Here is a 57,671-nt window from a genome sequence, read left to right as displayed (position 1 = left end):
GGCGCCTTGGGGAAATGACCGCTGAAATAGGCCAGGTCCGGAGGCACGGCCAGTTGCAGGCTCCACTCGCCTTCGCTTTCGACGTGCTCCAGCACCTCCGGGGTTTTGGGACGCGGCGCCAACAGCAGGGCGTCGACGTCGGCCTGGGGGAGTTTGCCCTGAGCGTTCAGCGGCAGTTGTCGCAGCAGGCGCCAGCGCCTTGGCAGGGCCAGGGTTTCGCAGTGTTGGCTCAGGTGTTGGCGCAATTGTTCGGTGAGGCTGCGTCGGCCCAAATTACGCAGAGCATGCAAACCGGCTTCGCTCGGGACCACCAACGCCCCCAGGGAAGCGCGGTTTTCCTGAACCACGCCGAGCCGCGCCTCGCTGACCCAGCCATGGGCCATCAGCGCCTGTTCCAGCATCGGCAGCGAGATGCGTTTTTCTTCAAGCTTGACGATCCGGTCCAGGCGCCCGAGCAATTCGAAGCGACCATCGACGGCGATGCGTGCTGAATCGGCAGTCTGTTCGACATGACCGTCAGGCAAGTAGGGCGAAGCGATCAGCAGCGCCCCTTCACTGTCTTGAGTCAGCGTGACATCGGCAAAGGGCTGCCAGAGTTCAACGCCCTGACGCCAGGCGATGCCGCCGGTTTCCGAACTGCCGAAAATTTCCGTTGGCCATTGCCCCAGACGCTCATGCAGGCTCTGTGCGGCCTCGACCGGCAATGCGCCGCCGGAGGAAAACACCCTGCGTACGCAGCTCAAGGCCGGCCAGTCGAGGTTGTCGCCCATGCGCTTGAGCAGCGCCGGGCTGGCCACCCAGGCGAAGGCCGGGTGCTCGCGGCTGGCACATTGCAGATCTTCCGGGAACGCCAGTTGCTTGCGTACGAACGGACGCCCGGCGCACAGCGGCCACAGTACCCGAAACAACAGACCGTAGATGTGCTGGGTGGCGACGCTGCCAATGATGCACGCCGGGCCCAGGCCAGGTCCCCATAGCTGTTCCAGGGCTTCGACTTCATTGGCCAGTTGTCGCAGGTTCTTTTCGATGCGCTTGGGTTCGCCACTGGAACCGGATGTGCACAGGCTCAACCGACAGTTGTCCAGGTCCAGTGCAGCGGCACTGAGCGGTGGCTGTTGGATATCGCCAAGGTGCGTGTCGTCGGGTTGATCGGTCAGCCACAGAACGACGTCATTCGACCAGCGTTGGCGGGTCTGCGGCTGCAGGTCCGAAGGCAGCAGCACGCTGACCCCGGCACGCCAGGCGCCAAGCAGGGCAATCGCCAGGTCGGCGGCATCCTCAAGGTGCACAGCCATCTGCCGTACACCCCGGGCTTGCAGGCCGGCGGCCAGGCTCAGCGCCAGCTCGCACAGTCGGGCGTGATCCAGTGCCGGACCGGTGGTGATGGCGCGGTCCGGCTGAGCCTTGAGCAGCAGGTGCTCAAGTTTTATCCAATTCATGGGTGGCCTCGTACCCTTAGTCGTATCAGCCATTCAATGGCAAACATCAGGCCTATCAATCCGTAGGAGATCAGGCCGGTGTACAGCGTCCACCAGCTCAGCGGCGCCCAGAGGGTCAGGACGGCGGCACACACACCGTTGCATAGGAAAAAGACGCTCCAGGCGACGGTCACCTGGCGGGTATAGCGAATGCCCTCGGCCGGCAATTGCGGCTCGCGCACCCGGGCCAGGCGTTCCACGATCGGTGGGCCGAATGTCAGGCTCGAGCCGAACAGCACCAACATGAAGACGCTGATCAACACCGGATACCAGCGCAACAGCGCCGGGCTGTCGAACAGTGCCAGCAACAGGCAGAACACAATGGCCACCGTCGCCATCCACAGGCTGCCGGGCCGACGCTTGCCGGTCAGCGCCCGGGCCAGCCACAGTCCGCCCAGCAGCAGGCCGAACTGCCAGGGGGCGAAGTGCTCCATGCCGAAATACACCGCAAAGGGATACAAAAGGCCTGCGAGCAGCAGGCCGAGGCCGATCAGTCGACTCATGCGGCCGGTTGAACCAGACGGTAGACCGCCTCGACCACGTCACTGACGGTACGCACCGATTTGAATTCTTCGGCGGCGATTTTCTTGCCCGTCTGACGTTTGATGTGATCGATCAGGTCGACCGCGTCGATGCTGTCGATTTCCAGGTCCTGATAGAGGTTCGATTCCAGGCTCACACGCCCGGGGTCCAGTTCGAAGAGCTCGACCAGGGCATCGCGCAAGGTGTTGAAAATGTCGTCACGAGTTTGCATGGTCCGGTCTCAAGCTGCCTGTTTTGCGGTGACGAACGCCGCAAGGCTCGCCACGTTACTGAAGTGATTACGAGTGTCTTTGGCATCGGCATCGATTTTGATGCCGTACTTTTTCTGGATGGCCAGGCCCAGTTCCAGGGCGTCTACCGAGTCCAGGCCCAGGCCTTCGCCGAACAGTGTCTGCTCGTTGCCGATGTCTTCGGCGCTGATGTCCTCGAGGCCCAGGGCGTCGATGATCAGCTCTTTGATTTCCAGCACCAGGCTATGGGTGTTCCGATCGCTCATCTTCGGCGAGCTCCTTAATAAAGTAAGAATGTAGATAATCGTTGAGCTTGCGCGAGGCTTGCGGAGCCGGCCCCTGCGTGGCGAAGGTCTGTGGGTCTATATCGGCCCCGACCCGGAAACTGAAGTGCACGCGCCGCTTGGGGATGCGATACCAGGGCTCGGCCTTGGTCAATGTGGTCGGGCTGACCTTGATAATGACCGGGGTGAGGATTTTCGCACCCCGCAGGGCGATTGCCGCACCGCCCCGATGAAAGGCCGGCGCCAGGCCAGGTCGGGTGCGCGTGCCTTCGGGGAAAATGATCAGGGTCTGGCCGTCTTTCAGCGCGTCGGCAGCGGCGTCGAGCATGTCCATGCTGCCGTCGTTGCTGATGTATTCGGTGCAGCGCAGCGGTCCGCGGGTGAACGGGTTTTCCCAGAGGCTTTGCTTGACCACGCAGTTGGCGTGACGCACCAGGCCGATCAGAAACACCACGTCGATCAGCGAGGGATGATTGGCAAGGATCATTTGCCCGGGACGACCGAGTTTTTCCGCGCCTTCAATGTCGTAGGTCAGCACCCCGGTACGGGCCATGAAGCGCACAAAAATCCAGAAACAGCGGCTGACGGTTTGCCGGGCCCGCAGCCGATGGGTCCGGGCGTCGCCGGGCAGGCAGTTCAGCACAGGGAAAATCACCAGGCGCAGGCACAGCCCGCCCAACCCGAACAGGGCAAAGCTCGCGGCGGTGGCCAGCAGGCGCCAGTGATAGGCGTCGCGGTTTTTCTCGGTCACGGGTTGCGTTGCCAGGTCCATACACGATTTTTCCAGGCATGTTGGCAGGTGGTTTGCTGGCCGAGCAGCATACGCAACAGATTCAGCGCGTGGGGCCAGCGGGATTTGGACAACGCATCCGAGGGGCTGTTCAGGGACAACTGCCAGTCGGTACCGGGTGTGATCAGCAGGCCGACGGCATAAGGGAACGGCACGTCGTCGATCCAGGTGGAGTAAGCCTCGGGCGGCTGCTCTTCGGTGATCACCAGCAGTACCGCGGGAGCACCTTCGGCCAGCAGCGCGGCAGCTTCGAGCATGCCGTGCTCCAGGCCATCGCCTGCGGCGGCCAAGGCCGTCATTTCGCTGGTTTCACCGCGCATGATCGACCACAAGCCAATAATCGCGTTATGCACAGACAAGCTGAACATGGTCGGCGACAGCGGCTGGTCGGCGGCCAGATCACTGAGAATGTCGACGGTGCGTGGCGTTTCGCCGTGACGGGAAACAAAGACCAATGGCAGATCCTGCCGGCCTTCGGCCAATGGCCAGCCGACACTGAATGCCATTCGTGCCAGGCGGCTGAGCCTACGGCGTTGCATGGCCGGCAGAAAGGAAACGTCGGGAGCGGCATCGCTGTCCGGCAGCACGACCGGTTGTCGGCTCCAGGCCTGCCAATCATCCACGCTGTCGAGCCCTGGGGCCCACGCGCGCCATTGGGCGATGTTGAACTTGATCACAGACATTCATCCCGCCCTCACGGGCTTGCTTGACGCAGGGTGTGGCCGAGAGCCGAGACTCGCCCTGCGCGGCGTTTGCCGCCGAGTGGCGCGCATTATCCCGGTGCCGGGAACCTGTAGCAAATGCTGGTTACATTTTGCTCAGCAAGATGAAGCGGCGGGCTCGCAAAAAATTAACGTTTGATAATTATTCACAAGACAATGACCCCGTTTGTCGGCTCTGGCTTCGATTCATTGGGCGGTTTAGGGGGGTTTCTGCAAGAGAAGGCATCTGACTGTGTAGTCCCTGTGCCAGCGAGGTAGCGAAGCAACGCCGTGCACCACTACACTCGGTCATTCTTTGATACACGGAGGTTTTGACATGCGGCGCGTGGTGTTCAATCAGAAGGGGGGTGTTGGCAAGTCCAGCATTGCCTGCAATCTGGCGGCGGTCAGTGCCAACGAGGGTTTTCGCACCTTGTTGGTGGATCTCGATGCCCAGGCCAACTCCACTCAGTATCTGACGGGGCTCACGGGTGGCGACATCCCGATGGGCATCGCCGATTTCTTCAAGCAGACGCTGTCTTCCGGTCCGTTCGCCAAAAAGAATCAGGTCGACATCTACGAAACCCCCTTCGATAACCTCCACGTCATTACCGCCACCGCCGAACTGGCAGACTTGCAGCCAAAGCTTGAAGCCAAGCACAAGATCAACAAGCTGCGTAAGTTGCTTGAGGAACTGAGCGAAGACTACGACCGGATTTACCTCGATACCCCGCCAGCGCTGAATTTCTATGCGGTTTCTGCATTGATTGCCGCCGATCGTGTGTTGATTCCCTTCGATTGCGACAGTTTTTCACGCCAGGCACTGTACGGCCTGATGGCGGAAATCGAAGAATTGAAGGACGACCATAACGAAGGCCTGGAAGTCGAAGGCATCGTCGTCAACCAGTTCCAGGCCCGCGCCAGCCTGCCCCAGCAAATCCTCGACGAACTGATCGCCGAAGGCCTGCCGGTGCTGCCGGTGTACCTGGCCAGCTCGGTACGCATGCGCGAGTCCCACCAGGCCAACACGCCGCTGATCCATCTCGACCCACGGCACAAGCTGACCCAGCAGTTTGTCGAATTGCATAACCTGCTGGAAAACGCCTGACCCAGGCTGACAACACAAAACTCCTGTGGGAGCGGGCTTGCTCGCGAAAGCGTCGTGTCAGTCAACATAGAAGTTGAAGGTAACGGCCTCTTCGCGGGCAAGCCCGCTCCCACAGGGATCGGTGGTGTTTCAGATGCCTTGGCTACGCAACCAGCCCATCAGTTGCGGCAACGGGAAAGCCCCGCTCTGCCGGGCGACCTCCCGGCCGTTCTTGAACAGGATCAGGCTCGGGATCGAACGAATCCCCAACTGCGCCGACAACTGCTGGTTCGCCTCGCTGTCCAGTTTGGCCAACCGGCACTTGCCCTCCAGTTGCCCGGCCGCCTGCTCGAACACCGGTGCAAACGACTTGCACGGCCCGCACCAGTCCGCCCACACGTCCACCAGTAGTGGCAGATCGCCCTTGATCTGACTGGCGTAGTCGCCTTGTTTCAATTCAAACGGCTTGTTCAGCAGGACGTCGGCCTTGCAGCGTCCGCATTTCGGGTGGTCGTCGAGGCGCTCGGCGGGGATGCGGTTGAGGCCGTTGCAATGGGGGCAGGGGATGAGGAGTGGGTCGGTCATGACAAGTCGTCCAGTCGAAAGCGAATGATCCTTATCTGGAGACAGGTCTCCAGATTTTCAATTGTGTAGCGCCTCACGACGAACAACTGATCTCCAGATGCTTGCCCCATTCCGGCGGCCTCTCTGCGTAGCTTTCCATCCCCGGTTGTTCCTCGAACGGATTGCTCAGCACTGCGTGCAGTCGTCGAACTTCTGAATAGTCGCCGCTCTCTGCCGCATCGATGGCCTTTTGCGCCAGATAATTGCGCAGGATGTACAGCGGGTTGACCGCGTTCATCCGCTGGCGGCGCTGTTCCTGATCAAGCGCGCCTTCACGGGCGACCCGGGCGACGTAGCGCTCGCCCCAGGCATCAAAGCCCTTGAGGTCGACGAAGTCATCACGCAAGCGGGTGATCGCCTGTTCCGGTGCTTCATCACCCAAGCGGCGGAAAAACAGGCTGTAGTCGACGCCGCTGTTCTGCATCAGTTGCAGCAGGTTCTCCAGCAGTTTCTGGTCGTCATCCTCCGCGGTGGTCAGGCCGAGGCGGCGGCGCATCAGGTCCAGGTAATGGGCCTGGAACAGCGGCAGGTAGAGGCCGAGGGTTTCGCGCAGGGCTTCGACGCTGATGAACGGCGTCAGGGCTTGAGCCAAGGCGCTGAGGTTCCACTGGCCAATCGGCACCTGGTTGCTGAAGGAGTAACGGCCCTGGTCGTCGGAGTGGTTGCAGATGAAGTTGGCGTCGAAGTCGTCGAGGAAGGCGAACGGGCCGAAGTCGAATGTAATCCCGAGGATCGACATGTTGTCGGTATTCATCACCCCGTGGCAGAAGCCATAGGCCTGCCATTTGGCGATCAGTTCGGCGTTGCGTTCGACCACTTCGCGGAACATCGCTAGGTACGGTTCCGGTTGTTCCAGGCACTGCGGGAAGTGCATGGCCAGCACGTGATCACCCAGCACTTTCTGCTGCTCGGGGCGCTTGGTGTAGTAGAAGTATTCGAAGTGGCCGAAGCGCACATGGCTTGGTGCCAGGCGCAGGACCATGGCCGCGCGCTCCTGCTTTTCACGCCACACCGGGGTGTCGGAGCCGATCACGCACAGGGCGCGGGTGGTCGGGATGTTCAGGGCGTTCAGGGCTTCGGAAGCGAGGAACTCGCGGATCGACGAACGCAGTACCGCCCGGCCATCGCCCATGCGTGAAAACGGCGTCTGGCCGGCGCCCTTGAGGTGCAGGTCCCAGTGTTCGCCGGCCTCGTTGTACACCTCGCCGAGCAACAGGCCGCGACCGTCGCCCAGTTGTGGGTTGTAGGAGCCGAACTGATGCCCGGAATAGACCATCGCCCTCGGAATCGCATCGGCCCAGAGCTTGTGGCCGCTGAACAGTTCGGCGAACTCCGGGGTTTCGGCCTCGGCCGGGTCGAGGTCCAGCAGGGCCATGGCGGCGGGGCTGGCCACGACCAGGCGCGGATTGTCGATGGGCTCGGGCAGCACATGGGCGGAAAACGCTTCGCCCAGGCGGTCGAAGCGATTATCGAAGGTGAGTTCGTCGAGGGCTTTCAAGGGCCGGCTCCAGCAGAATGTCCGAGCATTCTGCTGGGGAATGGCCGGTTAGTCGAGTTTGGCGGCGGGCGGTTCTTGCGCCGGCTTGCCGTCGACGATCGGCACGATGGTTTTCGCTTCCGGCTCGATCGGCACCATCTTGTATTCCTGGCCGTGCAGGTTCTTGAGGTAGACCTCCATCTGCCGGAACGAGATGTTGATGTGCTGCTTCTTGAACTCGCGGTTGATGAAGCGGTTGACCTCGTCGAGCACCGGGTTGCGGTCACCGAGGTCGCGCACGTGCATGCGCAACTCGTGGTCGAGGGTGCTTTCGCCGAAATTCAGGAAGTACACATGCGGCTCCGGGTCTTTCAGGACGCGCGGGTTATCCCGCGCAGCCTTGAGCAGCAGTTCTTTCACCAGGTCCAGGTCCGAGCCGTAGTCGACGCCGAGCTTGAGGGTCACCCGGGTGATGGTGTCGGTCAGCGACCAGTTGATCAGTTGTCCGGTAATGAACGTCTTGTTCGGGACGATGATGTCCTTGCGGTCGAAGTCGGTGATGGTCGTGGCGCGGATGCGGATCTTGCTCACCGTGCCCGACAGGTTGCCGATGGTGATGGTGTCACCGATCCGCACCGGACGTTCGAACAGGATCATGATGCCGGAAATGAAGTTGGCGAAGATTTCCTGCATGCCGAAACCGAGGCCGACCGACAGCGCCGCCACCAGCCATTGCAACTTGTCCCAGCTCACGCCCAGGGTCGACAGGGTCGAGACGAAACCGACGCCGGCGATCACGTACGAGAGCAACGTGGTGGTCGCGTAGGCACTGCCCTGGGCCAGGTTGAGCTTGGACAGCACAAAGACTTCCAGCAGGCCAGGCAAGTTGCGCGCCAGGGCGAAGGTGATGCCGATGATGATCAGCGCACCGAGCATGTCGCCGATGCTGATCGGCACCATGCTCATGTTGGCGCCGGTACCGCTGGTGTATTCGTAGAGCGTGATGTTGTCCAGGTACGAGAACACGGTGATCAGGTCGGCCCAGACCCAATACAGCGCCGCCATGAAGCCACCGAGCAGCGCCAGGCGGATCAGGCGCAGGGACTGTTCGTTGACCTTCTCGATGTCCATGGTCGGCTCTTCGATCACCGCTTCGCCGTCGCCGGCCTCTTTGGCGGCCAGGCGCTTGGCCAGGGCGCGCTGATAGGCCAGGCGCCGGGCCGCCACGCTGAGGCCGCGCACGAAGGTGGCTTCGATCACCAGCCAGAACATCAGCAGGTACAGGGTATTGATCAAGCGGTCGCTGAGCTTCAGCGCGGTGTAGTAGTAGCCGAAGCACACCGCCACGAACAGCGCGACAGGCAGGGCGGTGAACAGGATCCCCACCAGTTTGCGGAACAGCGAGGCGTTCTCGTGGGTCGGGCTACTGATGAGCAAGCGGCTGAGCAGCAAGGTCATCAAGGCGTAGCAGATCAGCACCACCGGCATGCCGAGCACGTCATCGGCCAGTGCCGCCGGTTGCAGTTCGGCAACGGCGACGACGGTCACCAGTGCCATGACCACGATGCCGAGGCGGCGGATCCATCTGCGCAGGAACTCCACCTGGGGCTTTTCCCAGCGGAAATGCAGTTCTGCCACGCCACCGGGCGCGAGGATCCGGTAGGCGGTGTAGAACACCAGCCAGGCCCCGGCCATTTGCAGCAGCGCCGCGCCCATATTGGCGTTCTGCCCGCGGGCGTCGATTTGCAGGGCCAGCCCGCACAAGGCGAGGCCCAGGGAAACGGGCATCGCCAGCAGAATATTGATCAGAATCGCCTGCGGCGTGTGCCACTGGCTATCGCGCTTGAAGTGACCGATGTCCTGGTGAACCTTGTTCAGTCGCGCGTACAGATTCTTGCGGCGCCACAGCAGCGCGCCGATCAGCAGGGCCAACGGCAGAAACAGCAGCGGGCGCTGGGTCAGGCCATCGGTCAGTTCGCTCAGGCTTGACAGTACCGGGAGTGAATCGAGTTGACGCTGGAGGCGATCCGGCACGCTGTGAATCCACTCCAGGTCCAGCGGCTTGTTGCTGGGAATCCAGAACATCTGTTCATCGAGCGTCGCCCGCAGGCTTTGCGCGGTGCTGAGCAGTTGCTTCTGGTTCAGTTGCAGGGTGATGGATTCATTGAGCACTGCGCTCAGTTCGCGATTGAGCCGCTCCAGCAGGTCGGCGCGGGTGGTGGCCAGTTCCATCAGGCTTTTGCGCAACTGCGGCGTGACTTGCTCGGGGGGCTGGGTCGACAGCAGGTTTTCAACGTAGGTGGTCGGATTGCTCAGCAGTTCCCGTTGCTGGCTGACTTCGAACTGATACAGGCGAATGTCAGCGATCTGGTCGGCCAGGTTGCGGTCGAGCCGCAGGCGCGGCAACGCCTGTTTCTGCTTGTAGAGAATTTTCGAGAGCAGCAGGCTGCCTTTGAGCACGTTGATTTGCTCGTCCAGCGCCGCATCGCTCTGGGTCAGGCTGTCCAGTTGTTGCTTGGTCTGCAGGTTCTGCTGGGTGACTTCGTTGAGGCGGTCGGTGCTTTTGAGCAGGTAGTCCGAGAGCTTCAGGTTGGCCGCGCTTTCGGTGGCCAGCAGGCTGCTGCCGCCGGCTTTCTGTGCTTCGATGGATTGCTGGGTGACCGTTTCCTGGGACAACGCCAGACGCTTCTGGTTGATCAGGGTTTGCAGTTCCTGGATTTCCTTGTCCAGGCGGTCGGATCGCTCCGACAACAGGTCATGCTGGCTGTTGCCGAGGTCTTGCAATTGGGTATTGCCGGCCAGTTCCTGGCGGCGCAGCGGGATCAGGGCGTTCAGTGCCGCCAGTTCGGCATTGAGCTGGTCGCGCTGCTCGGCGCTCAGGGTCTTGCCGGCGTCCTTGCCGTTCTTGAGGATATTGTTGATCTGCTGAATGCGTGTCTGACTGGCGGATATCTCCGCCTGGGCGCGCTCGGGGCGGGTCTGGGCAGTGATGATCAGGCTGTTGGCATCGCCCAGGGCTTTTTGCAGGTCGCTTTGCTGGGTGGAGCGCTCAGTGAGCATTTGCTCGAGCTGCTGGATCGTTTCTTTGGCGAAGCGCTGCGCCACCGGCACCACGGCGCTGGCCTTGAGGCGGGTCAGTTCACGCTGGTTTTCCACCGTCTGCTTGGGTGCTGAACTCAACGTTTGCTTGAGCTCGGCCAGCTTCTGCTCGTAGTCACGCTTGTTGTTGAGCTGGTTCAGCGTGTTTTGCAGGACGGTTTGCAGGGCCTTCTGATCGGCTTCCGGCAGTTTGCGGTCGGCAATCTTGTCCAGGCTCGCTTGCACGGCTTCGCTGGAGGGCGGTTCAGCCGCTTGTGCCGCTTGTGAAAAACCAAGGGGGCCGACAGAGAGACTCAAGCCCAGCAGGGCAATGGCGAAAAGGGAGCGCAGGTTAGGCATAAAGACCGGTCAAGCAAGTGAGAGTGGAAGCAGTTTAGAGGAAGAGTCCGGGACCCGGGCGACTTCCTTCGGGGAATCTGACGCCCACTTTGCCGATCTTGTTCCCGTCCATGACCGCCACGGTCCAGATGGTGTTGTTCCATTCCACCTGGTCACCCACCACCGGCGCACCGCCGACTTTCTGGGCAATGAAGCGGCCCAGGGACATGTCTGGATCGATGCCTTCGAACTTCAGCCCATACAGGGCCGCAACCGCGGCCAGCTGGGCGTCTCCTTCGAGTACGAAGTCGCCGAAGAAGCGCAGATCGAGGCCCCGTTGTGGCGCCTGGCTGAAGAGTTTTCCGAGGGCTGGCAGGTTGTGTTCATGGCCGATAACACACAGCAAATCATCGACTTCCAGCACCGTACTACCCGACGGATGGAGCAATTGTTGACCACGAAACAGGGCCGCGATACGGGTGCCTTCGGGCATTTTCAGCTCACGCAGGGGCGAACCGATGCACCATTTTTCCGCGCCGAGGCGATAAACGAACAGCTCCCACTCGCTGGTGACGTGCACTTCCAGGGCCGAGCGCGAGATGGGGGCTGGCTCCGGAGGCACCGTCACCTTGAGCAGCTTGGCGACCCACGGCAGGCTCGTGCCCTGAACCAGCAGCGACACCAGCACGATAAAGAAGGCGAGATTGAAGTACAGCTGGGCGTTGGGCAGGCCGGCCATCAACGGGAACACCGCGAGAATGATCGGGACCGCGCCGCGCAGGCCGACCCAGGAAATGAACGCTTTCTCACGACCATGAAATGCCTTGAACGGCAGCAGGCCGACCAACACCGACAGGGGCCGGGCAAACAGAATCATCCACAGCGCCAGTGCCAGTGCCGGCAAGGCAATAGGCAGCAGGTCGTGAGGTGTCACCAACAGCCCCAGCACCAGGAACATGCCGATCTGCGCCAGCCAGGCCATGCCGTCGAGCATGTGCAAAATGCCGTGGCGGCTGCGCACCGGACGGTTGCCGATTACCAGGCCGCACAGGTACACGGCAAGGAAGCCGCTGCCGTGCAGGGCGTTGGTCAGGGCAAACACCACCAGGCCACCGGCGATGACCAGGATCGGATACAGGCCGGTGGCCAGGTTGATGCGGTTGACCAGTTGCAGCATGAGCCAGCCACCGCCCAGGCCGATGACGCCACCGATGCCGAACTCGCGCAGCAGGTGGGTCAGCAGGCTCCAGTGCAGGCCGGTCTGGCCGCTGGCGAGCATGTCGATCAGGGTGACGGTGAGGAACACCGCCATCGGGTCGTTGCTGCCGGATTCGATTTCAAGGCTGGCGGTTACCCGTTCGTTCAGGCCTTTGCCACCCAACAGCGAAAACACCGCCGCGGCGTCGGTGGAGCCGACGATGGCGCCGATCAGCAGGCCCTGGATCAGGTTCAGGTCGAACAACCAGGCGGCGGCCATGCCGGTCAGCCCGGTGGTGATCAGCACCCCGACCGTGGCCAATGAGAGCGCCGGCCAGAGCGCCACGCGGAAGCTCGAGACCCGGGTACGCAAGCCGCCATCGAGCAGGATCACTGCCAGTGCGAGGTTGCCGACCAGGTAAGCCGTGGGGTAGTTGTCGAAGATAATGCCGCCGCCATCGACGCCGGCCGCCATGCCGACGGCCAGGATGATCACCAGAATCGGGATGCCGAGGCGGGACGAAAGGGAACTCACCAGAATGCTCGCACCTACCAGCAACGCGCCGATCAAGAACAGGCTGTTGATGGTCGTCGCATTCAAAGGCAGTACTCCAGAAAAGCTGAAAGGCGGGCACAAACTGACCATGCAGTCTGCGTGCCAGCGATTCTAACCTGTTGAAATGTGATGCTGTCAAAAAGCTTTTGCAGATCAAAAGATCGCAGCCTGCGGCAGCTCCTGCACAGACTCGCGTTACATGTAGGAGCTGCCGCAGGCTGCGATCTTTTCGGCATCAGAGCAAACGCCTCGGCGACGAAGTGCAGGAACCAGATCGGCCTGCCGCAGTCTTTAAAACTCGCGAGGAAGGTCGCCCGTCAGCAAAATCAAGGCTTTGCGCCTGTATAACCCTGGCATCCACGGTGACTTTTCTTTATCGTACGCGCCCTTTGAAAAAGCCCGGAAAATCAAAATGTTGGAAGCATCCCTAAGCCAATTGGAACAACTGGTCAGCGACCTGGTGCAGCAGAACCAGACCCTGCTCGGCACCAACCAGACCCTGACTGCAGAACTGGCCCAGGCCAAGGATGAAAACGAAAGCCTGCAACTGAGCTTGATGGAGCAGGAAGAGAAACAAGGCGCCACGGCGGCTCGCATCCAGGCCCTGGTTGAGCGCGTCAGCGCAGGCCCTGTCAGCGCATGAGTTACAACGCCGCAGGGGTAAAAGTCGTCTCGATCCTGGGGGAGGACTATTCGATCAAGGCACCGGCCGGGGAAGAACAAACGCTGCTGGACGCCGCGATGATGTTGAAGGCAGCCCTGGCCGAAACCAAGAGAAAGTACCCGACACTGATCGGTGACCGACTGCTGGTGCTGGCGGCGATGAATCTGTGCTCCCAGCAGATTGAAATGCAGAAACAGCACAAGCTCGAACTCGACCGTTACCAAGAGCAAGTCAGCGCCACGGTTGAAGTGATCTCCAAGACGATCAATCAGGCCTGATCGGCTTTGCGCACAACCAAAGAATAGATTGTCGGTTGGCTTGTATACAATCGGCACGGCTGTTGCAGTGTTTCAGCCTCTTATTCTTTGGGGGTGCTCCATGCAGTTCTGGCGACGCAGTATTCAATGGCAGTTGATCCTGAGCATGGGCACCGCCCTTCTGGTCAGTATCCTGATCGTGGTTGGCATTTATACCCTCGTGGTCAACCGTCTCGCCCAGAGCTATCTGGTCGAGCAAGCCTTGCCGTCGAGCATCGAAGCGATGCGCAACGACATCGAGCGGATCCTCGTCCAGCCCCTCACCGCCGCCAAGGACATCGCCAGCAACAGCATGGTGCGCGACTGGTTGGCCGGGGGTGAAGACAGTGCCCGGACCGCCAGCTTCGCGCAGTACCTGGAAGGCATTCGCGCCGAGCACAAAGCCTTTACCGCGCTGATTGTCGGCACCGCATCCAATCACTACATCACCGAAAAGGGCCTGGACCGCACCCTCAGTCGCTCCAATCCCAAAGACGCCTGGTTCTACGCGTTCCTCGACAGCAATCAGCCGCGCACCCTCAACATCGACAACGACACGGCCACCGGAGAATTGGCGCTGTTCATCGATCTCAAGGTCGAACAGGCCGGCAAAGTCGTGGGCGTTGCCGGGCTTGGCCTGAGTATGAAAGAGCTGTCGGAGCTGATTCACAACTTCAGTTTCGGGGAGCGCGGCAAGGTCTATCTCGTGCGTTCCGACGGTTTGATCCAGGTGCATCCCGAGGCACAGTTCAGCGGCAAACGCACCTTGGCCGAGCAGATTGGTGCTACGGCGGCGCAAGCGCTGATGAGTCAAAAAGCCGCCGCCAGCAGCGGCTTCCAGCGCGACGGCGAAGACTTCCTCGCCTTGAGCTTGCCCCTGCGTGATCTCGGCTGGACCCTGGTGGCCGAAGTGCCGCAATCGCAGATCTACGCTGAAGCCCGCCGCGCCATGTGGATGAGCAGCGGCATCGGCCTGGCGGTTGCGCTGGTGTGCCTGTTGCTGGTGGTGTGGCTGGCCCGTGGGCTGGTGCGGCCGATTCGCCAGGTAACAGCGGCGCTGGTGGCCATCGGTAGCGGTGGTGGAGATTTGACCCAGCGGCTGGATGCCAGCCGCGCCGATGAGCTGGGTGATCTGGCGCGTGGCTTCAATCGATTCCTGGATAGCCAGCGCGACATGATCGGTGAAGTACTGACCACCAGCGAGCGCCTGCGCACCGCTGTCGGCCAGGTGGCGCGGGTGGTGGACAACACCGCCGAACGCTCTGGTCGTCAGCAGGAAATGACCGACATGGTCGCCACCGCTGTTCACGAAATGGGCCTGACCGTGCAAGACATTGCGCAGAATGCCGGCAACGCGGCGTTCGCGTCACAAACCGCCCGTGACGAAGCGATGCAGGCGCGGGAGGTGGTGGGTGGCTCTATCCGCCATATTGAAAGCATGTCCCGGGAAATCGGCCTCGCGGCCACGGCAGTGGCCGAGCTGGCTCATCAAGTGGCATCCATCGATCAGGTGCTGGCGGTGATTCGCGGGATTTCCGAGCAGACCAACCTGCTGGCACTCAACGCTGCTATCGAAGCGGCGCGCGCGGGTGACATGGGGCGTGGATTCGCCGTGGTGGCCGATGAAGTGCGTACTCTGGCGCGGCGTACGCAATCGTCCACCGATGAAATCCAGCAGATGATCGGCAGCCTCAAGCAAGGCGCGGAGAACGCGGTGTCGTCGATGCATTCCGGGCAAGCCGCGACGGGCACGGGTGTCGAGTCGAGCCAGCGTACCGGCACCTCGTTGACCGCGATTACCGGGCAAGTGGAGCGCATCAGCGATATGAACCATCAGGTGGCGACGGCGACGGAAGAGCAGTCGGCAGTCACCGAGGAAATCAATCGCAACGTGCAGGGCATTTCCGATCTGGCGCGGGCGACAGCGGGGGAGGTCAGGGCTTGTCGTGAGGATTGCCAGACGTTGCAGCGGTTGGCGGATGATCTGGCGCGGCAGATGGGGGGGTTCAAGCTGGGGTGATGTGTTGTCTGTGCTGACGCTATCGCGGGCAAGCCCGCTCCCACAGGGTTTGGTGTTGAACACTAGATTAGTGAACAGTAGAGACTACTGTGGGAGCTGGCTTGCCAGCGATTGGATTTCAAAGGCTACACAAGGCCAGGATCAGAACCACTCATCCTGCATGCCCAGGCACACATCATCCCGAGCCTCAAGAATTGCCAGCTCATGGTGGCACCCCGGCACTTCCCAGGTCAGGAAGTAGCGGGCCGCCTGCAACTTGCCTTTATAGAAGTTCACATCCGCCGCATTGCCCTTGGCCAGGCCTTCCTCGGCACGAATCGCCTGTTCCAGCCAACGCCAGCCAATCACGGTGTGCCCGAACACCTTCAGGTACAGTGCCGAGTTCGCCAGGCTGCTGTTGACCTTGCCCTGCGCCAGGTCGGTCAACAGGCCGATGGTCACGGTTTGCAGGCGCGCCACCAGTTTCTCCAGCGGCTCGCGCAGCGGCGTCAGCGACTCGAACCCCTGGGCACGTTCGGCGGTGTCGGCGATCAGGCGGATCAGTTGCTTGAGCCCCGCGCCACCGTTCTGCGCCAGTTTGCGGCCCAAAAGGTCCAGCGATTGAATGCCGTGGGTGCCTTCGTGGATCGGGTTCAGGCGGTTGTCGCGGTAGTACTGCTCCACTGGGTATTCACGGGTGTAGCCGTGGCCGCCGAGGATCTGGATCGCCAGTTCGTTGGCCTTCAGGCAGAACTCCGATGGCCAGGATTTGACGATCGGCGTCAGCAGGTCCAGCAGTTCATGGGCCTGCTTGCGCTCGGCTTCGGTCTCCAGCGTCGTGGTGTCATCGAACAGCCGCGCCGCGTACAGGCCGAGGTCGAACGAGCCTTCAACGTAGGCCTTTTGTGTCAGCAGCATGCGTTTGACGTCGGCGTGCTGAATGATCGCCACCGGCGCAGTGTTCGGGTCCTTGCTGTCCGGCACGCGGCCTTGCGGACGCTCACGGGCGTATTCCAGCGAATACAGGTAGCCGGCGTAGCCGAGCATTACCGCGCCCATGCCGACGCCGATCCGCGCTTCGTTCATCATCTGGAACATGTAGCTCAAACCCTGGTGTGGCTTGCCCACCAGGTAGCCGACACACTCGCCGTTATCACCGAAGTTCAGCGCGGTGGACGTGGTGCCACGCCAACCCATCTTGTGGAACAGACCGGCGAGCAGCACGTCGTTGCGCTGGCCGAGGCTGCCGTCATCGTTGACCAGGAACTTGGGCACGATGAACAGCGAAATGCCCTTCACCCCGGCCGGCGCGTCCGGCAGCTTGGCCAGCACCATGTGCACGATGTTTTCCGACAGCGGATGATCGCCGCCGGAGATGAAGATCTTGTTGCCCTTGAGGCGATAAGTGCCGTCGGACGCAGGCTCCGCGCGGGTACGAATATCCGACAGCGACGAACCCGCGTGGGGTTCGGTCAGCGCCATGGTGCCGAAGAAGCGGCCATCGATCATCGGTTGCAGGAAGCGGCGTTTCTGCTCCTCGGTACCGAAGCTTTCGATCAGGTTGGCCGCGCCCATGGTCAGGAACGGATAAGAGGTCGAAGCGGCGTTGGCCGACTGGAAGTGCGAAAAGCAGGCCTGGGACAGCAGCGTAGGAAGTTGCATGCCGCCGGCGTCGAAACTGCGCGCGGCGTTGAGGAAGCCGGCTTCGAGGAACGCATCCACCGCCGGTTTCACTTCCGGAATCAGAATCGCCTGACCATTCTCGTAGCGCGGCTCGTTCTCGTCGCCCTTGCGGTTGTGCGGGGCGAAGAACTTCTCGGCGATGCTGCGGGCGGTGCCAATGGCCGCATCGAAAGTTTCGCGATTGTGCTCGGCGAAACGTTCACGCTGGGTCAGGCCCTCGGCATCGAGGACTTCATACAGCTCGAAAGCCAGATTGCGGGAACTGAGCAACGTCTCGGACATGGCGGCCTACCTTTTGTTGGGATGGGCCGAGTCTAGTCTTGTGAATTTATGCTGAATAGCATGATTGATGAGCGTGATAGTTGGGCCGAGCGGCGACTTTGCAGGCGCCACAAAACAACTGTGGGAGCGGGCTTGCTCGCGAAAGCGGTCCGTCAGTCAACATTAATGCTGAATCTGATGACGTTTTCGCGAGCAAGCCCGCTCCCACAGGTATTGCATTTCAGGCACCTATTGCAGGTGCCTGATTTGTAGCTATTTAGCCGATGGTCATCAAGCTCGCATTACCACCCGCTGCCGCCGTGTTGACGCTCAACGCCCGCTCAATCACCAAACGCTCCAGCGCAATGTTGGTCTCGCCCTGCGACAGGCCCTGAACCCCGACAATCGCACCGGCACGCTTGGCCACCTGCTGGCAAACCGCACGCAACTGGTCGGAATGGCCGTGATGCACAACCGCGTCAAACACCACTTCGTCCTTGTTCCAGTCGGAAACCAGCTTGATGCGCGCCTGAATCTCCTTCGGCAGGCGTGCGAACAGCGCCTTGGTCAGTTCACCTTCCGGCCACACCGCCGAACCGCCGACAGCCAGTACCGCCGCCAGTTGAGTCAGCAGGTCGCCTTCGACTTCCGCCAGGCACAGCACGTGTTCCCGTGGCAGGATCGCGTAGCTGTTGCGCTCGCCGGTCGGGCCGGCCAGGACGCGGGTGATGCCGCTTTGCGATTGTGCGGCGAACTGCACGCACAGGGTGCTCAGGTCGACGAACTTGTGGCTGTCGGCCCAGGTTTTCAGGGCGGTCAGCGGCTTGCTCATGGCGTCGCGCAGACGAACGTCAGGTGCTGCGGCGGCATCGCCACGAGCGAAGGATTGTTCGATCGCATCGGCAGGGCGGGTCGACAGCAGGCGGTACAGGTACAGCGGGCCACCGGCTTTCGGACCGGTACCCGACAGGCCTTCGCCGCCGAATGGCTGCACGCCGACCACGGCACCGACGATGTTGCGGTTGACGTAGACGTTACCGGCATTGACGTTGTCGATCACCTTGGCGATGGTTTCGTCGATGCGGGTGTGCACGCCCAGGGTCAGGCCGTAGCCGGAAGCGTTGATCTGGCCGATCAGTTGATCGATGTCCTTGCGCTTGTAGCGAACCACGTGCAGCACCGGGCCGAAGATCTCCCGCTGCAGTTCGTCGAAGCTTTCCAGTTCGATCAGGGTCGGCATCACGAAGGTGCCGCGTTTGACTTCTTCAGCATCGGCGATGGCCACCTGGTACACGCTGCGACCTTTGTCGCGCATGGCCTGGATGTGCTTCTCGATGCCAGCCTTGGCTTCGGCGTCGATGACCGGGCCGATGTCCACGGACAGGCGCTCAGGGTTGCCGAGACGGCTTTCGGCCATCGCGCCCTTGAGCATTTCGATGACGCGATCGGCGGAATCTTCCTGCAGGCACAGCACGCGCAGGGCCGAGCAACGCTGGCCGGCGCTGTCGAACGCCGACGAAACCACGTCGATCACCACTTGTTCGGTCAGTGCCGAAGAGTCGACGATCATCGCGTTCTGGCCACCGGTTTCGGCGATCAGCGGGATCGGACGACCCTGGCTGTCCAGGCGGCCGGCAATGTTGCGTTGCAGCAAGCGCGCGACTTCGGTGGAACCGGTGAACATCACGCCTTTGACGCGATCGTCGCCGACCAGGCCGGCACCCACGGTTTCGCCGCGACCCGGCAGCAGTTGCAGCACGCCTTCGGGAATGCCGGCTTCGAGCAGCAGGCGCACGGCTTGAGCGGCGACCAGCGGCGTTTGCTCCGCAGGCTTGGCCAATACCGGGTTACCGGCGGCCAGCGCAGCAGCCACTTGACCACTGAAGATCGCCAGCGGGAAGTTCCACGGGCTGATGCATACCACTGGGCCCAGCGGACGGTGAGCGTCGTTGGTGAAGTCGTTGCGTGCCTGCACGGCGTAGTAACGCAGGAAGTCCACGGCTTCACGCACTTCAGCGATGGCGTTGGCGAAGGTCTTGCCGGCTTCGCGGGCCAGCAGGCCCATCAGCGGCTGGATCTCGGCTTCCATCAGGTCGGCGGCACGTTCCAGGATCGCGGCGCGTTCGGCGGGCGGTGTGGCCTGCCAGATCGGTGCAGCGTTGAGGGCGCACTGGATCGCATTGTCGACGTCTTCGACGGTCGCTTCCTGGACATGGCCGACCACGTCGCGCAGATCGGACGGGTTCAGCACGGGAGCCGGGGCTTCGTTGCTGGACGCGCAGCCGAGTATCGGTGCGGCTTTCCAGTGGTTGTGCGCGGTAGCGAGAAGTGCGCAGGACAGCGACGCCAAACGATGTTCGTTGGCCATGTCGATGCCGCTGGAGTTGGCGCGCTCGGAGCCATACAGGTCGCGCGGCAGCGGAATGCGCGGGTGCGGCAGGCCGAAACCACCTTCCACGGTCGCCATCTGCTCGATGCTGGCTACCGGATCGGCCACCAGTTCCTGAATCGAAATCGACTGGTCGGCGATACGGTTCACGAACGAGGTGTTCGCGCCGTTTTCCAGCAGGCGACGCACCAGGTAAGCCAGCAGGGTTTCGTGGGTGCCGACCGGCGCGTACACGCGGCACGGACGGTTCAGCTTGCCTTCGGAGACTTTGCCTACAACCTGTTCGTACAGCGGTTCACCCATGCCGTGCAGGCACTGGAACTCGTACTGGCCCGGGTAATAGTTCTGACCGGCGATGTGGTAAATGGCCGACAGGGTGTGGGCGTTGTGCGTGGCGAACTGCGGGTAGATGACTTCCGGCACCGACAGCAATTTGCGTGCGCAAGCGATGTAGGACACGTCGGTGTACACCTTGCGGGTGTAGACCGGGTAGCCTTCCAGGCCTTCGACTTGGGCGCGCTTGATTTCGCTGTCCCAGTACGCGCCTTTTACCAGGCGGATCATCAGGCGATGACGGCTGCGGCGAGCCAGGTCGATCACGTAGTCGATCACGTACGGGCAACGCTTCTGGTAAGCCTGGATCACGAAACCGATGCCGTTCCAGCCGGTCAGTTGCGGCTCGAAGCAGAGGCGCTCGAGCAGGTCCAGCGACAGCTCGAGGCGGTCGGCTTCTTCGGCGTCGATGTTCAGGCCGATGTCGTATTGCTTGGCCAGCAGGGTCAGCGACAGCAGGCGCGGGTACAGCTCATCCATCACGCGCTCGTACTGGGCACGGCTGTAGCGCGGGTGCAGGGCCGACAGCTTGATGGAAATGCCCGGGCCTTCATAAATCCCGCGACCGTGGGAGGCTTTGCCGATCGAGTGGATGGCTTGTTCGTACGAGGCCAGGTACTTCTGGGCGTCGTGCTCGGTGAGTGCGGCTTCACCCAGCATGTCGTAGGAATAACGGAAGCCCTTGGCTTCGAACTTGCTGGCGTTGGCCAGGGCTTCGGCGATGGTTTCGCCGGTCACGAACTGCTCGCCCATCAAGCGCATGGCCATGTCGACGCCCTTGCGGATCATCGGCTCGCCGCTCTTGCCGATGATGCGGCTCAGGGACGACGTCAGGCCGGCTTCGTTGTGGGTCGACACCAGCTTGCCGGTCAGCAGCAAGCCCCAGGTGGCGGCGTTGACGAACAGCGAAGGGCTGTTGCCCAGGTGCGGCTGCCAGTTGCCGGTGCTGATCTTGTCGCGGATCAGGGCGTCACGGGTGCCTTTGTCCGGGATGCGCAGCAGCGCTTCGGCCAGGCACATCAGCGCCACGCCTTCCTGGGACGACAGGGAGAATTCCTGCAGCAGGCCCTGAACGATGCCGGCACGGCCGCCGGCGCTCTTCTGATTGCGCAGTTTTTCAGCAATCGAGGCGGCGAGCTTGTTGGTGGCTTCGGCCATCGGTGCCGGCAGGCGAGCCTGTTCGATCAGCATCGGCACGACTTCCGGCTCAGGGCGGCGGTAGGCGGCGGTGATCGAAGCGCGCAGTACTGACTGCGGCAGGATGCTTTCGGCGAATTCGAGGAAGCACTGGTGCGCGTGATCCAGAGGGGCGTCGACGCTGTCGTCGGAATCCTTGGTCAAACCGCTCAGCTCGGTCAGGGTTGCACCACCCTCGAGTTTTTCCAGGTAATTGAAGATTGCCTGCTTGATCAACCAGTGCGGCGTGCGATCAATCGAGGTCGCGGCGGCCTTGAGGCGTTCGCGGGTCGGGTCGTCAAGTTTGACCCCAAGGGTGGTGGTAGCCATGTTTTTATCCTCATGTTTGCCACGACTGCGTGGCATCAGCTGGCGGCAAGATTAGCCGTGCGATTGTTGAGGTGCAACCGGGTGCAACCCTTTTTTTGTCGGAATATTACGCAGCTCGTCAGGAAATAAATTCTGGTACGGATGTGCTGCATCTGCTTGGTGCTTTTTAAGGTGGTTGAGTGCGGTTCTTGCTCCGAAAAGGAGCAAAAAGTTGGGTTTGGAATTTATTTCGGACTAGGTGCAACTTATTCTCACGAAACTGGTTGCACCTTATTTGCTTTGTTGAATAGCATTCGCGCCCAAGGTGCAACCCGGGCAGAAACCGGGTGCTCCGGCTGATGGCTTTCCTGGGGAAACATCAGTCATAAATGCGCGGGAATCCGGATCGTCTGTCAAACGTATGCGTTTGCGAGCGGTTCACCAGCCGCCGCTACATAAAAACAAAGCCAGGGCGTAACTTAATGAGCGTAAGCAATCCAACCCTGATCACGTTCGTGATCTACATCGCAGCAATGGTGCTGATCGGCTTGATGGCCTATCGCTCCACCAACAACCTTTCCGACTACATTCTGGGCGGTCGCAGCCTGGGCAGCGTCGTGACTGCACTGTCCGCCGGTGCCTCTGACATGAGCGGCTGGTTGTTGATGGGCTTGCCCGGCGCGATCTACATGTCCGGTCTTTCCGAAAGCTGGATCGCCGTCGGCCTGATCGTCGGCGCCTACCTGAACTGGCTGTTCGTCGCCGGCCGTCTGCGCGTGCAGACCGAGCACAACGGTGACGCACTGACCCTGCCGGACTACTTCGCCAGCCGTTTCGAAGACAAGAGCGGCCTGCTGCGGATCATCTCTGCGGTCGTGATCCTGGTGTTCTTCACCATCTACTGCGCTTCCGGCATCGTGGCCGGTGCCCGTCTGTTCGAAAGCACCTTTGGCATGTCCTACGAGACGGCGCTGTGGGCCGGTGCTGCGGCGACGATTGCCTACACCTTTATCGGCGGATTCCTGGCCGTAAGCTGGACCGATACCGTACAAGCCACCCTGATGATCTTCGCGTTGATCCTGACGCCAGTCATCGTGCTGCTGGCTACCGGTGGTGTCGACACCACCTTCCTGGCCATCGAAGCGCAAGATCCAAGCAACTTCGACATGCTCAAGGGCACCACTTTCATCGGCATCATCTCGCTGATGGGCTGGGGTCTGGGCTACTTCGGTCAGCCGCACATCCTCGCGCGTTTCATGGCGGCTGATTCGGTGAAATCGATTGCCAACGCCCGTCGCATCTCCATGACCTGGATGATCCTGTGCCTGGGCGGCACCGTGGCTGTGGGCTTCTTCGGTATCGCCTACTTCTCGGCGCACCCGGACGTGGCTGGCGCGGTCTCCGAGAACCACGAACGTGTGTTCATCGAACTGGCCAAGATCCTGTTCAACCCATGGATCGCCGGTGTCCTGCTGTCGGCCATTCTGGCGGCGGTCATGAGCACCCTGAGCTGCCAATTGCTGGTGTGCTCGAGCGCCCTGACCGAAGACTTCTACAAGACCTTCCTGCGTAAATCCGCTTCGCAGCTGGAGCTGGTTTGGGTCGGACGTGCCATGGTGCTGTTGGTTGCCCTGATTGCTATCGCACTGGCAGCCAACCCGGAAAACCGCGTACTGGGTCTGGTGAGCTATGCCTGGGCCGGTTTCGGTGCCGCATTCGGTCCGGTCGTACTGATCTCCGTGATCTGGAAAGACATGACCCGCAACGGCGCACTGGCCGGCATCCTGGTCGGCGCGATCACAGTGATCGTCTGGAAGCACTTCGAACTGCTGGGCCTGTACGAAATCATCCCGGGCTTCATCTTCGCCAGCCTGGCGATCTACTTCGTCAGCAAAATGGGCACGCCGACTGCCGGCATGTTCCAGCGTTTTGCGGCTGCAGAGAGTGATTATCGTCTGAACAAGTGATGAGTGATGGGGGGAGCGCTTCCCATCCCTGATAAAAACGGCTCGCAGCTTTTGGTGCGGGCCGTTTTTTTTTGCACGCATGGTGCAGGTAACTGGCGTTGGCACCCCAGTATCCGTGGTCCTTTTCAGTGTTGGTCGTGAGACATTTCCTGATTTTCTCAGCCGTCTTGAGTTTCCTCTCTGTCCACGTACTTTGCGTTAGCCCACTCATTCCGAGTCGGTGTTACCCATCGTTAACAGTGGCGCGTTTCCCATGAATGAGGCGCCGGTAGAGAGGGAAGTCAGCAATGGCAAAGGGATACTTCATTCGTGAGGGTGACAAGACCACCTGCGGTGGCAAAGTTCTGGAAGCCGATACTCACATCATGATGTTTGGCTTCGCGCACGCGCGCGACGGGGACCAGGTTTCCTGCGGAAAAGACAATAAAACCTACGTGATCACTGGCGGTGTTTCATACATCAAAAGCAACGGCAGGATGGTGGCGGGATCGCTGGATAGCTTCAGTAGTTGTCCTTGCAAAGCCGGGCTTATCCCATCGCAGTCCATGGCGAAGTACGAGTCCAGCCGCAGTGCGGAACCACACACCATGCGGACCACCACTGCGCAGGCTTCGCCCGCCGCAGCCAGCGCTCCGGCCGCGTCACGATCATCCAGCTACGCCCCTGCACCAAGCTCTCCCATGCCGATGCGTGACAACAGTGCACAGGCTGTAGAGCCCGGCTTTTACATCGTTCCAAAGAGCACCACCCGCGAACAACTCGAGGCCTCATTGTTCACCCTGCGCGACCCTGCGGTGATGGGCAAATTCAAACTGCTCAATCCCAATTTGCGCGACGTCAAAGCCGGCTCGATGATCGTGCTGAGCGACCCGAACAACTATCAGTGCACACGTGAAGAAGCCTTGCTCATGGACGTGGCGGCCAGGACCAACCAAGTGCTTGAAACGCTCAGCCCGGAAGAAGCGGATTTCATGGTGCAACACCGTGATGCCATCCAGACCTTCCTGGGTCATGGCTCGACCGCAATCGGCGTCGGCGCGAGTATTCTCAAAAACAATCTGGATAACGTCAGCGACACCCTGAAAAAAATGGAAGCGCTGCATCAGCATTCATTCCTGCGCGATGGCCACCTGAACTCACCGACGTTTCTGGCAGAGCGCCAAAAGCTGCTCGCTCAACTCGATAGTCACCTGACAAGCCTGACGCGCAAAGGCATCGGTTTTCCACACCACCCCAATTTGAACCGTGCAATGTTCCTCTCGCCTCCCAGCCTGGTTCACCGCTGGACTGAAGCCGGTGGCGTAGGGCAGATACCGGGATACGCCACTCACCTTGAGGGTGTGGCCGGGGCTTCCAAGTACCTCAAGTACGGTGGCTGGGTCGGCACCGCCATTGGTGGAGGGGCGTCGGCGATGAAAGTGCAAGATGTGTGTACGGCGGGAAGTGCCGAAGCTTGCGAACGAATCAGGTTCACGGAAGCGGGGAGTTTTGCGGGTGGGATTGGGGGCGGTGCATTGGCTGGCGGGATAACTGCTCCGTTAGTAGGCGCTCTCTGCATCGGGCTAAGTGTACCTACAGCCGGCCTTGTGCCATTGGCATGCGGTATTTTGGTAGTTGGAGTCGGTTCATACGCTGGAGGAGAGTTGGGCAGTGCATTCGGTGAAATGGTTGGCGATAAAATTTACGAGTCTATGAGATGACTGTCGCTGATGTAATATTCATCGGTGTGTGTGGTCTCGTTATTATTGGCCAATTCCTGTGCATTGGGGCAGCTTTGTATCTGAGTCACACTAAGGGTGACTTTATGTCGTCGCACTTCAAAAGCAGCTCATTCCTCCTGACTCTCGGCATATTTAGACGTTCAAGCCTTTATGGCAGGATGCAGTTGATAGGAAACATCTCTAGCATTCTTACATTTCCTAGGTTTTTCCTTAAGCGAGGTCTAGCCAGTGCTGAGGACATAGATAGCTTTCCGCTCTCACTTAAGCGTCAGCTTGTAATACTGCAATGGAGTTTTATCGGGCTTATCGTTGCAATGGTATTGTTGGTCATAATTGGGAAAGCGGATCTCCTCCATTAGTCGAAAAGTGGGCAGCCGACCTGGTGGTGTGCCCATTATTTACACCCGTTCGCTGCTCGGCCTGAACAGATGGATCGAAAACAAATGAAGCCCCGAGTAAAGAAATGCAAAAAATGTGGAGTGCTGGATAGAGAGGGCTTATCGCTAATAGACGGTCGGCACTGTCTTTCATGCCAATTAAAAATATACGAGGCAGGAAACTTTAATATGTTGAAGGAGGCGCCGCTGCGATTAAAAATCATACTCGGTGGGGTTTCTTTGATTTTTATAATGCTTTCAGTTTACGCAATATATCATCAGCATCTCCTTTTGCCTGGAGGCGCTCGCGGCCAACCATTTCTGGTAGAGTTTTCAGGGCTTGGAGTACTAATGCCGGTATTTTCATTAACGATGTTCTCAATAAGCTTTTTGTCTTTAATTATTTCAAATTACCATCGGCGCTCTAGCGAGAAAATTTATAAAAAAATAATAAAGAACAGCTTTTACGCTGGTTGGATTTTGTATTTTATTTCGATATTTTTTTTCGGAAATAATTAGGAAGCTAACAGTTGGCGACTTACAAGCGCCTCGCAAGTCTCAGCAGTGCTTTGAATGAGGCTCATGAGCTGTTTGGCATTGGAGGGGAAGGTCCATCGACAAGGTTCTCCCTTTGTGCCATTCAGTCTCAAATTTATTTGGTGGATTGGAGCTGTTGCGGTTTTTCCGGGCAGGGTCCTAGGACGTTTCCTTCAAAACCTAGCGGTTTTCATGAAGTGGTGCGATGTGCGTTCCGTCGATAGTCTTTGGCGGTCACTGACTGTTCAGTGGTGGGGTGTAGGAACCTCTCAAGACCGTTAGAGCTACGTTGGCGTCAATGCCTGGTTTGCGGCCGCTTGCATGCGGCCGTAAGATCAGTTACGGCGGCTATGCGCGGGCACGCTTCGGCGTGGTCGAGTTTTGCTCTAAGGGTCTCGATATTCCTACCCCGTGCATAGCTGCCACCCTAGCCCGTAGGAAGGCTAATGGCAGGTCCATTTCCTCCTTAGAGCATTAAAATGAAATCAATACATCCAGACCCACCCTACGAAAAACCAACTCCCCATCCCGACAACCGCTTCATGGCATTGACCAGCAACTGCAACGACATGCCCACCCTGTTCGTCGACACCCACGCGCCACTCGACATCCTTACCGACGCAGCCAACTACAGAATCCGCGCGGTCACCCAAGTGCTTGAGAACCTGTCCATGCGCGGTTCGATCGAGTGTGAGTCGTTCATCCTCAGCGATTTCGCCTTGCTCTGCGCCATTCCGTTGCGCGATGGCTGTGATGTGCTGGATGTGGTTGGGCGGCGGTTGCGGGCGGGGCCTACAGCGGCGGCATAGGCGTCGTCACAAGATCAAAAGAACCTGGGCTTCATCTTCGCCAGCCTGACGATCTGTATCGTCAGTAAATTGGGCGCACGGTCTGCGGGCACGCTGCAGCGATTCGCCGCGGCGGAAAAGGATTTCATGTTGAACAAATGAGGTTTTCAGAGAGGCATTAGCTTGCTGATTGAAGAAGACGGCACGCATCCGATGGTTGCGGGCCGTTTTTTATTGGGGATCAGTCAAGATCGGTATCGGGCTGATTCAGAAAGATCAGCACGCCCAGTAATGCCATGTAGAACCTGAAGGCTGCGTCCTGACCATTCCAAATGTCGGATTGCCACATCAGAAACCACTCACCTCCTACAACCATGAAGCCGAAAAACCACACGAAAAACCCGGTCGTCAAACCCGCTACGGCCCACTTCCTGGCCTGTCCGAACTCATGCCCACCGGCTGACCGCGAGCGCCAGAGCTGTAGTGCGCCGTAGCCAAGAAGTCCGCAGGTGATGGCTTCGCCAAGGATGATCAGCCAGTAAGCCCCATGCCACACCCAAGGCAGATCAATTGCGCGATACCGGGCGGCGTTGTCAGGGAAGGTGGTATCCATGCTCAGCACATGCCGGACGAAGTTGAAGTTGGAAGCGTAGTCGGTGATGTTGTTGAACACGGTCATGAAGGCGAATGCGGCGAGCGCCAGGGTCATTGCAATCTTTGCGTAGCGAATGGTCATTTGTGCGTCCTTTGCTTTTTTCGACAAAGAACGCTATCACACCGGTTTGCAGGTTCGGGAGTCTTCCTGTTGTGAGGCGTTTGTGAGTTTGTCGAGTGATGGTGCGTGCTTGTTGCCGCTATGAATGCTCGAAGTGTCCGCTCAGTCGCCAACCCCTGACTTGCCGGCCGGTAAAAGGTAAACTTCCCGGCCTTCGCAGGAGCAACCATGAATTATCGTCACGCCTTCCATGCCGGCAATCACGCCGATGTGTTCAAACACCTGACCTTGACCCGCCTCATCGCCCTGATGTCGCGCAAGGAGCAGCCGTTTGCCTATCTCGACACTCACGCCGGCATCGGTCTGTATGACCTTCAGGGTGACCAGGCCAACCGTACCGGTGAGTACCTGGAAGGCATTGCGCGTTTGTGGGATCAGCCGGATCTGCCGATCCTGACCGCCGATTACATGCAGGTGCTGCACGAGATGAACCCGGATGGCCAGTTGCGCTATTACCCGGGGTCGCCAGAGCTGGCGCGACGTTTGACTCGCCCGCAGGACCGCGTGTTGCTCAATGAGAAACACCCGGAAGACGGCGTGCTGCTCAAGGACAACATGGCCGGTGATCGTCGGGTCAAGGTGCACCTGGGCGAAGGTTGGCATGTGTCGCGGGCCTTGCTGCCGGTGCCGGAGAAGCGGGCGGTGATGTTGATCGATCCACCGTTCGAGAAGCTCGACGAGATGCAGCGTTGTGCCGCGTCGCTCAAGGAAGCGATTGGCCGGATGCGCCAGACCGTGGCGGCGATCTGGTACCCGGTGAAGGATCAGCGTGCGCTGCGTCGTTTCTACCAGGACTTGGCCGGTACCGGTGCGCCGAAGTTGTTGCGGGTGGAGTTGCTGGTGCATCCGCTGGATACGCCGAACAGCCTGAACGGCTCCGGGCTGGCGATTGCCAATCCGCCGTGGGGGCTGGAGGAAGAGTTGCGTGAGCTGCTGCCGTGGTTGTCCGAGAAGCTTGGGCAGACCCAGGGTGGGTGGCGGATGGATTGGTTGATTGCCGAGTAATGCTCGGCCTGTAGGAGCCGGCTTGCCGGCGATGGCGGCCTGGAGGTCACCGCTGGACCCACTGCCGCTATCGCCGGCAAGCCGGCTCCTACGAGTGATCTGTGTCAGATCGGGCAGGTCACGCCCGTACCGCCGATCCCGCAGTAGCCTTCCGGATTCTTGGCCAGGTACTGCTGGTGGTAAGCCTCGGCGAAGTAAACCGTTGGGGCTTCTTCGATTTCGGTGGTGATATCGCCTTTGCCAGCCTTGGTCAGTTCGACCTGGAACACTTCTTTGCTGCGTTTGGCGGCGGCCAATTGCGTCGGGTTGGTCGCATAGATCACCGAGCGATATTGGGTGCCGATGTCGTTGCCCTGACGCATGCCCTGGGTCGGGTTGTGCAGCTCCCAGAACATCTTCAGCAATTCTTCGTAACTGACTTTTGCCGGCTCATAGACCACGAGCACTACTTCGCTGTGGCCGGTCAGGCCTGAGCAGACTTCTTCGTACGTAGGGTTTGGCGTGAAGCCGCCGGCGTAACCCACCACGGTGCTGACGACGCCTTCACGCTGCCAGAAGCGACGTTCCGCGCCCCAGAAGCAGCCGAGGCCGAAGATCGCAAAATCCACATCGGTGGCGAACGGACCCAGCAGCGGGGCGTCGTGGACGAAATGTCTTTCCGGCAGGTTCATCGGGGTTTCGCGGCCAGGCAGAGCTTGTTCTTTAGTAGGAAGCACGTTTTTGTTCACCAGAATTTCCGAGCGCAGAACCATGATCAGTCCTCTCAGTCAGGTTGGGTTGTAAATAAACAGACTGTCAGTGTGCCCAATGCCGGCCAGATACGCACTACCTTGTGGGAGTGGGCTTGCTCGCGAAGGCGTTGAGTCAGTCAGTAACTACGGCTCTGACACACCGCCTTCGCGAGCAAGCCCGCTCCCACAGGGTCAGGCGATTGGGCCACGCGGGTAGCGTTTGAGCTTTTCGATCAGCTCATTGCCCGGGATCGGACGGTCGAACAGGTAGCCCTGGCCGACGTCGCAGCGGTGACGGCGCAGGAACGACAATTGATCGGCGGTTTCGATGCCCTCAGCCACGACCTTGAGCTTCAGGTTATGGGCCATGGCGATCACCGCGGAGGTGATTTCCATGTCGTCCTGGTTGTCCGGGATTTCGTGGATGAAGCTTCGATCGATCTTGATGATGTCGATGGGGAATTTTTTCAAGTAGCTGAGCGACGAGTAACCGGTGCCGAAGTCGTCCATGGCCAGGGTCAGGCCCAAACGCTTGAGCTGGTCGAGCTGCAAGTGGGTGTCTTCGGTGGCTTCCAGCAGCAGGCCTTCGGTCAGCTCCAGCTCCAGCAAATGCGCGGGCAGGGCTTCTTCCTTGAGGATGGTGGCGATGGAGGCCACCAGGTCCGGGTCGGAGAATTGCTTGGGTGACAGGTTGATCGCCACTTGCAGGTTGCCCAGGCCGGCGGCGGTCAGCGCTTTGCTCATGCGGCAGGCCTGGCGGGCGATCCATTTGCCGATCGGAATGATCAACCCGGTTTCTTCGGCGACGCTGATGAACTGATCCGGGCGGATCATGCCCTTTTCCGGATGATCCCAGCGCAGCAATGCTTCCATGCCCAGCAAGCGACCGCTGCGCAGGCACAGCTTGGGCTGGTAGAACACGTCGAGTTCATTCTGGGTCAGGGCGCGGCGCAGGTTGTTTTCGACGAACAGCTTGTAGCTGGCCTCGGCGTTCAATGCTTCGGTGAACACTTGCACCTGATGTTTGCCATTGGCCTTGGCCTTGTGCAGCGCCAGCCCGGCGTTGCGCATCAGGGTTTGCGGGTCGCGCCCGTGCAGCGGCGCGCAGGCCAGGCCCACGGAACCCGTGACGCTGATCAACTGGTTGTCGACGAACATCGGTTTGTCGAGGGTGGCCAGCAACTGATTGGCCACTTGCTGACCCGTCGTGAGGTCGCTGTTGTCCAGCAACACGGCGAATTCGTTACTGGCGAATCGCGCCAGGCTGCCGCTCGGGATCAGGCTGTTGCGCAGGCGTCGGGCCAGGCTGATCAGCAATTTGTCGCCAGTCTGGTGGCCGAGGCTGTCGTTGATCCGCTTGAAGTTGTCGATATCCACCAGCAACAGGCTGATCGGCGCGTCGCTGTCGCGGGCGAAGCGTTCATCGAGGTTGCGGATGAACGCCGGACGGTTGCCGAGATTGGTCAGGTTGTCGGTGTAGGCCAGGCGCTCGATGCGCTGCTGTGCGAGCTTGGTCTGGGTGATGTCTTCGTAGATGCCGATGTAGTGGGTCAACTCGCGGTTGTCGCCATAAACCTTGGAGATCGACAGCTGGCCCCAGTAGGGTTCGAGGTTTTTCCGGCGGCTCTTGAATTCACCCTGCCAACTGTTGCTCTTGGCCAGTGCCGAAGGCGCGTCGAACAGCAGTTCGCTTAGGTTCTCCAGTGCTGGCAGTTCCGACAGGCGCTGACCGTGCACTTCTTCGGTGGAGTACTGGGTGATGGCGGTGAAGCTCGGGTTGACGTACTCCACCACGCCGTCGCAGTTGACCAGCAGAAAGGCGTTGGCACTTTGTTCGACCGCACGCTGGAACAGGTGCAGGGCGCTGGTAGCGGTGCGCCGGTTGTGGTTGCTGATGACTTGGGCGAACTGGTCCGCCAGCTCGCCGGCGAAGGCGATTTCATCCGACTGCCAGGCGCGGGTGGCACCGGTTTGCTCAAGGCACAGCACGCCGACCACCTGGCCGTCGACACGGATACTGGCGTCGAGCATCGCGTTGACGTCCCGCGGACGCAGGCTTTCGGCCATTTCCCGGGTGCGTGGGTCGCGCATGGCGTTATGGGCGTCGATGGCGCGGCCGGTGTGCAAGGCGTCGAGGTAGTCGGGGAACACGCTGACATCGATCGCTTGTGGCAGCAGGTATTCCTGATTCGTGCGGTGATAGGCCGAGATCGGCACCAGCATCGAGCCTTCGAGGCTCCACAGGCTGGCGCAGTCGATTTGGTAAATGTCGCAAGCGCTGCGGGTGATCAGCTCGGCGGCTTCTCGCAAGGAGTTGTTGCTGCTGTAGCGCTGACGGGTAAGCAACAGGATCAGGTCCTGCTGGGCACGCACCCGGTCCAGATGCAGCAGTTGCTCCTGCTGGGCGCGCTGATTGAGTTCCAGGGCGATTTGCAGGCGCGAGTTCTGGGTTTCCAGATCCAGGGCCGGTTGCAGCGGGTCATCCTCGAACAGGCCGTCAATGACTAACAGGTAGCCGCGCAACAGGTGGCGATTGTGTTGTTTGTAGGCTTCGCCCAGTTCCAGCAGATTCAGGGAGCCGGAGGCCGTGTGCAGGGTGTAGCGGATCAGGTAATGCGTGCTTTGAGTCAGTTGTTGCTGGACCGCATCATGAAGTTGATAGCGCGCTTCCGGCTCCATCAGGCTGGCGTAGGGCGAACCCACCAGCGCACACAACTCCACGGCCGGCAGGCCGAACTGGCGTTCGCAATTGGGATCGAGAAACAGCAGCGCCCAGCTGGGTTCATTAAGCCGTTCGAAACGCAGCATGCCGAGCCGCGAGGGCACAGGCAACTGCGTCACTACCTCGGCCACCATACGGCTGGCGGCATCGGGTTGGCTTTTCATGGAGGGAAACTCGCTTCGAATATGCTGAACGCGCTGGGCTCACGCCCTCTTTACTGTTGCCTGCGGCAAGGTTGCATCATTGCGACACCGACTGACAAGAGAGATGAAGGCCAAGTGCTATAAGAATATGTCGGCAGGCGCGAAGATTTCTGCAGTTCCAGGTAAAAAGTATTGCTATTGATCAGATCGCAGCCTTGAGGGGGGTGTCTCGAAGGCTGTGATTTTTTGCCATCAACGCAAATTAATGCCTGTCGATTGCAGCAACTTGCCATCTCGATCGTGGTAATTCACCTGAATGCGTTGTGCATCGATGACCAGGTGCGCGAAGTTATCCTGGCTGATGACTTTGCCGGTCAATTCCTGCCGATATTCGCCAGTAGCGTTCCGTGCCAGCGGCCGGTCGAGGATCAAGCTGGATTGACTGGCATAGGGCAGCAGTTTGGTGTTGCACAACGGCGACGACACGATGGTGTGCACTTCGAAGTCAGGGTCTTCGCTGTGGGTCAGTCGACTGGTCAAGGAGGCGTGGATGTCACCGGAAACGAAAATGACATTCTTCAGCCGGTGCGAACGAATGATCTCCAGCAACCGCAGCCGTTGCCCGGGAAAACCGGCCCAGGCGTCATTCCCATCCTGTTTGGCGTCGGGAAAGAACATCACGCTGGTAACCACCAGCTTGACCCGGGCGGGGCTGTTGATCAGCCATCGGCACAAGGCATGTTCCTGTTCAACATCAAGGATGCGTCGATCATCGGCGGACAAGTTGCGCCGGGTGCGGCTATCGGTGACGAACCATTCGATATCGCCATCGGTGAACTGATACCAGTAGTGATTCGCAAGCCGGCTGATCCGGCCATTGTTAAGTAATTCAAATACCGGGCTGTGGCTGGCTTGATACAACTCATATGCCGTGATGGCGTTTTTGTATAGTTTTTCATCGGCCGATCTTTTCTTGTCCGGCCAGTTGTCTTCAATTTCATGATCGTCGAGGATCATGTAAGTCGATACGTTGGCCATTAACCTGGAAATATGCGGCTGGGAAAAAGCTGCACGGTATTTTGCGAGTATTTGCTGATATTCGCGGTCAGGCGCAAAGAAGTTCAAGTCGTCGACATAGATCTGGTCGCCCGTCATCAGCGTTGCGCTGACCGGCGGGTCGGCTTGCTGTGCCAATTGAGCCATCGAGGCAAATATCCGGTCACCCAGTTGCGGTGCCGACGGGATGCCGGCGGTCATGCGCAGGTAACGACACGAGCCGACGAAATAGGCTCGTGGCGTACCCGCCGCGCCGGACCGGGTGCGCAAGCGATAGAGCTCTTGCGGCCATTGCAGCGGCAGCTCCTGCAGCGAATCCGCGGTGTGTTCGGCACTCTCGGTGCTGAACCAGCCGGCCTGGTATTCGTACTCGGTATCGACTGCCAGGTTATTGAGAACAATGACATCGGACATGTCCTGCAGGTTTGTCAGCCTTGCAAAGACACTATCAAGCCATTGTTCATGTCCGGCCTGCCGATAACGGATGCCGGCAAATACTGGCGCATTCTTTTGCGCTTGGCCGCGCACAAAAATACGCGCGTGGTTAGTTGTTGTGTGGCCGATAATCGGGCCGACAGTTGGTTTTAACATATTTGAGTCCATTCGCTGCCAGTTAATCAGGAAGTTGGTTGTTTTGGATGTAGTGGGCTATTCAACCAAGACTAATTATTTGGCCTGAATAAATACCTGGCAGAAATGGATTCGAGTTGTGGGCGATATCAGCCACAAATGTAGGAAGGTGTTTAAACAAGAATTTCAGGCAAAAAAAAGCCCCGCCAAATTGGCGGGGTTGAGGTACGAGCGTGGCGCTCGGAAACGTGGAACGGGATCGGCCCTCCGGTGAAGGAGGGCCGGTCGGTATTACAGGAGCATGGTGCGGATGTCGCCCAGCAGGTCGCTCAGACGCTTGGTGAAGCGTGCAGCAGCGGCACCGTTGATCACGCGGTGATCGTAGGACAACGACAGTGGCAGCATCAGTTTCGGCTGGAAGGCTTTGCCGTCCCAGACTGGCTGGATGGTGGCCTTGGAAACACCGAGGATCGCCACTTCCGGCGCGTTGACGATCGGCGTGAAGCCGGTGCCGCCAATGTGGCCGAGGCTGGAAATGGTGAAGCAGGCGCCTTGCATCTCGTCCGACGAAAGCTTCTTGGTCCGGGCTTTTTCAGCCAGGGAAGCGGCTTCGGCAGCCAGTTGCAGCAGGCTCTTCTGGTCGACGTTCTTGATGACCGGTACCAGCAGGCCATCCGGGGTGTCGACGGCGAAGCCGATGTTCACGTATTTCTTGCGGATGATCGCTTTGCCGCTTGGTGCCAGCGAGCTGTTGAAGTCCGGCAGTTCCTTGAGCAGGTGCGCGCAGGACTTGAGCAGCAACGGCAGGACGGTCAGCTTGACGCCGGCCTTCTCTGCAACGGCTTTCTGGGCAACACGGAACGCTTCGAGTTCGGTGATATCCGCCGAATCGAATTGCGTCACGTGCGGTACGTTCAGCCAGCTGCGGTGCAGGTTGGCAGCACCGACCTGCATCAGGCGGGTCATCGGCACTTCTTCGATTTCACCGAAGCGGCTGAAGTCCACGGCCGGAATCGGCGGGATGCCCGCGCCACCGGTTGCGCCAGCAGCGGCGGCTGGTGCTTCCTTGGCCTTCTGCATCATGGCCTTGACGTAAACCTGCACGTCTTCTTTCAGGATGCGACCGTGCGGACCGCTGGCGCCCACGGCGCTCAGCTCGACGCCGAATTCGCGGGCCAGTTGACGCACGGCAGGGCCGGCGTGAACTTTCGCGCCAGGCTTGGCTGGAGCGGCAACCGGGGCAGCAGGTGCGGCGGCCGGTGCAGCAGCGGCTGGAGCCGAAGCAGGAGCGCTCGGGGCGGCAGCGGCAGGTGCGGTCGCAGCAGCCGGGGCAGCGCCTTTGACTTTCAGTTTCAGGATCAGGTCGCCGGTACCGACTTCGTCATCGAGCTTGATGGAAACGCTTTCCACCACGCCAGCGGCTGGCGATGGAATTTCCATGCTGGCCTTGTCGGATTCCAGGGTGATCAGCGACTGGTCGGCCACAACGCTGTCGCCGGCCTTGACCAGGACTTCGATGATCTTGGCCTTGCCCGCCGAACCGATGTCCGGAACGTGGATGTCCTGGACGCTGTCGGCAACCGGTGCAGCCGGAGCTGCTGCAGGTGCGGGTGCAGCGGCAGCAGCTGGAGCGGCAGCCTGGGCCGGGGCGGCAGCCGGTGCCGCAGCACCTGCCACTTCCAGATCCAGGATCAGGTCGCCGGTGCCGACTTCGTCGTTGAGCTTGACGTTGATGGCCTTGACCACGCCAGCGGCAGGCGACGGAATTTCCATGCTTGCCTTGTCGGATTCCAGGGTGATCAGCGACTGATCAGCCGCGACGGTGTCGCCGACCTTGACCTGGATCTCGATGATCTGGGCCTTGCCCGACGAGCCGATGTCCGGCACGTGCACTTGCTGAACGCTGGCGGCAGCCGGCGCAGCAGCAGGAGCGGCGGCAGGGGCAGCAGCCGGCTTGGTTTCAGCCGTGGCCGCCGGCGCAGCGGCAGCCGCAGGGGCTGCAGCAGCGGCACCTTCGACTTCCAGTTCCAGCAGTTCGTCGCCTTCTTTCAGGCGATCGCCCAGCTTCACTTTCAGGCTCTTGATGATACCGGCCTTCGGCGCGGGCACTTCCATGCTCGCCTTGTCCGACTCAAGTGTCAGGATGCTCTGGTCGGCTTCGATACGGTCGCCGACCTTCACAAACAGTTCAATTACTTCACCTTCACCGCTGCCGATGTCAGGTACGCGAATGAGTTCGCTCACAGAATCTCTCCTCAGCAGTCCAGTGGGTTGCGTTTTTCCGGGTTGATACCGAACTTGGCGATGGCTTCGGCCACAACCTTAGGTTCGATGTCACCACGGTCAGCCAGTGCTTCCAGGGCTGCCAACACCACGAAATGACGGTCGACTTCGAAGAAATGACGCAGTTTCTTGCGGCTGTCGCTGCGGCCGAAACCGTCGGTGCCCAGAACTTTGAATTCCTTGGACGGTACCCACTGACGGATCTGCTCGGCGAACAGTTTCATGTAGTCGGTCGAGGCGATGACTGGACCCTTACGGCCGTTCAGGCACTCTTCGACATAGCTCAGCTTAGGCTTCTGGCCAGGGTGCAGACGGTTGCTGCGCTCAACGGCCAGGCCGTCGCGACGCAGTTCGTTGAAGCTGGTAACGCTCCACACGTCGGCGCCGACGTTGAACTCTTCACGCAGGATCTTCGCCGCTTCACGGACTTCACGCAGGATGGTGCCAGAGCCCATCAGCTGAACGTGGTGCGCCGCTTCGCGGTTGTCTTCCTCGAGTAGGTACATGCCTTTCTTGATGCCTTCTTCGGCACCGGCCGGCATGGCTGGCTGCTGGTACGACTCGTTCATCACGGTGATGTAGTAGAAGACGTCCTGTTGCTCTTCGGTCATCTTCTTCATGCCGTCCTGAATGATCACCGCCAGCTCGTAGCCGTAGGTTGGATCGTAGGTGCGGCAGTTCGGGATGGTGGCAGCCAGCAGGTGGCTGTGACCGTCTTCGTGTTGCAGGCCTTCACCGTTCAGGGTGGTACGGCCGGCGGTGCCGCCGATCAGGAAGCCACGGGTGCGGCTGTCGCCAGCGGCCCAGGCCAGGTCGCCGATACGCTGGAAGCCGAACATCGAGTAGAAGATGTAGAACGGCAGCATCGGCTGGTTGTGGCTGGAGTACGAAGTACCGGCAGCGATGAAGGAGCTCATGGCGCCCGCTTCGTTGATGCCTTCTTCGAGGATCTGGCCCTTCTGGTCTTCCTTGTAGAACATCACCTGGTCTTTATCGACTGGCTCGTAGAGCTGGCCGACGGAGGAGTAGATGCCCAACTGACGGAACATGCCTTCCATACCGAAGGTACGGGCTTCGTCCGGGATGATCGGCACGATGCGCGGACCGATTTCCTTGTCCTTGACCAGTTGCGCGAGGATCCGCACGAAGGCCATGGTGGTGGAGATTTCACGGTCGCCCGAGCCGTCCAGGATCGCCTTGAGGGTGTCCAGTGGCGGAGTCGGGATGTTGAAGCTGTGAGCGCGACGCTGTGGCACGAAACCGCCCAGGGCGTTGCGGCGATCTGCCAGGTAACGGGCTTCGGCGCTGTTCGGCTCCGGCTTGAAGAACGGCAGGTTTTCCAGCTCTTCGTCCTTGACCGGGATGTCGAAACGATCGCGGAACAACTTCAGGCTGTCGACGTCGACTTTCTTGGTGTTGTGCGCGGTGTTTTTCGCTTCGCCGGCACCGGTGCCATAACCCTTGATGGTCTTGGCCAGGATGACGGTCGGCTGTTCCTTGTGGTTGACCGCTTCGTGATACGCCGCGTAGACCTTGTACGGGTCGTGGCCGCCACGGTTGAGTTTCCAGATCTCGTCGTCGGACAGGTCTTCGACCATCGCCTTGAGTTCCGGCGAGTTGAAGAAGTGTTCACGCACGAACGCGCCGTCTTTGGCTTTGTAGTTCTGGTACTCGCCGTCGATGACTTCGTCCATGCGGCGTTGCAGGATGCCGTCGACGTCCTTGGCCAGCAGTGGGTCCCAGAAACGGCCCCAGATGACTTTGGTCACGTTCCACTGAGCACCGCGGAACACGCCTTCGAGTTCCTGGATGATCTTGCCGTTGCCGCGAACCGGGCCGTCGAGGCGCTGCAGGTTGCAGTTGATGACGAAGATCAGGTTGTCCAGCTTCTCGCGGCCGGCCAGGGAGATCGCGCCCAGGGATTCCGGCTCGTCGCACTCGCCGTCGCCCAGGAAACACCAGACTTTCTGTTTGCCTGGCTGGATGAAGCCGCGGTGTTCCAGGTACTTCATGAAGCGTGCCTGGTAGATCGCCTGGATCGGGCCCAGACCCATGGATACGGTCGGGAACTGCCAGAAGTCAGGCATCAGCCAAGGGTGCGGGTAGGACGACAGGCCCTGACCGTCGACTTCCTGGCGGAAGTTGTTCATCTGGTCTTCGGTGATGCGGCCTTCCATGAATGCGCGGGCGTAAACGCCTGGCGAGGTGTGGCCCTGGAAGTAGATCAGGTCGCCGCCGTGTTCGTCGGTCGGGGCCTGGAAGAAGTAGTTGAAGCCGATGTCATACAGGGTCGCACTGGAAGCGAAGCTGGAGATGTGACCGCCGAGGTCAGAATCCTTCAGGTTCGTACGCATCACCATGGCCATCGCGTTCCAGCGTACCAGCGAGCGAATGCGGCGTTCCATGAACAGGTCGCCAGGCATGCGTGCTTCGTGGGTAACGGGGATCGTGTTGCGGTAAGGCGTGGTGATGGCGTAAGGCAACTGCGAACCGCTGCGGGTCGCCAGCTCACCCATACGGGTCATCAGATAGTGAGCACGGTCTTCGCCTTCTTTGTCGAGAACCGATTCCAGGGCGTCCAGCCATTCCTGGGTTTCGACGGGATCGAGGTCTTGCATGGCTTGCTCCAGGGCGGAAAGGCTACCAGAATCGGTTGCCTGAGTTAGCGACTGGCCTTGTGGGCAGACGTTATGAATTCTTGGATTGCCGACAGGTTGTTCCGGCGGCGTGTAGTTTTACTACAAATCTTCCGGCATTTCAGCCCGTCTAATGTATATACGAGTAGTAAAACTACAGATGAGCGGCTTGTGGCCCCCGGCTGCGTTGTGAGAATAATCGTTAAGGTTGGTCTTTTTCCAACTACAAAAGGTAAAAGCTTGATGCTGGCTGCCAAAATAAAAGAAATTTCAGCTATTTCTAACTTTTGTTCGACACTCCTTCAGGTAGTGGGTTTTCGCAAACCACTACATGCAGTCCGTTGTACGCCGATCAAGGATAGACCATGAGCCTCCCTTCGCTTGCCGAACTGCCGGCCATTCTCCAGCCGTTTGTCACCCGCGCCGAGCAGTCGTTCCGGGCTGCCGTCGCCACTCTGGACGATGATCACGGGCTGTCTGCCTGGTCGCCAGAGCGCTGGGCGCAATTTGCCCGCGTCACCGCCGCCAGCGATTTCGTGATTGAACAGTCTGTTCGTGACCCTTTGATGTTGCTGCAGCTGGTGCAGTCCGGTGAGCTGGACCGCAGCTACGCGCCCGGTGAGTTGTGCGCACAGATTGCGGCCGCCGTGGGCACGGCCGAGACCGACGATCTGCTGGGCCGGGCCCTGCGCCGCCAGCGCGCGCGCCATCAGGTGCGGATCATCTGGCGCGACCTGACCCGCCAGGCCGATTTGATCCAGACCTGCCGCGACCTCTCGGACATGGCCGATGCCAGCATCGATCAGGCCTATCAATGGTTGTACGTGCGGCATTGCCAGCAGTTCGGCGTGCCGACCGGGCGGCGCAGCGGCGAGCCGCAGCAGATGGTCATCCTCGGCATGGGCAAGCTTGGCGCCGTGGAGTTGAACCTGTCGTCGGACATCGACCTGATTTTCGCCTATCCCGAGGGCGGCGAAACCGTCGGCGTGAAACGCGCGCTGGATAACCAGGAGTTCTTCATTCGCCTGGGCCAGCGGCTGATCAAGGCCCTGGACCCGATGACCGTCGACGGCTTTGTATTCCGCGTCGACATGCGCTTGCGCCCCTACGGTTCGGCGGGCGCGCTGGTGCTGAGCTTCAATGCGCTGGAGCAGTATTACCAGGACCAGGGTCGCGACTGGGAGCGCTACGCGATGATCAAGTCGCGGGTGGTGGCCGGCGACCAGGTGGCTGGCGCGCAACTGCAGGACATGTTGCGGCCGTTCGTTTACCGGCGTTACCTGGACTTCTCGGCCATCGAAGCGCTGCGCACCATGAAGCAGTTGATCCAGCAGGAAGTGCGGCGCAAGGGCATGGCCGACAACATCAAGCTCGGTTCCGGCGGTATTCGCGAAGTCGAGTTCATCGCCCAGGCGTTCCAGCTGATCCACGGCGGCCGCGACCTGAGCTTGCAGCAGCGCCCACTATTAAAGGTGCTGAGCACGCTGGAAGGTCAGGGTTATCTGCCGCCGGCCGTGATCAGTGAGCTGCGCGAAGGCTACGAATTCCTGCGTTACACCGAGCACGCGATTCAGGCGATCGCTGATCGCCAGACGCAAATGTTGCCCGATGGCGAGCAGGATCAGGCGCGCATTGCCTTTATGCTGGGTTTCGCCAACTGGACGGCGTTCCACGAACAACTGATGTATTGGCGTGGCCGCGTAGCCTGGCACTTCGGGCAGGTGATCGCCGATCCCGACGAAGAGCAGGGTGCCGAAAGCGAAGTGGTGGTCGGCGGTGAGTGGTTGCCGCTGTGGGAAGAGGCTCAGGACGATGAGGCCGCTTGCCGCCAACTGGAAGAGGGTGGTTTCAAGGATGCGCCCAAGGCCTTGAAAGCCTTGGCCGGCTTGCGCAGCAGTCCGCAATTGCGGGCGATGCAGCGTCTGGGGCGCGAACGTCTCGATGCGTTTATTCCGCGTTTGCTGGCGCAGGCCGTGGAACATGCCAATCCGGATCTGGTGCTGGAACGCGTGTTGCCGCTGGTTGAAGCCGTGGCCCGTCGCTCCGCGTACCTGGTGCTGCTGACCGAGAACCCTGGCGCCTTGCGGCGTTTGCTCACACTGTGCGCCGCGAGCCCGTGGATCGCCGAGCAAATCACCCGTTTCCCGCTGCTGCTCGACGAATTGCTCAACGAAGGCCGGCTGTTCAAGCCACCACTGGCGCCAGAACTGGCAGCCGAGTTGCGCGAGCGCCTGACGCGGATTCCCGAGGACGACCTCGAGCAGCAAATGGAAGCGCTGCGTCACTTCAAACTGGCGCACCGCTTGCGGGTGGCCGCCTCGGAAATCGCCGGCAGCCTGCCGCTGATGAAAGTCAGCGACTACCTGACCTGGCTCGCCGAAGCGATTCTTGAACAGGTGCTCGCACTGGCCTGGCGCCAGACCGTGGCCAAGTACGGCACGCCCCTGCGCACCGATGGCACCTTGTGCGATCCCGGCTTCATCATTGTCGGTTATGGGAAAGTCGGCGGCCTGGAACTCGGGCATGGTTCGGACCTGGATCTGGTGTTCATCCACGACGGTGATCCGCAAGCTGAAACCGATGGGCCCAAACCCATCGACGGTGCGCAGTTTTTCACCCGGCTGGGGCAGCGGATCATTCACCTGCTGACGGCGCAGACCAACTCCGGGCAGTTGTATGAAGTGGACATGCGCCTGCGGCCGTCCGGTGCGTCGGGACTGCTGGTGAGTTCTTTGGGGGCGTTTGCCCGTTATCAGGAGAACGAAGCCTGGACCTGGGAGCATCAGGCGCTGGTGCGGGCGCGCGTGCTGGTGGGCAGTCAGGATGTTGGCCAGGCCTTCGAGAAAGTCCGTGCCGCGATATTGGGCAAGGCGCGTGATTTGCCGACCCTGCGCCAGGAGGTCAGCGAGATGCGCGCCAAGATGCGCGATAACCTCGGCAGCAAGAGCACGGCGGCCGGCACCGGGGCAAATGCCTTCGAAGCCACGGCGCCGTTCGATATCAAGCAGGACGCCGGAGGTATCGTCGATATTGAATTTATGGTGCAATACGCGGCCCTGGCGTGGTCCGAAACACACCCGCCATTGCTGCGCTGGACCGATAACATCCGCATTCTGGAAGAGCTGGAACACGAAGGGCTGATGCCCGTCGAAGATGCCAGCCTGTTGCGTGAAGCGTATAAAGCGTACCGTTCCGCCGCCCACCGACAGGCTCTGCAGAAGAACCCGGGGGTGATACCGGCCGACCAGTTCGCTGACGAACGGCAGCAGGTCATGCGGATCTGGCGTGAGCTGGGGCTAAACTGAAACGGGATTTTTGATACGCCTATATTCCCTGTAGGGGCGAGCTTGCTCGCGATGAACTTGAGAGCGCTGCGGGGTGCCAGGCTTGCCGCGTTATCGTTAACGACCATCGCGAGCAAGCTCGCTCCTACAGTAGATTTTGCGTTGCTTTGTAGAATTCTCGAGGCGGGGAGGCGTAGGCCTCCCCGGTTCGTTTATGGAAACCACATGAAAATTCTGATCGTTGGGCCCAGTTGGGTCGGTGACATGGTGATGGCGCAGACACTTTTCCAGTGTCTCAAGCAACGCCACCCGCAGTGCGAAATCGACGTGCTGGCCCCCGAGTGGAGCCGGCCGATTCTTGAGCGCATGCCCGAAGTTCGCCAGGCCTTGAGCTTTCCGCTCGGTCATGGCGTGCTGGAGTTGGCGACGCGCCGGCGCATCGGCAAATCCCTGGCCGGCCAGTACGACCAGGCGATCCTGTTGCCCAATTCCCTGAAGTCGGCGCTGGTGCCGTTCTTTGCCGGCATCCCGAAACGCACCGGCTGGCGTGGCGAATTCCGCTATGGCCTGCTCAATGACGTGCGCACGCTGGATAAGGATCGTTATCCGCTGATGATCGAGCGCTTCATGGCCCTGGCCTACGAGCCAGGCGTCGAGCTGCCAAAACCCTATCCGCGTCCGACGCTGCAGATCGACCCGGTCACCCGCGAGGCGGCGCTGGCCAAGTTCGGCCTGGCCCTCGACCGTCCGGTGTTGGCCCTGTGTCCCGGCGCCGAGTTTGGCGAATCCAAGCGCTGGCCGTCCGAGCATTACGCCAAGGTCGCCGAAACGAAGATTCGTGAAGGCTGGCAAGTCTGGCTGTTCGGTTCGAAAAACGACCACGCCGTGGGCGAAGACATCCGCGCGCGGCTGATTCCCGGCCTGCGCGAAGAATCGGTCAACCTCAGCGGCGGCACCTCGCTGGCCGAAGCCATCGACCTGCTGTCCTGTGCCGATTCGGTGGTGTCCAACGACTCCGGCCTGATGCACGTCGCTGCCGCGCTGAACCGCCCGCTGGTCGCGGTCTACGGCTCGACGTCGCCGGGTTTCACGCCACCGTTGGCCGAGCACGTGGAAATCGTACGCCTGGGCATCGAGTGCAGCCCATGCTTCGACCGCACCTGCCGTTTCGGCCATTACAACTGCCTGCGCCAGCTCATGCCGCAGGCGGTGAACGAAGCCTTGCAGCGGTTGCAAGGCACTGTGGTCGAGGTCAAATAGCTTGCGGGTTCTGTTGATCAAGACATCTTCGCTGGGCGACGTCATTCATGCGTTGCCGGCGTTGACCGACGCGGCGCGGGCGATTCCCGGCATCAAGTTCGACTGGGTGGTGGAAGAAGGCTTTGCCGAAATCCCGACCTGGCATCCGGCGGTGGGCAAGGTGATTCCGGTGGCGATCCGTCGCTGGCGCAAAAACATCTGGCAGACCATCAAGAGCGGTGAGTGGAAACGCTTCAAGCAAAGCGTGCGCGCCACGAAGTACGACTTGGTGATCGACGCCCAAGGCTTGCTGAAAAGCGCCTGGCTGACCCGTTACGTCAAGGCACCGGTGGCCGGCCTCGATAAAAGCTCGGCGCGCGAGCCCATCGCTGCGCGTTTTTACAATCGGCGTCTGGCCGTTGCCCGTGGGCAGCACGCGGTGGAGCGAGTGCGTCAATTGTTCGCCATCGCGTTGGGCTATGACCTGCCAAAAGGCATGGGCGACTACGGTCTGAATGTCGAGCGCCTGGTGGAATTGCCGCGCAAGAACCCGTACGTGGTGTTTCTGCATGGCACCACCTGGGACACCAAGCACTGGCCTGAAGCTTACTGGCGCGAGCTGACCGAACGGGTCGGCTACCTTGGCGTCGGGGTCAAGTTGCCTTGGGGCAATGCGCAGGAGAAAGCCCGGGCCGAGCGCATCGCTGCCGGTTTCAAGCACGCCGAAGTGTTGCCCAAATTGAACCTGGCCGGTGTCGGCAAGGTGCTGGCCGGCGCGCAAGCCTGCGTGGCGGTGGATACCGGCCTGGGCCATCTGGCTGCCGCGCTGGATGTGCCGACGCTGTCGCTGTTCGGTCCGACCAATCCGGGCCTGACCGGCGCCTACGGCAAAGTGCAGATTCACCTGGCCAGCGACTTCCCTTGTGCACCTTGCCTGCAAAAGAAATGCACCTATCAACCGACGGCCGAAGATGCCCGTCAATTTGACCTGAAACGCGAGTGGCCTCTGTGCTTCACGCGTCTGAACCCCGAGCGTGTCGCCAGCCGACTGAGCACGTTGTTAATGGCTGAGGAGCTGCGCTGATGCAATTGGCATTTGTCCTGTACAAATATTTTCCGTTCGGTGGCTTGCAGCGCGATTTCATGCGCATTGCCCTGGAGTGCCAGAAACGCGGTCATCAGATTCGCGTCTACACGCTGATCTGGGAGGGCGACGTACCGCCGGGCTTCGAAGTGCTGGTGGCGCCGGTCAAGGCGTTCTTCAACCATCGACGCAACGAAAAACTCAGCGAATGGATGGAGGCCGACCTGGCCAAGCGCCCGGTCGACCGCCTGATCGGCTTCAACAAGATGCCGGGTCTGGACGTCTACTACGCCGCCGACGGCTGCTTCGAAGACAAGGCGCAGAACCTGCGCAACTCGCTGTATCGCCGTTGGGGCCGCTATCGCCACTTCGCCGAATACGAGCGCGCGGTGTTCGCCAAGGATGCGAAGACCGAAGTGCTGATGATTTCCGAAGTCCAGCAGCCGCTGTTCATCAAACATTACGACACGCCGCTGGAGCGTTTCCACCTGCTGCCACCGGGTATCGCCCAGGACCGTCGCCGGCCGGCCGATGCCGATGACATTCGTGCCGGGTTCCGCGCTGAATTCGACCTCAAGGACGACGAACTGCTGCTGGTGCAAATCGGCTCCGGGTTCAAGACCAAGGGCGTCGACCGCAGCCTCAAGGCACTGGCGGCATTGCCTGCCGAGCTGAGGAAGCGCACCCGGCTGTTTGTAATTGGCCAGGATGACCCCAAGTTATTCCAGATGCAGAGCGCGACATTGGGGTTGGGCGACAACGTCACGTTCCTCAAGGGGCGCAGCGATATCCCGCGTTTCCTGTTGGGTGCCGATCTGTTGATCCACCCGGCGTACAACGAAAATACCGGCACCGTGCTGCTCGAAGCACTGGTGGCCGGCTTGCCGGTGTTGGTGAGCGCGGTGTGCGGGTACGCCCATTACATCGCCGAGGCCGATGCTGGCCTGGTGTTGGACGAACCCTTCGATCAGGCGCAGCTGACGCAATACCTGACCGGCATGTTGAACGACGCTCAAGCAAGGGCGGCCTGGAGCCGCAATGGTCTGGCCTTCGCCGAAACGGCCGACCTCTACAGCATGCCGCAACACGCGGCCGATGTGATTCTGGCGGAGCACGCTTAAATGAAGTTGATGCTGGCTGAACCGTTCAAGAGCCTCTGGGCCGGACGCGACCCGTTCGCCGAAGTCGAGGGGCTCAAGGGCGAGGTGTACCGCGAGCTGGAAGCACGCCGGACATTGCGCACGGAAGTCGACGGCAACGGGTTTTTCGTGAAAATCCACCGTGGCATCGGCTGGGGCGAAATCTTCAAGAACCTGCTCACTGCCAAGCTCCCGGTACTGGGTGCCGGCCAGGAATGGAAGGCGATTCAGCGCCTGCAGGAAGCCGGCGTGCCGACCATGACCGCCGTCGCGTATGGCGAGAAGGGCAGTAACCCGGCCGACCAGCACTCGTTCATCGTTACCGAAGAGTTGGCGCCCACCGTCAGCCTCGAAGACTTCAGCATCAACTGGGTCAAGCAGCCGCCCGAGCCAAAACTCAAGCGCGCGCTGATCGCCGAAGTCGCACGCATGACCGGCATGATGCACCGCGCCGGGGTCAATCACCGCGACTGCTACATCTGCCATTTCCTGCTGCACACCGACAAACCGGTGACCGCTGACGACTTCAAGCTTTCGGTGATCGACCTGCACCGCGCCCAGACCCGTCCGGCGATCACCTCGCGCTGGCGCAACAAGGATCTGGCCGCCCTGTACTTTTCTGCCCTGGACATCGGCCTGACCCGCCGCGACAAACTGCGTTTTCTCAAGGGCTATTTCCAGCAGCCGCTGCGGCAGATCCTGAGCGAAGAAGCCGGGCTGCTGAGCTGGCTCGATGGCAAGGCCAACAAGCTCTACGAGCGTAAACAGCGATACGGGGATGCGCTCTGATGTCGGGTTGGAAACTGGAGCCGGCCTACAGCGATCTGGCAAAGGACTTTGGCAGCCTTGAGGCGGTGTTTGCACTTCAGGGCGAGCAGTTGACCAAGGACCTGCTCTCCGAGGTCATTCGCGTTCAGCGCAATGGCGTCAACTATTACGTCAAGCGCTACGTGGGTGCCGGCAAAGGCTTGCGGCGTTACCTCGGCAAGCCTCGGGTGAAGATGGAGTGGCAGAACCTCAAGCGCTTCGCCAAGTGGGGCATTCCCACGGCCGAAGTGGTGGCCTGGGGGCTGGAGCGGCGCGGTGCGGCCTACGCTCGCGGCGCGATGATTACCCGGGAACTGCCGCGTACCGAAGACTTGTCGGCACTGGCCGAGCGCCGCGATCCGAAACTGTCGGATCGCGCCTGGGTCGATGCCGTCAGTCGTCAGTTGGCCCAGTACACCCGAACCATGCACGACCACCGCTTCACCCATAATGATCTGAAGTGGCGCAACCTGCTGATCGACGACGAGGCTCGACTGTTTCTGATCGATTGCCCCAACGGCGATTTCTGGCGCGGTTTCTGGCTCAAGTACCGCATCACCAAGGATCTGGCGTGCCTTGACAAGGTCGCCAAGTATCAACTGTCGGCTACCCAGCGCCTGCGCTTTTACCTGCAATACCGCAACCGGACCCGGCTCAACGCCGCGGACAAGAAGCGTATCCGGCACGTGGTGAGATTTTTCGAGGGACGCGAATGACTGATTTTCTGGCCGCTGAAGACCGTGCGCTGCTTGAACGCCATGGTCTCGGCACGTTCGAGGCGCTCTGGGCCAAACAGCTCGATGCGGTGGACGAACCCAACACCGGTCGCGGCGGCTGGAGCAGCGTGTTTCGACTGGATCTGGAAGGTCATGGCTACTACCTCAAGCGGCAAAGCAACTACCTGACCCGCACCTTGCGCGCGCCGTTCGGCGAGCCGAGTTTCGCCCGCGAGTTTCGCAACATCTCCCGTTACCGGAAGATGGGCATTCCGGCGCTGGAAGCGGTGTTCTACGGGCAGCGCAAGGTCAATGGCGAAGTCCGTGCGATCCTGCTGACCCGCGCCCTGGACGGTTGGGACGACCTCGACTCGCTGTTGCAGCGCTGGGCTCAATTGAGCCCTGAGCAGCACTCGGAAATCCTCAAGGCCAGTGGCGAACTGGCCCGGCAACTGCACGCGGCACGCCAGGTGCACGGGTGTTTCTATCCCAAGCACATTTTCATGCGTGCCACCGGCCACGGCTACCAGGCGCAATTGATCGATCTGGAGAAGACCCGGCCGCTGCTGTACGGGCAGCGTGACCGAATCAAGGACCTGGAGCCGCTGACGCGCCGCGCGCCCGAGTGGGGCGAATCGCAGCTGCGGCAATTGCTGGCGGCCTATCTGGATCAGCCGCAGGACAGCTCGCTGATCGACAGCTGGCTGCAGCGCTTGACCGCACGGCGCAGCCAAAAGGGGCCACGTTGATGCGTTTGTCCGACTTGAAATCCGCTGGCCGCCATCCGGCGGTGCCGCTGAGCATTTCGCTGGCCGATGCCGCCGGCCCCGCCGATTTGCAACTGTTGAGCCTGTTGCGGGTACTGCCGGGGCAGCGTTATGTCGGTGCCGGTGTCTGGCGTGGCCGGCCGGTGTTGGCCAAGTTGCTGGTCGGCAGCAAGGCTGCACGGCATTTTCAGCGTGAACTGGACGGCGTGCGCCTGCTCTCCGCCCAGGGCCTGACCACGCCGCAGTTGTTGGCCGACGGCCTGAAAGACGGCGAGGGTGGCTGGCTGCTGTTTGATTTCCTTGAGCATGCCGAAAGCCTGGGCGACACCTGGAAGCAGGTTGAGCAGCAGCCCGTACTGTCCGATGGACAAGGGGCGGTGCTGGCCGAGGCGTTGGGGGCGATCGGTCAGATGCATCGCAGGGGCCTGTGGCAGGAAGACCTGCACCTGGACAATCTACTGCGCCAGGGCGGCCGCCTGTACCTGATCGATGGTGCCGGTATCTGCAGTGAGACACCTGGCCAGCCGCTGTCGCGGCAGAAAGTCCTGGAAAACCTCGGGGTGTTCTTCGCCCAGTTGCCGAAGTCGATTGAGCCCTTCATTGAAGAGTTGCTGGTGTATTACCTGCTCAGCAACGGTGAACACGCCTTGCCCATGGAGGCGCTGCAGAAGCAGATCGACAAGGTCCGCAACTGGCGCCTCAAGGACTTCCTGATCAAGGTCGGTCGCGAGTGCACGCTGTTCAGCGTCCAGCGCGGTGCCTTCGGACTGCGGGCGATTCGCCGCGAGGAAGAGGCGTCGATGGTGCCGGTGCTGGAGCAGGCCGATGCCTTGCTCGATCAGGGGCATTTGTACAAGACCGGCGGCGCGGCGAGTGTTGGCAAGGTCGAGGTGGATGGCCGCACGCTGGTGATCAAGCGCTACAACATCAAGGGTTTTGCCCACTGGCTCAAGCGTTTCTGGCGCCCGAGCCGGGCCTGGCATTCGTGGCGCGAAGGCAATCGCCTGGCGTTCCTCGGGATTGCCACGCCCAAGCCGCTGGCGTTGCTGGAGAAGCGTTTCCTGTGGCTGCGCAGCCGGGCGTACCTGATCACCGAGTATCTGCCGGGGCCGGACATCATCGAGCGTTTTGCGCCCTATGTTGAAAGCGGTGACGCACCGCAGGCCGAGCTGGCGGCGCTGGATCATCTGTTTGCCGAGCTGATTCGTTTGCGTATCAGTCATGGCGACTTCAAGGGGCATAACCTGTTCTGGCAGCAGGATCGCTGGGCGTTGATCGACCTCGACTCGATGTGCCAGCACGGCTCGCTCGGCAGCTTCGCTCCGGCGTACGCAAGGGATCGGGCGCGGTTCATGCGTAATTGGCCTGAAAGCAGTGCACTTTACCAGGTCATTGATCAGCGTCTTCCCAAAGACATCTCCAGCGCTGACTGAGTCAGGACCTTCGGTCCTATCGCGGGCAAGCCCGCTCCCACACTGAATCTTTGTCGAGCACATATTTTGTGTGCGGCCGAGAACCACTGTAGGAGCGGGCTTGCCCGCGAAGGGGCCGGAACTGCCAACCGAGAAGGCAGACAGGTTCTTGTGAACCGTCCTACGCGATCTTGGGAAGCCATGAACTGTGGCCGGCATCGTCCCGATGCTAGTTTGCCTGACGTTCTCGGAGGGCAGGCTGTGTCGATCAAAATGGCAGTTTCATCGGGTGTTTTATCCGTGTCGCTAATGGGCTGCGGGACCGCCGCTACGGTCCTGCAGGATGAGGCCGAAGCCGCGCACGGGCTGCGCAGGCAAAAGACCTATTGCCAATCCATTCCCCGGGTCTATAGCGGCCTCGCTTATGACTTCTGTGTACTGAATGCACCGCCCGATCCCACGGGTATCCTCGTACCGCTCATTTTGCTCGACCTGGCCCTGTCCGGCGCACTGGACACCGCCGCCTTGCCCTACACGATTTACCGGCAATGCGTGGACGGCAATATCCTTGTCTACTGGCGGCCTTCGCGCGGCTGAAAATGCCGTGAGGCCCCCGCTGCAGTTGCTCGCCGCTTGCGGCTAGAGGCTAGCCGCCGCTTTTACGCTATAATCCCGCCCTTTAGCTGTCTCTCGCCCCTTGCGAGGGCACATTAATTTTTGAGGCGCTTGCGCCTGCATGCAGACTAAAGAGGCTAGACCCCTGTGGCATTGACGATTCTTGGCCTGTCCGGCGCCCTTAGCCATGATCCTTCCGCAGCCTTGTACATCGACGGCAAGCTGGTCGCGGCGGCTGAAGAGGAGCGCTTCGTACGCGATAAACATGCAAAGAACCGCATGCCTTACGAATCGGCGAAGTTCTGCCTGGAACAGGCGGGCATCAAGCCGTCCGATGTCGACGTGGTAGCGATCCCGTTCGCCCCGATCAGCCTGTTCGGCAAGGCCCGCTGGCAGTACGCCAAGCGTTACTGGTACGCCCCGGACCGTGCACTCGACGCGATCCTGATGGGCAACCGTCGCTACAAGCGCTATCGCAACAAGATCGTCTGGTGCCTGGAGCAACTGGGCTTTGATCCGAAGAAGATCAAGATCGAGCCGGTCGAACATCACCTGGCCCACGCCTCCAGCGCCTACCACTGCTCCGGCTTCAAGGAAAAAACCGCGATCCTGGGCATCGACGGCAAGGGCGAGTACGCCACGACCTTCTTCGGTTACGGCGAAAACGGCAAGATCCACAAGATCAAGGAATTCTTCGATCCGGACTCCCTCGGCGGCCTGTACGGCGCGATCACCGAGTTCCTCGGTTTCGACATGCTCGACGGTGAGTTCAAGGTCATGGGCATGGCGCCGTACGGCGACGCCAGCAAATACGATTTCTCGCGCCTGGCTTCGTTCGAAAACGGCGAGCTGGTGATCAACACCGACTACGCCAACGTCATCGGCCTGCGTCGCTACAAAGAGAAGGGCAAGGGTTACTACTTTTCGCCGAAGCTGATCGAGTGGTTGGGTCCCAAGCGCGAAGGCGACATTGCCGACGAGCCTTACATCCACTACGCCGCCAGCATTCAAGCGCTGTTTGAAAAGATTGCGCTGCAGATGATCGACTACTACCTGGGCGACGTGCTCAAGGAAACCGGCAAACTGGCCTACGCCGGTGGCTGTGCGTTGAACGTCAAGCTCAACCAGAAAATCATTGCTCGCGATGACGTCAAGGAGCTGTTCGTACAGCCGGCGTCCGGCGATGCCGGTACCGCCGTGGGCGCGGCAGCCTATGTGTCCCACTCCCGTGGCGTACCGGTCGAGAAGATGGAACACGTCTACCTCGGCCCGTCGTACAGCAACGAAGACGTGATCGCGGCCTGCGCCCGTCACGCCAACAAGCCGACGTGGCGCAAGCTCGACAATATGCCGGAGCAGATCGCCAAAATCATGGTCGATGGCAACCCGGTGGCCTGGTTCCAGGGCCGCATGGAGTTCGGTCCGCGTGCACTGGGTGGTCGTTCGATCATCGGTTGCCCGAGCGTGCCCGGCGTGGCCGATCGCATCAACCACCAGATCAAGTTCCGCGAGCGCTGGAGGCCTTTCTGCCCGTCGATGCTCGACACCGTGGCGCCGCAGATGATCAAGATCGATCACCCGGCTCCGTTCATGACCTTCACCTTCGAAGTGGCGGAAGAATGGAAAACCCGCGTGCCGGAAGTCGTCCACGAAGACGGCACCTCCCGCGCCCAGGTGCTCAAGCGCGAATACAACCCGCGCTACTACGACATGATGAAAGCGCTGGAAGTGCTCACCGGTAACGGTGTGTCGCTCAACACTTCGCTCAACCGTCGTGGCGAACCGATGATCTGCTCGCCGACCGATGCGCTGAACATGTTCTTCGGTTCGGATCTACAGTATCTGATCATGGAAGACATCCTGGTGGTCAAAGAGGGCGCAAACGCCTATGACACGTTCGGCTGAGCGTCATGTGCTGCAGTTCTGCCACGGCTATGACGGGCCGTTCCTGGACTGCGCACGGCAGTACGCCAGCCTGTTCGCGGGGACTGGCTATCGTGTGACCACGGTGTTTCTCACCGGGGTTGCCGATGCCGAAGTCGCCGCGGGCTGCGCCTCCGACGAGGTGCTGTTCATGGAGTACAGTTCCAAGGCCATTCGTGGCCTGAAACTGGGCGCCATCGGCGATCTGCGCAAGATCGCCGCGTCGCGCAACTTCAGTTTCTGCATCGCTCATCGCTTCAAGCCTATCTATATCGCCTTGCTCGGTACGTCGTTGCCGGTCATTGGCGTGCACCACGGGTTTGAAGACTACAAGCGCGGCAGCCGCAAACTGTTCGCCCATATATTCCGCAAGCGTTTGAGCCTGCTCGGTGTGTCCGACGCGGTGCGCGACGACATGCGCAGTTGCCTGCCGAAGTGGCCGGCTTCGCGAATTCAGACGTTGTACAACCGCATCGACGTCGATGCCTTGCAAGCCACGCAGGTGTCGGCTCGCGAGGCCCGGGAAACCCTCGGGCTGGCGGCGGATGCCTGGATTGTCGGCAACGTCGGACGCCTGCATCCGGACAAGGACCAGGCCACGCTGCTCGATGGTTTCGCCGAGGCATTGCCGCAGTTGCCGGCCAACAGCCAGTTGGTGATTCTCGGCAAGGGGCGCCTGGAGGAAGATCTCAAGGCTCAGGCCCGCGAGCTGGGTATCGGCGACCGGGTGCTGTTCCTCGGTCAGGTGCCGGATGCGCGCAACTATTTTCGGGCCTTCGATGTGTTCGCCCTGAGTTCCGATCACGAACCGTTCGGCATGGTGCTGCTGGAGGCCATGGCCGCCGGCGTACCCTTGCTCGCCACGGCGTGCGGCGGCGCGAAAGAAGTGGTCGAAGGCGTGGGCATCCTGTTCCCCTTGGGTGATGCCGGACATCTGGCCCAGGGCCTGCAACACCTGGCGGCCATGGATGATCAGCAACGCCGGCAGTGTGCCGAGATGATGCTCGAGCGCTTGCGCGAACGTTTTTCCGACCGCGCGGTGCGCGATGCTTTCTGGCACTTGCCGCACGTTACCGAACTGGCACAGAGGGGCTGATGCTCAACCGATTTCAAGGCTGGCGCGAGCGTGGCTGGGCGGTAGTCGACGCCTCGATTTACGCCGAAACCTGGCAGCGTTATGGCGGCAGCGTCGCGACTCATCCCATGGTGGTCGAGCGCCTGGCGCAACTGGCAGACATCCCGGTGCGCTACCTGGCCTGGATGCAGGGTGGTGAGGTCAAGGCGGCGATCCCGACCTGGGGGCGCGACCTGGCCTTGTCCAAGGACGTGCTCAAGCGTCGCGGCAAGAAAGGCCTGTTCGACCTGGGCAACGCCGAGATCATCCTGCCGGCCGCGGCCGATGCCCAGGCGCCTTTGCGCCATCGCGGACGCTATCTGTCGGCGTTGAACGAGGGGCGCTTCACCGGCATCCGGTTGCAGACCGAGCAACTGGCCATGGCTCGCACCCCCGAAGAGCTGTCGAAGAAGTTTCGCTACAACCAGCGCCGCGAATTGCGCCTGCTGGAAGAGGCCGGGGGCGTGGTGCGGCCGGTGTCCGAATTTTCCAGCTTTGATCTGTCAGCGATTTATTGCGACCTGTTCCAGCGCCGCTGGGGTTTCCCGGCGACGGGTGCCGAACGCATGGCCGAGGTCATCGGGTTGTTGCGCGAGTTGCTGATCGGTTCGGTGATTTTTCTCAACGATGCGCCGATTGCGATTCAATTGGTGTACCGCGTCGAAACCCCGCAGTGGATCAGCGTCGAGTACATCAACGGTGGGGTCGATCCCGAGACTCGCGAATTCAGCCCCGGCAGTGTGCTGAGTTTTCTCAATACACAAAGCGCTTGGGAGCATGCCCGGGCGCAGGACAAGCCGTTGCGTTTTTCTTTCGGTCGCGCCGACCGTGAATACAAGGATCGCTGGTGCAACCCTGTGCCGGTCTTCACCGTATGAGCCAAGCCATGAGCCGCAAACAGCAACTGCTCAAGCGCCATCGGCGCACTAAACGTATCGGCCTGTTGATTGCGCTGGTGCTGTTGATCGTCATCGGTGTGCTGGTGGCCTGGTGGTTGCCGCTGGTGCTGGCGGTTCTGGGTTGGATGGCCCACGAAGCCTGGTTTGCCGACCATCTGTTCTACTCGCCGAAAGACGATTACCAGTACAGCTTTCCCCCGTACACGCCACAGCCCAAGGTGCACCTGAGCGGTGAACATTTGCGCCTGGACGAGGGCGTGATGCTGGTCGACGACGCGACGCTGGTGCTGGCCCTGCGGGTAAAAAGCACCTGGCTGGGTCGTTTTTTCGATCCGGTGGTCGAGTTGGCGGGGGGCGAAAACCCTGACCGACAAACCTTCGAACGGGGCGTAAACGGCCTGCGTTACCTCAATCTCAGTGGTCAGGCTCAGGCACTGTCCCGTGGTGACCTGCGCTTGCGCGGGCGTTTCTGTCGGGTGTTCGGTGAGCCGGTGCTGTGGGCGCTGGAACATCCGGATTACCGGCGTCAGCGGGTGATGGTCATCGCGCCCCACGCCGATGACGCCGAGCTGGCGGCCTACGGTTTGTACAGCCAGGCCGACGAAACCTGGATCGTCACGCTGACTGCCGGTGAAATCGAGGCCGAACACTACCGGCAGATGGGCCTGAACAAGGTCGATGCGGCCCGCTTGAAAGGCCGCCTGCGCACCTGGGACAGCATTGCCGTACCGCGTTGGGCCGGTGTGCCCGAGGCTCGCTGTGTACAGCTGGGTTATTTCTGCCTGCAACTGGCGAGCATGCAGGCCGCGCCTGGCGTGCCGGCGGGATCGCGGGAAGCGGACCTGAGCGACACCCGACTATTTCGCCAGTTGAATCCGTTCACGCTGCCAGGCGATGTCGATGGCGCGCCGACCTGGAACAACTTGCTGGCCGATCTGCGCGAATTGCTGCTGCGGGCCCGGCCCGAGGTCATCGTCCTGCCGCATCCGACCCTGGATCCGCACCCCGATCATATCTGCGCCCAGGCGGCAGTCCTCGAGGCCTTGCAAGGCCTGGACTGGCAACCGACCACGCTGTTGGGCTACGCCAATCACTTGCACGACAACGACCGTTGGCCGATGGGCGATAGCGGTGACGGCATCGCCTTGCCGCCGGCCTTCGATTCCGTCCAGCCGATGCAGCCTTTTTGCCTGCCGATACCGCTGGAGCAACAGCGGGACAAGGCCATGGCGTTGGGCATGATGCACGACCTGCAGCCGCCGATGCCGTTCAAGCGCCGCTTGCGTCGCTTGATCCAGCGGTTGTTGGCTGGCCGGGTGCCGCCCACCTATGGCGAGAACGAATTCTTTCGCAAGGCCGTCCGGCGCCACGAGCTTTTGTGGTCCATCAAGCACACACCAGGCAATGTTTCTCAGCGGGGAGAGTTATGAGTCAGCGGTCAAAGGTCCTGCAGCTGCAGCCTGACTACAACGTCAAAGCCCATGATTTCGCCGACCTCGCGGAGCAAATCGTCAAGGCCCTGCCCACCGATCGATATGAAGTGACCGCCGCGTTTCTGCGGGGCAAACCCGGGCCGGGCGAAGCGGTGAGCCGGGCCGATCGTTCGGTGTATTTCGAGTTTTCCGACAAGTCCCTCAAGGGCATGCGCCTGCGGGCGATGTGGCAGCTGTACAAGTTCTGCCGCCGGGAAAAATTCGATGTGGTGATCTGCAACCGCTTCAAGCCGGTGAACATGATGCTGGCGCTCAACCGTTGGTTGAAAGTACCGCTGTGCATCGGCATTTCCCACGGCTTTGGCGAGTACGACCGTTTTTACCGGCGCCGCCAGACCCAGCGCCTGATCGATCGTCACTGGCGTTTCGTCGGCGTGTCGCCAGCGGTGAAGCAGTATCTGCTGGACTGCGACTGTGGCTTCACCGACCAGAATACCTACGCCATCACCAATGCCATCGACATCGAGCAAGCCGAAGATCTGCAGCACACTCGTGAAAAGGCCCGTGAAATGCTCGGCATCGATCCGTCGGTACGGCTGATCGGTGCACTGGGGCGGCTGGTGCCGGTCAAGGGCCATATCTATTTGCTGCAGGCCTTTGCCGCGCTCAAGGACAAGTACCCGGATACCCAGTTGGCGATCATCGGTGCCGGCCGCGAAGAGTCGCGCCTGGCCGCGGAGATCGACCGCCTTGGCCTCGGCGGTCGCGCCCATTTGCTGGGGTTCAAGGAAATTGCCCTGCAGTACATTCGCGCTTTCGACATCTGGACCATGCCGTCCCTGGCCGAGGGCCTCGGGTTGGCGCTGCTCGAAGGCATGAGCGGGCATTTGCCGGTGATTGCCTCGAACGTGCCGGCCATGTTGCCGCTCATCGAGGGGGCCGGTGGCCTGGCGATTACGCCCAAGGATGTGCCGACGCTGCAAGCTGCGCTGGAAACGTACCTCGGGCTGTCGGATGACGAACTCAAGGCCAAGGGCGAGCAGGCTTTCCGTTATCTGCAACAACACCATGACATCGAGGAGTTCCGTCGCGAATACCTCAATCTGATCGACTCCGGCCTGGAACAGGCCCGCAAGGAACAGCCATGAACGACGCGCAACCCATCGTCACGGTCATTATCGCGTCGTACAACCACGGCCCCTACATCGAGCAGAGCATTCTCAGCGTCCTCAACCAGACCTATCGGAACATTGAGTTGCTGGTGGTCGACGATGGTTCGAAGGATGACAGCGTCGAGCGGATCAAGGCGTTGCAGGCCACCCATGGCTTCGACTTTCGGGTCCAGGAAAACCAGGGGCTGACCAACACCCTCAATGGTGCGATTGCCCGGGCAAAGGGCAGCCTGATCGTGCCGTTCGGTTCGGATGACATCATGTTGCCGGAGCGAATCGCCATCCAGGTCGCGCATATGGACGGCAAGCCCGAGGTCGGCATTTGCGCCGGCAACATCGAACTGATCGATGCCGACGGCAACCTCTACCCGGAGAAGCGCCAGCGCCGGGATGTGCCGTTCCGTCGGCTGGACTTCGATGACATGTTCCTGGAGCGCAAACCCTATCCTCCGGCACCCACCCTGATGATCCGGCGCGAAGCGCTGGAGAAGGTGGGCGGTTTCGACCCGACCATACGCCTGGAAGATTTGCTGATCGAGTTGAAGGTGACCCATGCCGGTTACTACATCGATGGTTTGAACGTGTTGATGGCGCGCTATCGCAAGCACGCCACCAACTCCTACAAGAATCACCGATTCATGATCGACAGCATCCTGCGCACCTACGCGCTGTTCAGCGATCACCCGCTGTATGACGAGGTGCGCTACAAGTTTCTCAATTCCATGTTCCTCAAGACCGCCAACCGTGATCGCAAGCTGGCGCGTGAGTTGCTGGCGCAGATTCCTTTCAAGGCCTGGAACAAGAAAACCTGGCGCGGGTTGGGCCGGATGTATTTCTCACGGCTCGAGAAAGACTGAGCCAGGGGCTGGACTCGAGAGGGGATTGCTCAACTTTGTTGAGCCGTCTTCTCCAGTTCTTCCCCAGCCTTCCTGTTCTGGCGCAACCAGTGCAGGGTTTTTTTGCCGGCATTGATACCGGGCTTTTCGATGTACTGGTAAGTCAGGCTGCTGATGATGATCAGCAGGCAACTGCACACGGCCAGCAACGGCAGGAAGACCCAGGCTTGCCGGGCGTCTAGATGCAACAACGGCGGCAGTCGCTGCACCAGAATCCAGAGTACGAAACCGTGCAGCAAATACGTGCTGTAGCTGATTTCCCCCAGCCAGCGAATGCTGCGTGGCCTCAGGGCGCCGAACAGGGTATTGCCGGATGCCACGATCACAAAAAACAGTGACAGCAGCAGTAGCGCCCCCAGGTTGAAT

General features: G+C 60.6%; 43 protein-coding genes and 1 pseudogene (2 of these 44 cut by a window edge). 24 read left to right on the top strand and 20 right to left on the bottom strand.

Annotated elements, in window-relative coordinates; all coding sequences use genetic code 11:
• The 6 genes in view from AB7M25_RS28015 to AB7M25_RS27990 are tightly spaced (at most 9 nt apart) and all read right to left on the bottom strand, a layout consistent with a single transcriptional unit that may run on beyond the window.
• Positions 1–1,439, bottom strand: partial view of an AMP-binding protein gene (locus AB7M25_RS28015; RefSeq protein WP_454238253.1) — the 5' portion only. Its footprint begins 241 nt before the window's first position; only the first 1,439 of its 1,680 coding nucleotides appear in the window; its start codon is at positions 1,437–1,439; its stop codon lies beyond the left edge, outside the window.
• Positions 1,436–1,981 (bottom strand): hypothetical protein, encoded by a 546-nt coding sequence (locus tag AB7M25_RS28010; RefSeq protein WP_454238252.1) that lies wholly within the window; start codon positions 1,979–1,981, stop codon positions 1,436–1,438. The genes AB7M25_RS28015 and AB7M25_RS28010 overlap by 4 nt, the downstream gene beginning before the upstream one ends.
• Positions 1,978–2,232: an acyl carrier protein gene (locus tag AB7M25_RS28005; RefSeq protein WP_007972204.1), complete on the bottom strand. Its 255-nt coding sequence runs from the start codon at positions 2,230–2,232 to the stop codon at positions 1,978–1,980. Before AB7M25_RS28005 ends, AB7M25_RS28010 begins: the two co-directional genes overlap by 4 nt.
• A gap of 9 nt (positions 2,233–2,241) precedes the next feature.
• Entirely contained in the window at positions 2,242–2,517 is a 276-nt protein-coding gene (locus AB7M25_RS28000) for a phosphopantetheine-binding protein (protein WP_095964643.1), read from the bottom strand.
• Entirely contained in the window at positions 2,495–3,307 is an 813-nt protein-coding gene (locus AB7M25_RS27995) for a lysophospholipid acyltransferase family protein (protein WP_454238251.1), read from the bottom strand. Before AB7M25_RS27995 ends, AB7M25_RS28000 begins: the two co-directional genes overlap by 23 nt.
• Complete coding sequence (locus tag AB7M25_RS27990) at positions 3,283–4,008, bottom strand: beta-ketoacyl synthase chain length factor (RefSeq protein ID WP_429382663.1); 726 nt, start codon at positions 4,006–4,008, stop codon at positions 3,283–3,285. Before AB7M25_RS27990 ends, AB7M25_RS27995 begins: the two co-directional genes overlap by 25 nt.
• A gap of 355 nt (positions 4,009–4,363) precedes the next feature.
• Between AB7M25_RS27990 and AB7M25_RS27985 the strand changes: the two genes are divergently transcribed.
• Entirely contained in the window at positions 4,364–5,134 is a 771-nt protein-coding gene (locus AB7M25_RS27985) for a ParA family protein (protein WP_429382661.1), read from the top strand.
• A gap of 129 nt (positions 5,135–5,263) precedes the next feature.
• Here the strand turns inward: AB7M25_RS27985 and trxC are convergent, their stop codons facing one another.
• The 4 genes from trxC to AB7M25_RS27965 form a co-directional block, all read right to left on the bottom strand.
• A complete protein-coding gene (trxC, locus tag AB7M25_RS27980; RefSeq protein WP_429382659.1) occupies positions 5,264–5,698 on the bottom strand; it encodes a thioredoxin TrxC in 435 nt (144 codons plus the stop codon).
• A gap of 73 nt (positions 5,699–5,771) precedes the next feature.
• Positions 5,772–7,235 carry a protein adenylyltransferase SelO gene (gene selO / locus AB7M25_RS27975; protein WP_454238250.1) on the bottom strand — a complete coding sequence of 488 codons (1,464 nt, stop codon included), beginning with the start codon at positions 7,233–7,235 and terminating at the stop codon, positions 5,772–5,774.
• A gap of 48 nt (positions 7,236–7,283) precedes the next feature.
• Positions 7,284–10,652, bottom strand: a complete 3,369-nt coding sequence (gene mscK, locus AB7M25_RS27970) for a mechanosensitive channel MscK (RefSeq protein ID WP_429382655.1) — start codon at positions 10,650–10,652, stop codon at positions 7,284–7,286.
• A gap of 34 nt (positions 10,653–10,686) precedes the next feature.
• Positions 10,687–12,429 (bottom strand): potassium/proton antiporter, encoded by a 1,743-nt coding sequence (locus tag AB7M25_RS27965; protein ID WP_429382653.1) that lies wholly within the window; start codon positions 12,427–12,429, stop codon positions 10,687–10,689.
• A 367-nt stretch (positions 12,430–12,796) separates the two neighbouring features.
• Between AB7M25_RS27965 and AB7M25_RS27960 the strand changes: the two genes are divergently transcribed.
• From AB7M25_RS27960 to AB7M25_RS27945, 4 genes and pseudogenes are all read left to right on the top strand, one after another.
• Complete coding sequence (locus tag AB7M25_RS27960; protein WP_007971835.1) at positions 12,797–13,027, top strand: hypothetical protein; 231 nt, start codon at positions 12,797–12,799, stop codon at positions 13,025–13,027.
• The gene (locus AB7M25_RS27955) at positions 13,024–13,326 is read left to right on the top strand and encodes a cell division protein ZapA (RefSeq protein ID WP_007981180.1); all 303 of its coding nucleotides are present in this window, start codon (positions 13,024–13,026) and stop codon (positions 13,324–13,326) included. Before AB7M25_RS27960 ends, AB7M25_RS27955 begins: the two co-directional genes overlap by 4 nt.
• A gap of 100 nt (positions 13,327–13,426) precedes the next feature.
• Positions 13,427–14,500, top strand: a pseudogene (locus tag AB7M25_RS27950) (HAMP domain-containing protein); the annotation flags it as partial.
• Positions 14,501–14,518: 18 nt separating this feature from the next.
• Positions 14,519–15,364, top strand: a complete 846-nt coding sequence (locus AB7M25_RS27945; protein ID WP_454238382.1) for a methyl-accepting chemotaxis protein — start codon at positions 14,519–14,521, stop codon at positions 15,362–15,364.
• Between the two features lie 141 nt (positions 15,365–15,505).
• Here the strand turns inward: AB7M25_RS27945 and AB7M25_RS27940 are convergent, their stop codons facing one another.
• Together AB7M25_RS27940 and putA are read right to left on the bottom strand one after the other, a co-directional pair.
• Positions 15,506–17,308, bottom strand: a complete 1,803-nt coding sequence (locus AB7M25_RS27940; RefSeq protein ID WP_429382647.1) for an acyl-CoA dehydrogenase — start codon at positions 17,306–17,308, stop codon at positions 15,506–15,508.
• A gap of 256 nt (positions 17,309–17,564) precedes the next feature.
• Positions 17,565–21,515 (bottom strand): trifunctional transcriptional regulator/proline dehydrogenase/L-glutamate gamma-semialdehyde dehydrogenase, encoded by a 3,951-nt coding sequence (gene putA, locus AB7M25_RS27935; protein ID WP_454238249.1) that lies wholly within the window; start codon positions 21,513–21,515, stop codon positions 17,565–17,567.
• Between the two features lie 461 nt (positions 21,516–21,976).
• Here putA and putP point away from each other — a divergent pair, with 461 nt between their 5' ends.
• The 3 genes from putP (at position 21,977) to AB7M25_RS27920 (ending at position 26,905) form a co-directional block, all read left to right on the top strand.
• Positions 21,977–23,461 carry a sodium/proline symporter PutP gene (putP, locus tag AB7M25_RS27930; RefSeq protein ID WP_429382641.1) on the top strand — a complete coding sequence of 495 codons (1,485 nt, stop codon included), beginning with the start codon at positions 21,977–21,979 and terminating at the stop codon, positions 23,459–23,461.
• A gap of 287 nt (positions 23,462–23,748) precedes the next feature.
• Positions 23,749–25,161 (top strand): PAAR domain-containing protein, encoded by a 1,413-nt coding sequence (locus AB7M25_RS27925; RefSeq protein ID WP_454238248.1) that lies wholly within the window; start codon positions 23,749–23,751, stop codon positions 25,159–25,161.
• 1,414 nt (positions 25,162–26,575) lie between these two features.
• Positions 26,576–26,905 (top strand): hypothetical protein, encoded by a 330-nt coding sequence (locus AB7M25_RS27920; protein ID WP_454238247.1) that lies wholly within the window; start codon positions 26,576–26,578, stop codon positions 26,903–26,905.
• A gap of 6 nt (positions 26,906–26,911) precedes the next feature.
• Here the strand turns inward: AB7M25_RS27920 and AB7M25_RS27915 are convergent, their stop codons facing one another.
• Positions 26,912–27,094, bottom strand: coding sequence for a hypothetical protein (locus tag AB7M25_RS27915; RefSeq protein ID WP_429382624.1), 183 nt, complete (start codon positions 27,092–27,094; stop codon positions 26,912–26,914).
• Between the two features lie 31 nt (positions 27,095–27,125).
• Positions 27,126–27,620 (bottom strand): DUF2165 family protein, encoded by a 495-nt coding sequence (locus tag AB7M25_RS27910; RefSeq protein WP_429382620.1) that lies wholly within the window; start codon positions 27,618–27,620, stop codon positions 27,126–27,128.
• Positions 27,621–27,827: 207 nt separating this feature from the next.
• Here AB7M25_RS27910 and AB7M25_RS27905 point away from each other — a divergent pair, with 207 nt between their 5' ends.
• Positions 27,828–28,664: a 23S rRNA (adenine(2030)-N(6))-methyltransferase RlmJ gene (locus tag AB7M25_RS27905; RefSeq protein ID WP_007971823.1), complete on the top strand. Its 837-nt coding sequence runs from the start codon at positions 27,828–27,830 to the stop codon at positions 28,662–28,664.
• A 104-nt stretch (positions 28,665–28,768) separates the two neighbouring features.
• On the opposite strand, the gene msrA is transcribed toward AB7M25_RS27905, so the two are convergent.
• The 5 genes from msrA to aceE all read right to left on the bottom strand — a co-directional run bounded on the left by msrA (position 28,769) and on the right by aceE (position 38,787).
• On the bottom strand, positions 28,769–29,416 hold the full coding sequence (gene msrA / locus AB7M25_RS27900; protein ID WP_218483251.1) for a peptide-methionine (S)-S-oxide reductase MsrA: 648 nt from the start codon (positions 29,414–29,416) through the stop codon (positions 28,769–28,771).
• Between the two features lie 171 nt (positions 29,417–29,587).
• On the bottom strand, positions 29,588–32,281 hold the full coding sequence (locus AB7M25_RS27895; RefSeq protein ID WP_429517852.1) for a putative bifunctional diguanylate cyclase/phosphodiesterase: 2,694 nt from the start codon (positions 32,279–32,281) through the stop codon (positions 29,588–29,590).
• 231 nt (positions 32,282–32,512) lie between these two features.
• Positions 32,513–33,907 carry an alkaline phosphatase D family protein gene (locus AB7M25_RS27890; RefSeq protein ID WP_454238246.1) on the bottom strand — a complete coding sequence of 465 codons (1,395 nt, stop codon included), beginning with the start codon at positions 33,905–33,907 and terminating at the stop codon, positions 32,513–32,515.
• A gap of 270 nt (positions 33,908–34,177) precedes the next feature.
• Positions 34,178–36,130 (bottom strand): dihydrolipoyllysine-residue acetyltransferase, encoded by a 1,953-nt coding sequence (gene aceF, locus AB7M25_RS27885; RefSeq protein ID WP_454238245.1) that lies wholly within the window; start codon positions 36,128–36,130, stop codon positions 34,178–34,180.
• A gap of 11 nt (positions 36,131–36,141) precedes the next feature.
• Positions 36,142–38,787 carry a pyruvate dehydrogenase (acetyl-transferring), homodimeric type gene (gene aceE / locus AB7M25_RS27880; RefSeq protein ID WP_104451069.1) on the bottom strand — a complete coding sequence of 882 codons (2,646 nt, stop codon included), beginning with the start codon at positions 38,785–38,787 and terminating at the stop codon, positions 36,142–36,144.
• Between the two features lie 383 nt (positions 38,788–39,170).
• Between aceE and glnE the strand changes: the two genes are divergently transcribed.
• The 15 genes from glnE to AB7M25_RS27805 all read left to right on the top strand — a co-directional run bounded on the left by glnE (position 39,171) and on the right by AB7M25_RS27805 (position 57,266).
• Positions 39,171–42,110, top strand: coding sequence for a bifunctional [glutamate--ammonia ligase]-adenylyl-L-tyrosine phosphorylase/[glutamate--ammonia-ligase] adenylyltransferase (glnE, locus tag AB7M25_RS27875; RefSeq protein ID WP_429382601.1), 2,940 nt, complete (start codon positions 39,171–39,173; stop codon positions 42,108–42,110).
• Positions 42,111–42,314: 204 nt separating this feature from the next.
• Positions 42,315–43,349, top strand: a complete 1,035-nt coding sequence (gene waaF, locus AB7M25_RS27870; RefSeq protein ID WP_429382598.1) for a lipopolysaccharide heptosyltransferase II — start codon at positions 42,315–42,317, stop codon at positions 43,347–43,349.
• Between the two features lies 1 nt (position 43,350).
• Positions 43,351–44,412, top strand: coding sequence for a lipopolysaccharide heptosyltransferase I (gene waaC / locus AB7M25_RS27865; protein ID WP_007971808.1), 1,062 nt, complete (start codon positions 43,351–43,353; stop codon positions 44,410–44,412).
• Entirely contained in the window at positions 44,412–45,533 is a 1,122-nt protein-coding gene (locus tag AB7M25_RS27860) for a glycosyltransferase family 4 protein (RefSeq protein WP_103397336.1), read from the top strand. Before waaC ends, AB7M25_RS27860 begins: the two co-directional genes overlap by 1 nt.
• Positions 45,534–46,340 carry a lipopolysaccharide core heptose(I) kinase RfaP gene (rfaP, locus tag AB7M25_RS27855; RefSeq protein ID WP_007971806.1) on the top strand — a complete coding sequence of 269 codons (807 nt, stop codon included), beginning with the start codon at positions 45,534–45,536 and terminating at the stop codon, positions 46,338–46,340.
• The gene (locus tag AB7M25_RS27850) at positions 46,340–47,074 is read left to right on the top strand and encodes a lipopolysaccharide kinase InaA family protein (RefSeq protein WP_218475957.1); all 735 of its coding nucleotides are present in this window, start codon (positions 46,340–46,342) and stop codon (positions 47,072–47,074) included. The genes rfaP and AB7M25_RS27850 overlap by 1 nt, the downstream gene beginning before the upstream one ends.
• Positions 47,071–47,823 (top strand): lipopolysaccharide kinase InaA family protein, encoded by a 753-nt coding sequence (locus tag AB7M25_RS27845; protein ID WP_015093189.1) that lies wholly within the window; start codon positions 47,071–47,073, stop codon positions 47,821–47,823. The genes AB7M25_RS27850 and AB7M25_RS27845 overlap by 4 nt, the downstream gene beginning before the upstream one ends.
• Positions 47,823–49,274 carry a lipopolysaccharide kinase InaA family protein gene (locus AB7M25_RS27840; protein WP_454238244.1) on the top strand — a complete coding sequence of 484 codons (1,452 nt, stop codon included), beginning with the start codon at positions 47,823–47,825 and terminating at the stop codon, positions 49,272–49,274. The genes AB7M25_RS27845 and AB7M25_RS27840 overlap by 1 nt, the downstream gene beginning before the upstream one ends.
• 240 nt (positions 49,275–49,514) lie before the next feature.
• A complete protein-coding gene (locus AB7M25_RS27835) occupies positions 49,515–49,850 on the top strand; it encodes a YceK/YidQ family lipoprotein (RefSeq protein WP_454238243.1) in 336 nt (111 codons plus the stop codon).
• 165 nt (positions 49,851–50,015) lie between these two features.
• Positions 50,016–51,773, top strand: coding sequence for a carbamoyltransferase family protein (locus AB7M25_RS27830; protein ID WP_454238242.1), 1,758 nt, complete (start codon positions 50,016–50,018; stop codon positions 51,771–51,773).
• Positions 51,757–52,887 carry a glycosyltransferase gene (locus AB7M25_RS27825; RefSeq protein ID WP_218475965.1) on the top strand — a complete coding sequence of 377 codons (1,131 nt, stop codon included), beginning with the start codon at positions 51,757–51,759 and terminating at the stop codon, positions 52,885–52,887. Before AB7M25_RS27830 ends, AB7M25_RS27825 begins: the two co-directional genes overlap by 17 nt.
• Positions 52,887–53,783 (top strand): antimicrobial resistance protein Mig-14, encoded by an 897-nt coding sequence (locus AB7M25_RS27820; protein ID WP_429382579.1) that lies wholly within the window; start codon positions 52,887–52,889, stop codon positions 53,781–53,783. The genes AB7M25_RS27825 and AB7M25_RS27820 overlap by 1 nt, the downstream gene beginning before the upstream one ends.
• A gap of 8 nt (positions 53,784–53,791) precedes the next feature.
• A complete protein-coding gene (locus AB7M25_RS27815; protein WP_429382577.1) occupies positions 53,792–55,234 on the top strand; it encodes a PIG-L deacetylase family protein in 1,443 nt (480 codons plus the stop codon).
• Positions 55,231–56,385, top strand: a complete 1,155-nt coding sequence (locus AB7M25_RS27810) for a glycosyltransferase family 4 protein (protein WP_454238241.1) — start codon at positions 55,231–55,233, stop codon at positions 56,383–56,385. The genes AB7M25_RS27815 and AB7M25_RS27810 overlap by 4 nt, the downstream gene beginning before the upstream one ends.
• On the top strand, positions 56,382–57,266 hold the full coding sequence (locus AB7M25_RS27805) for a glycosyltransferase (protein ID WP_454238240.1): 885 nt from the start codon (positions 56,382–56,384) through the stop codon (positions 57,264–57,266). Before AB7M25_RS27810 ends, AB7M25_RS27805 begins: the two co-directional genes overlap by 4 nt.
• A 29-nt stretch (positions 57,267–57,295) precedes the next feature.
• Here the strand turns inward: AB7M25_RS27805 and AB7M25_RS27800 are convergent, their stop codons facing one another.
• Positions 57,296–57,671, bottom strand: the 3' portion of a protein-coding gene (locus AB7M25_RS27800) for an acyltransferase family protein (RefSeq protein WP_429382573.1). Its footprint extends 845 nt past the window's final position; the window shows 376 of its 1,221 coding nt (coding positions 846–1,221); the start codon falls outside the window, past its right edge; it ends in the stop codon at positions 57,296–57,298.

The organism is Pseudomonas sp. AP3_22 TE3818 (genome assembly GCF_053628995.1).
Note: the sequence above shows the minus strand (reverse complement) of the source record. Positions and strands in the feature narration are given on the sequence as shown.

Excerpts from the sequence above, each read along its gene's own strand:
- AB7M25_RS28010 (WP_454238252.1), bottom strand. The coding sequence starts at position 1,981 with ATGAGTCGACTGATCGGCCTCGGCCTGCTGCTCGCAGGCCTTTTGTAT.
- AB7M25_RS28005 (WP_007972204.1), bottom strand. The coding sequence starts at position 2,232 with ATGCAAACTCGTGACGACATTTTCAACACCTTGCGCGATGCCCTGGTC.
- AB7M25_RS28000 (WP_095964643.1), bottom strand. The coding sequence starts at position 2,517 with ATGAGCGATCGGAACACCCATAGCCTGGTGCTGGAAATCAAAGAGCTG.
- AB7M25_RS27995 (WP_454238251.1), bottom strand. The coding sequence starts at position 3,307 with ATGGACCTGGCAACGCAACCCGTGACCGAGAAAAACCGCGACGCCTAT.
- AB7M25_RS27990 (WP_429382663.1), bottom strand. The coding sequence starts at position 4,008 with ATGTCTGTGATCAAGTTCAACATCGCCCAATGGCGCGCGTGGGCCCCA.
- AB7M25_RS27985 (WP_429382661.1), top strand. The coding sequence starts at position 4,364 with ATGCGGCGCGTGGTGTTCAATCAGAAGGGGGGTGTTGGCAAGTCCAGC.
- trxC (WP_429382659.1), bottom strand. The coding sequence starts at position 5,698 with ATGACCGACCCACTCCTCATCCCCTGCCCCCATTGCAACGGCCTCAAC.
- mscK (WP_429382655.1), bottom strand. The coding sequence starts at position 10,652 with ATGCCTAACCTGCGCTCCCTTTTCGCCATTGCCCTGCTGGGCTTGAGT.
- AB7M25_RS27960 (WP_007971835.1), top strand. The coding sequence starts at position 12,797 with ATGTTGGAAGCATCCCTAAGCCAATTGGAACAACTGGTCAGCGACCTG.
- AB7M25_RS27955 (WP_007981180.1), top strand. The coding sequence starts at position 13,024 with ATGAGTTACAACGCCGCAGGGGTAAAAGTCGTCTCGATCCTGGGGGAG.
- AB7M25_RS27945 (WP_454238382.1), top strand. The coding sequence starts at position 14,519 with ATGATCGGTGAAGTACTGACCACCAGCGAGCGCCTGCGCACCGCTGTC.
- AB7M25_RS27940 (WP_429382647.1), bottom strand. The coding sequence starts at position 17,308 with ATGTCCGAGACGTTGCTCAGTTCCCGCAATCTGGCTTTCGAGCTGTAT.
- putA (WP_454238249.1), bottom strand. The coding sequence starts at position 21,515 with ATGGCTACCACCACCCTTGGGGTCAAACTTGACGACCCGACCCGCGAA.
- putP (WP_429382641.1), top strand. The coding sequence starts at position 21,977 with ATGAGCGTAAGCAATCCAACCCTGATCACGTTCGTGATCTACATCGCA.
- AB7M25_RS27925 (WP_454238248.1), top strand. The coding sequence starts at position 23,749 with ATGGCAAAGGGATACTTCATTCGTGAGGGTGACAAGACCACCTGCGGT.
- AB7M25_RS27920 (WP_454238247.1), top strand. The coding sequence starts at position 26,576 with ATGAAATCAATACATCCAGACCCACCCTACGAAAAACCAACTCCCCAT.
- AB7M25_RS27915 (WP_429382624.1), bottom strand. The coding sequence starts at position 27,094 with ATGCGTGCCGTCTTCTTCAATCAGCAAGCTAATGCCTCTCTGAAAACC.
- AB7M25_RS27910 (WP_429382620.1), bottom strand. The coding sequence starts at position 27,620 with ATGACCATTCGCTACGCAAAGATTGCAATGACCCTGGCGCTCGCCGCA.
- AB7M25_RS27905 (WP_007971823.1), top strand. The coding sequence starts at position 27,828 with ATGAATTATCGTCACGCCTTCCATGCCGGCAATCACGCCGATGTGTTC.
- msrA (WP_218483251.1), bottom strand. The coding sequence starts at position 29,416 with ATGGTTCTGCGCTCGGAAATTCTGGTGAACAAAAACGTGCTTCCTACT.
- AB7M25_RS27895 (WP_429517852.1), bottom strand. The coding sequence starts at position 32,281 with ATGAAAAGCCAACCCGATGCCGCCAGCCGTATGGTGGCCGAGGTAGTG.
- AB7M25_RS27890 (WP_454238246.1), bottom strand. The coding sequence starts at position 33,907 with ATGTTAAAACCAACTGTCGGCCCGATTATCGGCCACACAACAACTAAC.
- aceE (WP_104451069.1), bottom strand. The coding sequence starts at position 38,787 with ATGCAAGACCTCGATCCCGTCGAAACCCAGGAATGGCTGGACGCCCTG.
- glnE (WP_429382601.1), top strand. The coding sequence starts at position 39,171 with ATGAGCCTCCCTTCGCTTGCCGAACTGCCGGCCATTCTCCAGCCGTTT.
- waaF (WP_429382598.1), top strand. The coding sequence starts at position 42,315 with ATGAAAATTCTGATCGTTGGGCCCAGTTGGGTCGGTGACATGGTGATG.
- AB7M25_RS27860 (WP_103397336.1), top strand. The coding sequence starts at position 44,412 with ATGCAATTGGCATTTGTCCTGTACAAATATTTTCCGTTCGGTGGCTTG.
- rfaP (WP_007971806.1), top strand. The coding sequence starts at position 45,534 with ATGAAGTTGATGCTGGCTGAACCGTTCAAGAGCCTCTGGGCCGGACGC.
- AB7M25_RS27850 (WP_218475957.1), top strand. The coding sequence starts at position 46,340 with ATGTCGGGTTGGAAACTGGAGCCGGCCTACAGCGATCTGGCAAAGGAC.
- AB7M25_RS27845 (WP_015093189.1), top strand. The coding sequence starts at position 47,071 with ATGACTGATTTTCTGGCCGCTGAAGACCGTGCGCTGCTTGAACGCCAT.
- AB7M25_RS27840 (WP_454238244.1), top strand. The coding sequence starts at position 47,823 with ATGCGTTTGTCCGACTTGAAATCCGCTGGCCGCCATCCGGCGGTGCCG.
- AB7M25_RS27825 (WP_218475965.1), top strand. The coding sequence starts at position 51,757 with ATGACACGTTCGGCTGAGCGTCATGTGCTGCAGTTCTGCCACGGCTAT.
- AB7M25_RS27820 (WP_429382579.1), top strand. The coding sequence starts at position 52,887 with ATGCTCAACCGATTTCAAGGCTGGCGCGAGCGTGGCTGGGCGGTAGTC.
- AB7M25_RS27815 (WP_429382577.1), top strand. The coding sequence starts at position 53,792 with ATGAGCCGCAAACAGCAACTGCTCAAGCGCCATCGGCGCACTAAACGT.
- AB7M25_RS27810 (WP_454238241.1), top strand. The coding sequence starts at position 55,231 with ATGAGTCAGCGGTCAAAGGTCCTGCAGCTGCAGCCTGACTACAACGTC.
- AB7M25_RS27805 (WP_454238240.1), top strand. The coding sequence starts at position 56,382 with ATGAACGACGCGCAACCCATCGTCACGGTCATTATCGCGTCGTACAAC.